This is a genomic window from Pseudarthrobacter sp. 01T43 (assembly GCF_056398665.1).
In genome coordinates this window covers 1-55211 of the sequence record NZ_JBFTPV010000027.1, presented here as the reverse complement: position 1 = coordinate 55211, position 55211 = coordinate 1, and the positions used below count along the sequence as shown (strand labels likewise).

Annotated in this window: 57 protein-coding genes and 1 pseudogene (1 of these 58 running past the window's edge); 34 read left to right on the top strand and 24 right to left on the bottom strand. The window is 65.7% G+C overall.

Translation table 11 applies throughout. The features are described 5' to 3' along the window. A protein-coding gene (rpmB, locus tag AC1DIM_RS17840; RefSeq protein WP_477711832.1) for a 50S ribosomal protein L28 crosses the window boundary here: on the bottom strand, positions 1 to 236 show its 5' portion. 1 nt of this gene lie to the left of the window's left edge; only the first 236 of its 237 coding nucleotides appear in the window; its start codon is at positions 234 to 236; the stop codon is cut by the window's left edge — 2 of its three bases fall inside, at positions 1 to 2. 317 nt (positions 237 to 553) lie between these two features. Here rpmB and AC1DIM_RS17835 point away from each other — a divergent pair, with 317 nt between their 5' ends. Genes AC1DIM_RS17835 through AC1DIM_RS17825 form a run of 3 tightly spaced genes read left to right on the top strand, consistent with a single transcriptional unit; the run spans position 554 to position 3376 of the window. Further along, positions 554 to 2026 (top strand): ferredoxin reductase family protein, encoded by a 1473-nt coding sequence (locus AC1DIM_RS17835; RefSeq protein WP_477711831.1) that lies wholly within the window; start codon positions 554 to 556, stop codon positions 2024 to 2026. Further along, positions 2023 to 2571, top strand: a complete 549-nt coding sequence (locus AC1DIM_RS17830) for an FMN-binding protein (RefSeq protein WP_477711830.1) — start codon at positions 2023 to 2025, stop codon at positions 2569 to 2571. The genes AC1DIM_RS17835 and AC1DIM_RS17830 overlap by 4 nt, the downstream gene beginning before the upstream one ends. Before the next feature lie 55 nt (positions 2572 to 2626). Next, a complete protein-coding gene (locus AC1DIM_RS17825; RefSeq protein ID WP_477711839.1) occupies positions 2627 to 3376 on the top strand; it encodes an FAD:protein FMN transferase in 750 nt (249 codons plus the stop codon). A gap of 15 nt (positions 3377 to 3391) precedes the next feature. On the opposite strand, the gene AC1DIM_RS17820 is transcribed toward AC1DIM_RS17825, so the two are convergent. Beyond that, positions 3392 to 4153, bottom strand: a complete 762-nt coding sequence (locus AC1DIM_RS17820) for an SGNH/GDSL hydrolase family protein (RefSeq protein WP_477711829.1) — start codon at positions 4151 to 4153, stop codon at positions 3392 to 3394. Positions 4154 to 4192: 39 nt separating this feature from the next. Beyond that, complete coding sequence (locus AC1DIM_RS17815; RefSeq protein WP_477711828.1) at positions 4193 to 4672, bottom strand: MarR family winged helix-turn-helix transcriptional regulator; 480 nt, start codon at positions 4670 to 4672, stop codon at positions 4193 to 4195. 69 nt (positions 4673 to 4741) lie between these two features. Here AC1DIM_RS17815 and AC1DIM_RS17810 point away from each other — a divergent pair, with 69 nt between their 5' ends. Further along, positions 4742 to 5029 (top strand): YciI family protein, encoded by a 288-nt coding sequence (locus tag AC1DIM_RS17810; protein WP_477711827.1) that lies wholly within the window; start codon positions 4742 to 4744, stop codon positions 5027 to 5029. Here AC1DIM_RS17810 and AC1DIM_RS17805 read toward each other — a convergent pair. The 6 genes from AC1DIM_RS17805 to AC1DIM_RS17780 form a co-directional block, all read right to left on the bottom strand. Beyond that, on the bottom strand, positions 5026 to 5868 hold the full coding sequence (locus AC1DIM_RS17805) for an SGNH/GDSL hydrolase family protein (RefSeq protein ID WP_477711826.1): 843 nt from the start codon (positions 5866 to 5868) through the stop codon (positions 5026 to 5028). The genes AC1DIM_RS17810 and AC1DIM_RS17805 overlap by 4 nt on opposite strands. A gap of 201 nt (positions 5869 to 6069) precedes the next feature. Then, positions 6070 to 7110 (bottom strand): siderophore-interacting protein, encoded by a 1041-nt coding sequence (locus AC1DIM_RS17800; RefSeq protein ID WP_477711825.1) that lies wholly within the window; start codon positions 7108 to 7110, stop codon positions 6070 to 6072. 11 nt (positions 7111 to 7121) lie between these two features. Continuing rightward, complete coding sequence (locus AC1DIM_RS17795) at positions 7122 to 7937, bottom strand: ABC transporter ATP-binding protein (RefSeq protein ID WP_477711824.1); 816 nt, start codon at positions 7935 to 7937, stop codon at positions 7122 to 7124. Position 7938: 1 nt separating this feature from the next. Next, the gene (locus AC1DIM_RS17790; RefSeq protein ID WP_477711838.1) at positions 7939 to 8922 is read right to left on the bottom strand and encodes a FecCD family ABC transporter permease; all 984 of its coding nucleotides are present in this window, start codon (positions 8920 to 8922) and stop codon (positions 7939 to 7941) included. Positions 8923 to 9068: 146 nt separating this feature from the next. After that, positions 9069 to 10193, bottom strand: a complete 1125-nt coding sequence (locus tag AC1DIM_RS17785; RefSeq protein ID WP_477711823.1) for a FecCD family ABC transporter permease — start codon at positions 10191 to 10193, stop codon at positions 9069 to 9071. Between the two features lie 4 nt (positions 10194 to 10197). After that, positions 10198 to 11301, bottom strand: a complete 1104-nt coding sequence (locus AC1DIM_RS17780) for an ABC transporter substrate-binding protein (protein ID WP_477711822.1) — start codon at positions 11299 to 11301, stop codon at positions 10198 to 10200. Between the two features lie 239 nt (positions 11302 to 11540). On the opposite strand from AC1DIM_RS17780, the gene AC1DIM_RS17775 reads away from it, so the two are divergent. After that, positions 11541 to 13511 carry an MFS transporter gene (locus AC1DIM_RS17775; protein ID WP_477711821.1) on the top strand — a complete coding sequence of 657 codons (1971 nt, stop codon included), beginning with the start codon at positions 11541 to 11543 and terminating at the stop codon, positions 13509 to 13511. After that, complete coding sequence (locus AC1DIM_RS17770; RefSeq protein ID WP_477711820.1) at positions 13508 to 14056, top strand: TetR/AcrR family transcriptional regulator; 549 nt, start codon at positions 13508 to 13510, stop codon at positions 14054 to 14056. Before AC1DIM_RS17775 ends, AC1DIM_RS17770 begins: the two co-directional genes overlap by 4 nt. Here the strand turns inward: AC1DIM_RS17770 and AC1DIM_RS17765 are convergent. From AC1DIM_RS17765 to AC1DIM_RS17755, 3 genes are read right to left on the bottom strand one after another with little or no spacing between them, the layout of a single operon-like run. Next, positions 14053 to 17484: an ATP-binding protein gene (locus AC1DIM_RS17765; RefSeq protein WP_477711819.1), complete on the bottom strand. Its 3432-nt coding sequence runs from the start codon at positions 17482 to 17484 to the stop codon at positions 14053 to 14055. The genes AC1DIM_RS17770 and AC1DIM_RS17765 overlap by 4 nt on opposite strands. After that, complete coding sequence (locus AC1DIM_RS17760) at positions 17481 to 18326, bottom strand: DUF4194 domain-containing protein (RefSeq protein WP_477711818.1); 846 nt, start codon at positions 18324 to 18326, stop codon at positions 17481 to 17483. The genes AC1DIM_RS17765 and AC1DIM_RS17760 overlap by 4 nt, the downstream gene beginning before the upstream one ends. Next, positions 18323 to 19780 carry a DUF3375 family protein gene (locus AC1DIM_RS17755; RefSeq protein ID WP_477711817.1) on the bottom strand — a complete coding sequence of 486 codons (1458 nt, stop codon included), beginning with the start codon at positions 19778 to 19780 and terminating at the stop codon, positions 18323 to 18325. Before AC1DIM_RS17755 ends, AC1DIM_RS17760 begins: the two co-directional genes overlap by 4 nt. 240 nt (positions 19781 to 20020) lie before the next feature. On the opposite strand from AC1DIM_RS17755, the gene AC1DIM_RS17750 reads away from it, so the two are divergent. The 3 genes from AC1DIM_RS17750 (at position 20021) to AC1DIM_RS17740 (ending at position 23357) form a co-directional block, all read left to right on the top strand. Further along, the gene (locus tag AC1DIM_RS17750; RefSeq protein ID WP_477711816.1) at positions 20021 to 20323 is read left to right on the top strand and encodes a hypothetical protein; all 303 of its coding nucleotides are present in this window, start codon (positions 20021 to 20023) and stop codon (positions 20321 to 20323) included. Between the two features lie 61 nt (positions 20324 to 20384). Next, the gene (locus tag AC1DIM_RS17745; protein WP_477711815.1) at positions 20385 to 22412 is read left to right on the top strand and encodes an acyl-CoA dehydrogenase family protein; all 2028 of its coding nucleotides are present in this window, start codon (positions 20385 to 20387) and stop codon (positions 22410 to 22412) included. A gap of 51 nt (positions 22413 to 22463) precedes the next feature. Beyond that, positions 22464 to 23357: a TIGR04086 family membrane protein gene (locus tag AC1DIM_RS17740; RefSeq protein ID WP_477711814.1), complete on the top strand. Its 894-nt coding sequence runs from the start codon at positions 22464 to 22466 to the stop codon at positions 23355 to 23357. Here the strand turns inward: AC1DIM_RS17740 and AC1DIM_RS17735 are convergent. Continuing rightward, on the bottom strand, positions 23354 to 23752 hold the full coding sequence (locus AC1DIM_RS17735; protein ID WP_477711813.1) for a YchJ family protein: 399 nt from the start codon (positions 23750 to 23752) through the stop codon (positions 23354 to 23356). The genes AC1DIM_RS17740 and AC1DIM_RS17735 overlap by 4 nt on opposite strands. 244 nt (positions 23753 to 23996) lie before the next feature. On the opposite strand from AC1DIM_RS17735, the gene AC1DIM_RS17730 reads away from it, so the two are divergent. The 5 genes from AC1DIM_RS17730 to AC1DIM_RS17710 all read left to right on the top strand — a co-directional run bounded on the left by AC1DIM_RS17730 (position 23997) and on the right by AC1DIM_RS17710 (position 28553). Continuing rightward, complete coding sequence (locus AC1DIM_RS17730; protein ID WP_477711812.1) at positions 23997 to 24842, top strand: hypothetical protein; 846 nt, start codon at positions 23997 to 23999, stop codon at positions 24840 to 24842. A gap of 173 nt (positions 24843 to 25015) precedes the next feature. Continuing rightward, entirely contained in the window at positions 25016 to 26080 is a 1065-nt protein-coding gene (locus AC1DIM_RS17725) for an aldo/keto reductase (RefSeq protein ID WP_477711811.1), read from the top strand. A gap of 106 nt (positions 26081 to 26186) precedes the next feature. Continuing rightward, positions 26187 to 27191: an aldo/keto reductase family protein gene (locus tag AC1DIM_RS17720; protein ID WP_477711810.1), complete on the top strand. Its 1005-nt coding sequence runs from the start codon at positions 26187 to 26189 to the stop codon at positions 27189 to 27191. Between the two features lie 9 nt (positions 27192 to 27200). Further along, positions 27201 to 28061 carry an SDR family oxidoreductase gene (locus AC1DIM_RS17715; RefSeq protein WP_477711809.1) on the top strand — a complete coding sequence of 287 codons (861 nt, stop codon included), beginning with the start codon at positions 27201 to 27203 and terminating at the stop codon, positions 28059 to 28061. A gap of 135 nt (positions 28062 to 28196) precedes the next feature. Continuing rightward, positions 28197 to 28553, top strand: a complete 357-nt coding sequence (locus tag AC1DIM_RS17710; RefSeq protein ID WP_477711808.1) for a DUF4282 domain-containing protein — start codon at positions 28197 to 28199, stop codon at positions 28551 to 28553. A 29-nt stretch (positions 28554 to 28582) separates the two neighbouring features. Here the strand turns inward: AC1DIM_RS17710 and AC1DIM_RS17705 are convergent, their stop codons facing one another. The 4 genes from AC1DIM_RS17705 to AC1DIM_RS17690 all read right to left on the bottom strand — a co-directional run bounded on the left by AC1DIM_RS17705 (position 28583) and on the right by AC1DIM_RS17690 (position 32632). Further along, positions 28583 to 29053 (bottom strand): RpiB/LacA/LacB family sugar-phosphate isomerase, encoded by a 471-nt coding sequence (locus AC1DIM_RS17705; RefSeq protein ID WP_477711837.1) that lies wholly within the window; start codon positions 29051 to 29053, stop codon positions 28583 to 28585. Between the two features lie 62 nt (positions 29054 to 29115). Next, positions 29116 to 30891 carry a dihydroxyacetone kinase family protein gene (locus AC1DIM_RS17700; protein ID WP_477711807.1) on the bottom strand — a complete coding sequence of 592 codons (1776 nt, stop codon included), beginning with the start codon at positions 30889 to 30891 and terminating at the stop codon, positions 29116 to 29118. Positions 30892 to 30932: 41 nt separating this feature from the next. Continuing rightward, on the bottom strand, positions 30933 to 31709 hold the full coding sequence (locus AC1DIM_RS17695) for an SDR family NAD(P)-dependent oxidoreductase (protein WP_477711806.1): 777 nt from the start codon (positions 31707 to 31709) through the stop codon (positions 30933 to 30935). A gap of 98 nt (positions 31710 to 31807) precedes the next feature. Then, complete coding sequence (locus tag AC1DIM_RS17690; RefSeq protein ID WP_477711805.1) at positions 31808 to 32632, bottom strand: sugar phosphate isomerase/epimerase family protein; 825 nt, start codon at positions 32630 to 32632, stop codon at positions 31808 to 31810. Positions 32633 to 32818: 186 nt separating this feature from the next. On the opposite strand from AC1DIM_RS17690, the gene AC1DIM_RS17685 reads away from it, so the two are divergent. Genes AC1DIM_RS17685 through AC1DIM_RS17670 form a run of 4 tightly spaced genes read left to right on the top strand, consistent with a single transcriptional unit; the run spans position 32819 to position 36751 of the window. After that, positions 32819 to 34156 (top strand): MFS transporter, encoded by a 1338-nt coding sequence (locus tag AC1DIM_RS17685; protein WP_477711804.1) that lies wholly within the window; start codon positions 32819 to 32821, stop codon positions 34154 to 34156. A gap of 50 nt (positions 34157 to 34206) precedes the next feature. Then, positions 34207 to 35073 (top strand): transketolase, encoded by an 867-nt coding sequence (locus AC1DIM_RS17680; protein ID WP_477711836.1) that lies wholly within the window; start codon positions 34207 to 34209, stop codon positions 35071 to 35073. Next, positions 35070 to 36044: a transketolase family protein gene (locus tag AC1DIM_RS17675; RefSeq protein WP_477711803.1), complete on the top strand. Its 975-nt coding sequence runs from the start codon at positions 35070 to 35072 to the stop codon at positions 36042 to 36044. Before AC1DIM_RS17680 ends, AC1DIM_RS17675 begins: the two co-directional genes overlap by 4 nt. A 47-nt stretch (positions 36045 to 36091) precedes the next feature. Next, positions 36092 to 36751 (top strand): GntR family transcriptional regulator, encoded by a 660-nt coding sequence (locus AC1DIM_RS17670; RefSeq protein WP_477711802.1) that lies wholly within the window; start codon positions 36092 to 36094, stop codon positions 36749 to 36751. Here the strand turns inward: AC1DIM_RS17670 and AC1DIM_RS17665 are convergent. Together AC1DIM_RS17665 and AC1DIM_RS17660 are read right to left on the bottom strand one after the other, a co-directional pair. Next, positions 36748 to 37629, bottom strand: a complete 882-nt coding sequence (locus AC1DIM_RS17665) for a cytochrome c oxidase assembly protein (protein ID WP_477711801.1) — start codon at positions 37627 to 37629, stop codon at positions 36748 to 36750. The genes AC1DIM_RS17670 and AC1DIM_RS17665 overlap by 4 nt on opposite strands. Positions 37630 to 37695: 66 nt before the next feature. Next, positions 37696 to 38337, bottom strand: a complete 642-nt coding sequence (locus tag AC1DIM_RS17660; protein WP_477711800.1) for a VC0807 family protein — start codon at positions 38335 to 38337, stop codon at positions 37696 to 37698. A gap of 333 nt (positions 38338 to 38670) precedes the next feature. Here AC1DIM_RS17660 and AC1DIM_RS17655 point away from each other — a divergent pair, with 333 nt between their 5' ends. The 6 genes from AC1DIM_RS17655 to AC1DIM_RS17630 all read left to right on the top strand — a co-directional run bounded on the left by AC1DIM_RS17655 (position 38671) and on the right by AC1DIM_RS17630 (position 43515). Next, a complete protein-coding gene (locus AC1DIM_RS17655; protein WP_477711799.1) occupies positions 38671 to 39726 on the top strand; it encodes a LysM peptidoglycan-binding domain-containing protein in 1056 nt (351 codons plus the stop codon). Between the two features lie 187 nt (positions 39727 to 39913). Continuing rightward, positions 39914 to 40702: a phosphatase PAP2 family protein gene (locus AC1DIM_RS17650; protein WP_477711798.1), complete on the top strand. Its 789-nt coding sequence runs from the start codon at positions 39914 to 39916 to the stop codon at positions 40700 to 40702. 25 nt (positions 40703 to 40727) lie between these two features. Beyond that, positions 40728 to 41438, top strand: coding sequence for a DedA family protein (locus AC1DIM_RS17645; protein WP_477711797.1), 711 nt, complete (start codon positions 40728 to 40730; stop codon positions 41436 to 41438). Between the two features lie 4 nt (positions 41439 to 41442). After that, positions 41443 to 42111 carry a response regulator transcription factor gene (locus AC1DIM_RS17640; RefSeq protein ID WP_477711796.1) on the top strand — a complete coding sequence of 223 codons (669 nt, stop codon included), beginning with the start codon at positions 41443 to 41445 and terminating at the stop codon, positions 42109 to 42111. Further along, positions 42104 to 43102, top strand: coding sequence for a sensor histidine kinase (locus tag AC1DIM_RS17635; protein WP_477711795.1), 999 nt, complete (start codon positions 42104 to 42106; stop codon positions 43100 to 43102). The genes AC1DIM_RS17640 and AC1DIM_RS17635 overlap by 8 nt, the downstream gene beginning before the upstream one ends. Positions 43103 to 43134: 32 nt before the next feature. Continuing rightward, a complete protein-coding gene (locus AC1DIM_RS17630; protein ID WP_477711794.1) occupies positions 43135 to 43515 on the top strand; it encodes an RNA-binding S4 domain-containing protein in 381 nt (126 codons plus the stop codon). Positions 43516 to 43522: 7 nt separating this feature from the next. Here AC1DIM_RS17630 and AC1DIM_RS17625 read toward each other — a convergent pair whose 3' ends face one another. Further along, positions 43523 to 44029: a hypothetical protein gene (locus AC1DIM_RS17625; RefSeq protein ID WP_477711835.1), complete on the bottom strand. Its 507-nt coding sequence runs from the start codon at positions 44027 to 44029 to the stop codon at positions 43523 to 43525. A gap of 120 nt (positions 44030 to 44149) precedes the next feature. On the opposite strand from AC1DIM_RS17625, the gene AC1DIM_RS17620 reads away from it, so the two are divergent. Further along, positions 44150 to 44767 (top strand): uracil-DNA glycosylase family protein, encoded by a 618-nt coding sequence (locus AC1DIM_RS17620; protein WP_477711793.1) that lies wholly within the window; start codon positions 44150 to 44152, stop codon positions 44765 to 44767. A gap of 41 nt (positions 44768 to 44808) precedes the next feature. Here AC1DIM_RS17620 and AC1DIM_RS17615 read toward each other — a convergent pair whose 3' ends face one another. Further along, positions 44809 to 46053, bottom strand: coding sequence for a type II toxin-antitoxin system HipA family toxin (locus tag AC1DIM_RS17615; RefSeq protein WP_477711792.1), 1245 nt, complete (start codon positions 46051 to 46053; stop codon positions 44809 to 44811). Next, positions 46050 to 46328 (bottom strand): helix-turn-helix transcriptional regulator, encoded by a 279-nt coding sequence (locus AC1DIM_RS17610; RefSeq protein WP_477711791.1) that lies wholly within the window; start codon positions 46326 to 46328, stop codon positions 46050 to 46052. Before AC1DIM_RS17610 ends, AC1DIM_RS17615 begins: the two co-directional genes overlap by 4 nt. A 209-nt stretch (positions 46329 to 46537) precedes the next feature. Here AC1DIM_RS17610 and AC1DIM_RS17605 point away from each other — a divergent pair, with 209 nt between their 5' ends. Both AC1DIM_RS17605 and AC1DIM_RS17600 read left to right on the top strand, forming a co-directional pair. Further along, on the top strand, positions 46538 to 47569 hold the full coding sequence (locus AC1DIM_RS17605; RefSeq protein ID WP_477711790.1) for a hypothetical protein: 1032 nt from the start codon (positions 46538 to 46540) through the stop codon (positions 47567 to 47569). Between the two features lie 31 nt (positions 47570 to 47600). Then, complete coding sequence (locus AC1DIM_RS17600) at positions 47601 to 48209, top strand: DedA family protein (protein WP_477711789.1); 609 nt, start codon at positions 47601 to 47603, stop codon at positions 48207 to 48209. A 15-nt stretch (positions 48210 to 48224) separates the two neighbouring features. On the opposite strand, the gene AC1DIM_RS17595 is transcribed toward AC1DIM_RS17600, so the two are convergent. Next, the gene (locus AC1DIM_RS17595; RefSeq protein WP_477711788.1) at positions 48225 to 49187 is read right to left on the bottom strand and encodes a polysaccharide deacetylase family protein; all 963 of its coding nucleotides are present in this window, start codon (positions 49185 to 49187) and stop codon (positions 48225 to 48227) included. Between the two features lie 212 nt (positions 49188 to 49399). After that, on the bottom strand, positions 49400 to 50122 hold the full coding sequence (locus AC1DIM_RS17590) for a hypothetical protein (RefSeq protein WP_477711787.1): 723 nt from the start codon (positions 50120 to 50122) through the stop codon (positions 49400 to 49402). Positions 50123 to 50268: 146 nt separating this feature from the next. Here AC1DIM_RS17590 and AC1DIM_RS17585 point away from each other — a divergent pair, with 146 nt between their 5' ends. From AC1DIM_RS17585 to AC1DIM_RS17555, 7 genes and pseudogenes are all read left to right on the top strand, one after another. Further along, the gene (locus AC1DIM_RS17585; protein WP_477711786.1) at positions 50269 to 50517 is read left to right on the top strand and encodes a hypothetical protein; all 249 of its coding nucleotides are present in this window, start codon (positions 50269 to 50271) and stop codon (positions 50515 to 50517) included. Between the two features lie 4 nt (positions 50518 to 50521). After that, on the top strand, positions 50522 to 51193 hold the full coding sequence (locus tag AC1DIM_RS17580) for an RNA polymerase sigma factor (RefSeq protein WP_477711785.1): 672 nt from the start codon (positions 50522 to 50524) through the stop codon (positions 51191 to 51193). Then, on the top strand, positions 51190 to 51462 hold the full coding sequence (locus tag AC1DIM_RS17575) for a hypothetical protein (protein ID WP_477711784.1): 273 nt from the start codon (positions 51190 to 51192) through the stop codon (positions 51460 to 51462). The genes AC1DIM_RS17580 and AC1DIM_RS17575 overlap by 4 nt, the downstream gene beginning before the upstream one ends. Before the next feature lie 123 nt (positions 51463 to 51585). Continuing rightward, positions 51586 to 52347: a FadR/GntR family transcriptional regulator gene (locus AC1DIM_RS17570; RefSeq protein WP_477711783.1), complete on the top strand. Its 762-nt coding sequence runs from the start codon at positions 51586 to 51588 to the stop codon at positions 52345 to 52347. 42 nt (positions 52348 to 52389) lie between these two features. Continuing rightward, positions 52390 to 53454 carry an asparaginase gene (locus tag AC1DIM_RS17565; RefSeq protein WP_477711782.1) on the top strand — a complete coding sequence of 355 codons (1065 nt, stop codon included), beginning with the start codon at positions 52390 to 52392 and terminating at the stop codon, positions 53452 to 53454. Positions 53455 to 53462: 8 nt separating this feature from the next. After that, complete coding sequence (locus AC1DIM_RS17560) at positions 53463 to 54887, top strand: aspartate ammonia-lyase (RefSeq protein WP_477711781.1); 1425 nt, start codon at positions 53463 to 53465, stop codon at positions 54885 to 54887. Positions 54888 to 54924: 37 nt separating this feature from the next. After that, positions 54925 to 55211, top strand: a pseudogene (locus AC1DIM_RS17555) (amino acid permease); the annotation flags it as partial.

Genomic DNA, 55211 nt, shown 5'->3' with positions numbered 1-55211 from the left:
TAGAGCTTCACCCCRCGAGCCAGRAYTKCGGCGACGACTACGTCGATGCCGCGTACGTCGATGGTCTTGATGCCACGTGCAGAAACCTGCAGCGTGACGTTACGGCGCAGGGACGGAACCCAGTAGCGCTTCTTCTGAATATTCGGGTCGAACCGACGCTTGTTGCGGCGGTGCGAGTGCGAAATGCTGTGCCCAAAGCCCGGCTCGGCTCCGGTCACTTGGCAGTGTGCTGCCATGACTTCTCCTCAAGAATTGAAAGTAATGATCCGCATATCTGCTGCAGGATCATGCGTCTAAGAGCGACCCAAAGTGATCAGGGTGAACGGTTAGTTACGCAACTTGAGCCCCTAACTACCGGCTACCCTGGAGAAATTTACCGGGCCACCGGAGCAATTGCGCACGCTCCGCGCACTTAGCGCCTACCAAGTCTACGAGTTCAGGCAATTAAAGACCAATCCGGCGACGAAGGGTGTACGGCACTTTCCATAAGGTCACAGCCCGCAGCACCTTGTTTTCACAGCAAAATGAAAGCTTCCGGGCGCACCTTTGAAGCATGAAGACACAGCTCCTGCCGACCACTCCGGCGACAAGCCGCCCCGGCCAGCCCGGGCTCCCTTCCGCTTCCCGCGGACGAACCGACCGGGGCTTCGCAAGGCAGTACCGGCTGCGAATGCTGCGGACCGACCTTCTCACCGTTATTGCATGGACTTCGGTGGCGGCTGCAGTGGCCCTCTGGTTGGCCGACGGCGGCGCATCAGCGATTAGTTCGCCGGCCGCGTTCTTCACCGCCGCGGGAATCGTTGCGGGGCTGGCGGCCATGGACCTTGTCCTGCTGATGCTGCTGCTGGTGGCCCGCGTTCCGTTCATCGACCGGACCGTAGGCCACGACCGGGCGCTGGAATTCCACGGGAAACTCGGCAAACCCTCGCTCTACCTCCTCTTGGCACATGGGCTGTTGATTGCCGTCGGCTATGGGATGGCTGAAGGGCTTGACCCCATCAGCGAATCAATCGCGTTGTGGACGCTGGTCCCGGACATGTGGCTTGCATTCGTGTCCATGGCCCTGTTCATCGCGGTGGTGGTGACGTCATTGGTGGCCGTCCGGCGCCGTTTCCCTTACGAATTCTGGTACGTGGTGCACCTGCTGACGTACGCCGCCGTCGGGACCTCCCTCCCCCACCAGTTCAGTGTGGGCGCGCTCTTCGCCGAAGGCACGTGGCAGCGGTGGTACTGGCTTGCCGTCTGCATCGCGACCGGCGCGGCACTTCTCTACTACCGGGTGCTCCAGCCCCTGGTAGCCACCACCCGGCACCAGCTGACAGTCAGCAGGGTCACCGGCATGGCTCCCGGCGTCGTCAATATTGAAATGACGGGCCGCCAGCTGGACCGGCTGGCGGGCGCCGGTGGAAGGTTCTTCATCTGGCGGTTCCTGGCCCCCGGTCAGTGGTGGCATCCCCACCCGTTCAGCCTCTCGGCGGAACCGGTCTCCTATGGCCCCGACGGCGAAGGACGGCTCCGAATCACGGTCCGAAACCTGGGCCGCGGATCCGCGCAGCTGGTCCGGCTGCGGCCGGGGACCAGGGTGGCCCTGGAAGGCCCCTACGGCTTGTTCAGCACTGCCGCCAGGAGCCGGGACAAGGTGGTGTTGATCGGCGCCGGCATCGGAATTACCCCGTTGAGGGCGCTCCTGGAAACCACCCCCTTTGCGCCCGGCGAGGCCACGGTGCTGCTGCGCGGACACTCCGAACGGGAGCTATACCTCAGCGAGGAAGTCATGGAAATCAGCAGGAACCGTGGGGCCCGGCTGTTCCATCTCACCGGTCCCCGGGCCAGGCGGACGTCCGGCAGCTGGCTCCCGGAAGACGCCGTCCGCAGCGGCTACAACCTCAAGTCCTACGTCCCTGACATCGCGGCCGCGGACGTCTACATCTGCGGCCCGGCTCGCTGGGCCAGCAACGTCATCGCCGATGCCCATGCCGCGGGCGTGCGGCCCGACCAGATCCATCACGAAAGGTTTGACTGGTGAAAGCACGCGGAACACTCTCAGCAGTTGTTGCCTCCGCGGGAATCCTCCTTGCCGGCTGGCAGGCCGGCACCCAGGTCGCGGGGGTCACCACCACATCAGCCACGGCGACGGCGGCAGGTTCCGCCGGCAAAGGCACCACCGGAAGCACGGGGTCGACGCCGGGAAACACCTCAACCAATACCGGCAGTTCCGCCGGTGCCACGGGTTCATCCGGGTCTTCGGACACTTCAGGGTCCTCGGGTTCCTCAAGTTCGTCCTCGAGCACGGCGTCCGGGACCTACAAGGGAAAGGCAGTTACTACCAGGTTCGGCACCGTGCAGGTGCAGATCACCGTCAGCGCTGGCAAGATCACGGAGGTAACGGCCCTCTCGCTGACCAACACCGACGGCAAGTCCATCCAGATCAGCAACCGGGCCGCGCCGCTCCTCCGCAGCGAAGTCCTGGCCGCGCAGTCCGCCGGGGTCAAGTCCATCAGCGGCGCCACGGTCACCAGCAATGCGTACCTCTCGTCCCTCCAGGCAGCCATCGATGCCGCGAACCTCTGAGAACCCTGCTGTTCCGGCGGTGAGCCCGCCACTAAAGGGCGCCACCTTCCACTGCATGGGCACTGTCATCAGCCTGACAATGCCCAGCATCCCCGGCCCGGGAGGGCACACAACCCAGGATGAGCTGGCAGCCGCCACCGGCGTCGTCGAACGCGTTTTCCTCGAACTGGACCGTAACTACAGCCTGTACCGGGAGGATTCCGAGGCGAGCAGGCTGGCGCGGGGCGAGATGTCGCTCCGCGACGCGTCGCCGGGCATGCGCGGGCGTTATGAGGAAGCGCTGGAATGGCGGCTGCGGACGAACGGAGCTTTCACGCCGGAAAGGCCCGACGGCGTGCTGGACCTATCCGGCCTCATCAAGGCTTATGCAATCCAGGATGCCGGGACCTCGCTGCTGGCGCTGGGGCGTCGAGACTGGTGCCTCAACGCGGGCGGCGACGTCCTGGTCAGCGGTTCGCCCATTCCCGGCGGCACCGTGCCCTGGGACACGGGCATTGTGGATCCTTTGGACCGCGGGGCGCTGCTGGCCGGCTACCCGCTGGGTGGACGACGGCGGCACGCGGCGCTGGCGACATCAGGTTCGGCCGAGAGGGGGGACCACATTTGGCGACGTCCCGAGGAGGGCCCGGCGTTTGTCCAGGTATCGGTTGCCGCCGCGGACATCACCACGGCCGACGTCCTGGCCACGGCTATCGTGGCCGGTGGCCTTCCCATGCTGGACCGGGCCACGGACGGCTGGGACATTGCCGTGCTTGCGGTTGGCTCGGACGGGGCGCTGCTGGGGACACCGGACTTCCGCCGCTAGGTCCTGGGCAGGGGGTCAGAGGTGCGTGAGCTGGCCGTACTTGGGCGCCAATCCGTCGCCTGAGGACCTGCCCGTGACACGCCGGACCACCCACGGCCCGGCAAATTCGCGGACCCAGCGGGCGTTGGCGCGGATCGCTTCGGCCCGGCCCAGTTCGGGGACGGGGGTCATGGGCGGGACGTCGATCGAATGGTCATGTTCAAGGACCGTGAGGACGCGTTTGGCCATGTTGGCGTGCCCCGCCGCGGACATGTGCATCCGGTCCTGCGCCCACATTCCCCAGTCGTAGTACTCGGTGAAGCGCCAGTAGTCCACCAGCAGAGCCCCGTGGTCGCCGGCGATGCCGCGGACCAGTTCGTTATAGATCGCCGTGCGCCCGCGCATGGTGCTGAACACCTTGGAGCCCCGGGCATCGAAGCCGGTGAACATCACCACGGTGGCCCCGGTCGCGGTCAGCTTGCGGATGCCGGCATCGTATTCCTGCAGCAGATCGTCGATGTCGATCTTGGGCCGCAGGATGTCATTGGCGCCCGCGTAAATGGTCACCAGGGTGGGGTTAAGCTCGACGGCGGCATCCACCTGTTCCGCCACGATCTGGCGGAGCTTCCTGCCGCGGATGGCGAGATTCGCGTAGCCGAAGCCCGGATCCGCCGCACCCAACTGCTCAGCCACGCGGTCAGCCCAGCCGCGGACACCGTTGGGGCGGCTGGGATCATCATCGCCGACCCCTTCAGTGAAGGAGTCACCAAGGGCTACATACCGGGCCGAAAAATCCATAGCGCCAGTTTGTCATCTGTTGCCGCGAGCAACCAAGAATCAGTTTTCGCGGAGGATCCAGTGGTCATCGTCGAGCCGGGCCACAATCTTTTCGCCGATGCGGGCCAGATCGTTGACATCGCGGTCCGTCAGCGCGTCCAGGAACTTCGTGCGGACGGCTTCCACGTGCCCCGGTGCGAGCGACACCAAAGTGGCCATCCCGTCGTCGGACAGGTGCGCGGTGGTGACCCGGGCGTCACGTGGGTGCGGGCGGCGCTCCAGCCAGCCGCGCTTTTCCAGCTTCGACACCACGTGCGAGAGCCGGGACAGCGAAGAACTGGTCCTGGCCGCCAGCTCACTCATGGGAAGAAAATGCCCTTCGGCCTCCGACAGCATGGCCATGACGTTGTAGTCGAACAAGGACACCTTGCCGGCCCCGTGGAGCTGGCTGTCCAGGACGGCAGGAARCAGGGTGTTGATACTCAGGATCGCCAGCCAGGCACGGCGTTCGTCGGCGTTGAGCCAGCGCGGTTCGGTCATGGGTCCATTCTAGGAGGACAAACTCTTGACAGTTCAAGTGCCCCGTCCGCGCGCCGGTAGGCTGGCCCTATGTTTGTTGTGTCGCTCACGTACAAAGTGCCCGAAGACATCGTCGACTACCACCGCCCCGCGCACATGGCCTGGGTTAAACAGGCGTTCGACGACGGCGTGTTCCTCGCGTCCGGACGCCTGGTTCCGGCGGTGGGCGGTGTGCTGTTGTCCAAGGCCAGCCGCGCCACACTCGACGCTGCCTTGGCCCGGGACCCGTTCTACAGCAACGGCGTGGCCGAGTTCGAAGTCATCGAGTTCACTGCCACGACTGTTGCCGAGGGCTACGAAAACCTGCTGGACACCTAAGCCTTTTTGGCCTTTTCGTGTTTTTCCGCCAGCCTCTTGAGGCCGCCTTTCCGGGGCACCTTGACCGGTTCCGGCCAGCGCGGGCTCAGCGTATCCCCCAGCGTGACCCCCCTGATCTTGCGGCCAAAGAGCGGCACCACCCAGTCGTTGACCCAGCGCCGCTGCCGCTGTTCCCACTCACGCAGGCTCAGCCTGGGCAGCGGCTCCCATTCCTTGGGCTGGATTTTGTGTGGCACGCCGAGCTGGTCCAATACCTGTCCCGCGAGGTATTTGTGGCCCGCCTTGGACATATGGAGCCGGTCCGAGTCCCACATCCGCTGGTCATGGAAGGCATCCAGGCACCAGTAGTCCACCAGCACTGCGCCGTACTTTGCGGCGATGTCCCGCACGCGCCGGTTGTAGATGGTGTTCCGCTTCTTCAGCAGCTCCAGCACGGCCGACACCTTGACGTCGAAGCCCGTGAACAGGACCACCGTGGCTCCGCTCCCGGCCAGCCGCGCCACAAGCTTTTCGTAGTCATCCATGAGGACGGCCATGTCCGTGCCGATGTCCAGGATGTCGTTGCCGCCGGCGTACAGGGTGATCAGTGCCGGCTTCATGGCGAGCGCCGGCTCCAGCTGTTCGCTTACGACATGGCGCAGCCGCTTACTCCGGATAGCCAGGTTGGAGTATTCCCAGCCAGGCTCGGCCTTGGCCAGCTTCTCGGCCACCCGGTCAGCCCAACCGCGCACCCCGTTGGGCAGCCGCTCGTCCCGGTCCCCGACGCCCTCAGTAAAGGAATCCCCGAGAGCAACAAAAACGCGCCGGCCACTCGAAGGGAGCAAAGGATCACCAACCACCCGGCCACCCTAACCACTCGAAGAAGCGGCTAGGGAAAGGGGAGGTAAATGCAAGATGACTGGACGAGGGAAGGCATCCGGCAGCGTGCGTCTACGGGGCCACGCCGCCCGGGTTCCCTGTCCGAGCTTGCGAGGAAAGGGCGGTGGTGGGGAGGAACGAGCGAGCACGCCGAGGATGCCTCCCCTCCGTCCCTTGAGCGGTCAGCCCTCGGCTTTGCCCTTGCGCCAGTAGCCCATAAACGCAACCTGCTTCCGGTCGATGCCGACGTCCCGGACGAGGTACCGGCGCATGTCCTTGATGACGGCGGCCTCGCCGGCGATCCAGGCGTAGAAGGGCATGGCGCCGGCGGGAACGTCGGGGTTTTTGGTGGCCTCGATCGCGGAAGTCTCCATCCGCGCGGGAGTCTCCCAGAGGATGTCCACGTCCACATTGACGTCCTCGGGCTCGGGGCCTGCGCCGCCGTCGGCCCCTTTGATGCCCACCCAGCCGGGCACCGGCACTGCCTTGCGCACGGCGTGCTGCAGCAGCTCCCCATGCGGGCGGGAGCGCCCAATGGCTGCTCCCCGGGCAAGCCAGGTGATTTCGACGTCGGCGGGTGACGTGAGATCGAGGAAATCACCTGCTTCGGGGACCTCAAGGAAGGCGTGACCGCTCATGTGGGACGGCAGGCTTTCAAGGATGGCGGAGATGGCGGGAACAGCGGTTTCGTCGCCGGCGAGCAGGACGCGCTGGGCCAGTCCCGGACGCCACTCGATGCCGCCGTAGGTTTCCGCCGTTCGGCACTGCGCGGCCCGGTTGTTGGGTCCGATGATGGTGAGGGCGTCACCGGGTTTGGCGTGCTGCGCCCAGTTCGCGGCGGGCCCGCTGTGGCCATCGGCGTCGAAGTGCATCACGAAGTCGACGTCGATTTCCGGGTAGACGCCGTCCAGGCGTTCGCTGCGAACGGTGTAGGTCCGCATGGAGCCGCGCACGGCGGGGTCCATCGCGAGCCACTCCTGGTACCAGCCGGAGGCGTTCATGTTGAAGGTGGGCAGCGGGATCTGCCGGCCGCCGGCGTCGAGGGAGGGAATCATCAGTTTGATCCGCAGGTCCAGGGTGTCCCCGGAAACGCCGAAGTCGCGCAGCGAGTAGCCGCCGAAGGTGATGCGGCGGAAGGTGGGGCTCAGCTCCTGGACGGCGGAAACGGTGACCTCGAAAGCAAGGGTCATGGGCTCGGTTTTCATCGTCGTTGTGGCGGTCATGGCGCGGGTCTTCATAAAACGAGCTCCAGTTCGTTGAGGGGGGTGTGGTGGCGGCCGATGGGAATGATCAGCGGGGTTCCTGACACGGGGTCCGGGATGACCCTGGATTCGAGTCCGAAGACGTCCAGGACCAGTTTCTCGGTGACAACTTCCTGGGGGGCGCCGAGGGCAACGATTGCCCCGGCTTTCATGGCGATGACGTGGTCCGCGTAGCGTGCGGCAAGGTTCAGGTCGTGCAGCACGATGGCAACCGTCGTGCCGCGTTTGCGGTTCAGGTCCGTGATCAGGTCGAGGACTTCAACCTGGTGGGCCAGGTCCAGGTAGGTGGTGGGTTCGTCCAGCAGCAGCACGTCGGTTTCCTGGGCCAGGGCCATGGCGATCCACACCCGCTGGCGCTGGCCGCCGGACAGTTCATCCACGTTGCGGTCCGCGAGTTCCAGCGTTTCCGTCGCCTCGAGTGCGCGCTGCACCGCGGCGTCGTCCTTTTCTCCCCAGCTCCGGAAGAAGCCCTGGTGCGGATACCGCCCGCGTCCCACGAGGTCGCGGACGGTGAGGCCGTCCGGTGCGGTGGGGTGCTGCGGGAGGAGGCCCAGGGTGCGGGCCAGTTCGCGGGCGGGCCGGGCATGGATGTCCTTGCCGTCGAGGGTCACCGCGCCGGCGGCAGGCTTGAGCAGGCCGGACAGGCCGCGGAGGAGCGTGGACTTGCCGCAGGCGTTGGCGCCTACGATCATGGTCACCTTGCCCTCGGGAATTTCAGCCGTGAGGCCGTCCACCACGCAGCGCTGGCTGTACTTCAGCGTGAGGTTGCGTGCGCTGAGAACTGCCATATCAGGCATCCTTTCGGTTGGCCGTGACCAGGAGCCACAGCAGGAAGGGGGCACCGAGCGCGCCGGTGATCACGCCGACGGGCAGCACTGTGCCGTCCAGCAGCAACGGGGCCATGTTGGCGGCAAAGTAATCGGCCGTCAGGACAATCAGCGCGCCGACGTAGGCCGACGCCGGCAGGCTGGCCTTGTTGGTGAAGCGCCGCGCGATGGGACCGGCGAGGAAGGCGACGAACGCTACCGGGCCGGCTGCCGCCGTCGCCACCGCTGCCAGGGCCACCGCGGTGACCACCACGGCAAGCCGGGTGAACCCGACGCGGATGCCGAGTCCGGCAGCGGCGTCGTCGCCGAGTTCCAGGATCCGCAGCGGGCCGGCGAGAGCGATGACCGCCGGGATGAGCACCATCAGGGCCAGGGCGAGCGTGGCCGCACGGTCCCAGTTAGCGGAGTTGAGGGAGCCGTTGAGCCAGACGAGCGCATCGGCGGCGGTGCGAATGTCAGCCCGGGTCATCAGGAAGCTGACCACCGCGTGCAGGGCGGCGGCGATGCCCACCCCGGCCAGGATCAGGCGGTTTCCGGCAGCACCTCCGCCGTTGCCGCCACCCGAGCCAAGTGCACTCCCGCGGGAGATGGCGTAAATGACAGCTGCCACGCCAAGCGCTCCCCCGAGGGCTGCGCCGGAGACCGCTGCACCGGAGGCACCGAAGACCACAATGGCCGTGACGGCCGCCGCACTGGCGCCGTAGCTGATGCCGATCACATCAGGGCTGGCCAGCGGGTTGCGGAGCATGGTCTGGAACAGGCCGCCAGCCAAGCCGAAGGCCGCGCCGATCAGGGTGCCGATGACCGCGCGCGGGAGCTTGTTCTCCATCACGATGAAGCTGGCGCCGGGGATTCTTTCGCCGCCGGTCACGTGCGCGACGAGAATTTTGACGAAGTCCGGGATGGTCACGGTGTAGCTGCCAAGCAGGACGCACACGGCAAACATCAGGACGACGGCGGCGGCGAGGAGTGCGGTCCACCAGGTTTGCCGGGTCCACCGATTTTGCCCTATCAGTTTTGGTCGCCAAAACCCCGTTTTAGCAACTGGAAGTGATAGATCAACGGGGGGTTTGGTGCGCGGTTTGAGCGTGGTCACAGCCCGGCTCCTTTCCCGCGACGGATCAGCCAGACGAAGACTGGCGCGCCCACCAGCGCCGTCATGATTCCGGCCGGGACCTCGCCGGGGAGCAGCACCACCCGGCCGACGATGTCGGCGCCGAGCAGCAGCCCCGGGGCCAGGACCAAGGAAAACGGGAGGATCCAGCGGTAGTCAGGACCGGTGAGGAACCGGACAGCGTGCGGTATGACCAGCCCGACGAAGCCAATGGGTCCGGCCAGCGCTGTCGCGGAACCGCACAACAGCACGATGCCCAATGCGGTGACGCCCCGGGCCAGGCCAACCCGCTGGCCGAGGCCGCGGGCGATGTCATCTCCCAGGGCCAAGCTGTTGAGAATGCGGCCAGTGAACAGAACGATCACGGTTCCGACGGCCAGGAAGGGCAGTCCGGGGAACACCGCGGACCAATCCCGGCCCGCGATCCCGCCCACCTGCCAGAACCGGAACCGGTCCAGGGTGTCCCGGCTTGAGACCAGGATGACGTTCATGAGCGAGAACAGACCGGCACTCAGGGCCGCGCCGGCGAGGGCGAGCTTGACAGGCGTCGGACCGTCCCTGCCCAGGGAAGCGATGATGTAAACCACGACGGCGACCACTGCGGCGCCGCCGAAAGCGAACCAGATGTAGCCGGTCAGGGATGAAACACCAAACACGTAGATCCCGGTGACTACGGCCAGGGCGGCGCCGGCGTTAACTCCCATGATGCCCGGATCGGCCAGCGGATTGCGGGCCACACCCTGCATGGCCGCGCCCGCCAGTCCGAGTGCACTACCGGCCAGCAGTCCCAGGACGGTGCGCGGGATGCGGGCGTGCACCACAGCGTGGTCGCCATTGGCGGGATCGAACTGGGTGAGGGCCTGCCACACCGTGGCCGCGGAAAGCCCGCGGGCCCCGACGGCCAACGAAGCGGCCGTTAAGAGAGCCAGTACGACGACGGCGGCCAGCATCCACGCTGCCTGCCTACCCCGGGAGCGGGTGCTGATGCCGGTGCGGGAGCGCGAGCTGGGTGGGCGCTGAGGGGTGAGATCTCGGCGCTTTGGGGGCACCAAAGCGCCGGGATCCCGCTCCTGGGCGCGTGCCGCGGTCGTACCTTCCGTCAACGGCTTACTTCACTGCGGCAGTGGCTGCGTCCGCGGCGGCGGCGAGCTGCGGCAGGAACGTGGCCAGCGCCCACGGCAGGCTCAGCGGCGAGGACGCGGAGATTGCCAGCACCAGGCTCTTGTTCGCATCGGCAACGAACGCGCCGTTCCTGACCGCCGGGATCTGGCCCAGCAGCGGGTCGCTCTTGACGGCTTCGGCGGTGGTGGCGTCCTCGACCGAGCTCAGGAAGATATCTGACTCCAGTTCGTTGGCCTTTTCCGCGGACCACGGCAGGAAGAATTCCTTGGAGCCGGCGGAGGCCTTCTCAGCGACCGGGGAGAGCGTCATGCCGATGGCAGACAGGAACCTCGGACGGTTGTCGTTGGCCGTGTAATAGCCCGTGGCCGTGGGATCTGCGGGATTTGCGTAGCCGTAGATGAAGCTCTTGCCGGCGATCTGCGGGTACTTGGCAGCTTCGTACTTGACTGTCGCCTCGGTGGCCGAAATCAGTTTGGCGGCCTCCGCGTCTTTGCCCAGTGCCTTGCCGATGATGGCAGTGGAGTCCTGCCAGGAGGTTCCGTAGGCGACCTCGGGATGGGCCACAACAGGCGCGATCTGGCTCAGTTTCCGGTAGTCCTCCTCGCTCAGCCCGGAGTACGCGGCGAGGATGACATCCGGGGTGAGCTTGGCGATTTCGGTGAAGTTGATGCCGTCGGCCTCGGAGTACTGGACCGGGGCCTTGTCCGTGCCGAACCCGGCGCCGAGTTCCTTGAGGGCGGCGTCCTTCCACGGCGTGGAACCCTGCTCATTGCCGCCCCACTCGTTCTTGGGCACGCCCACGGGAACAATGCCGAGGGCAATGGCGACGTCGTCGTTGACCCAGGAGACGGTGGCTACCCGCGTGGGCGGTTGGTTGATAGTGGTTTCGCCGAAGACGTGCTTGATGGTGACGGGGAACTGCGAACTGCTTGGGCTGGAGGTGCCGGCGTCCGGCGTACTCGCCGCAGGGCCCGTGGAACAAGCCGACAGGGTGAGCGCCGCTGCAGCGAGTACCGCAGAGGCCTTGCCGGCTGTTTTGAACAGCGTAGGGCGGGTGGCGCTGGGGCCACGGAAGAGAGGGGAAGTCACGAAACTCCTTAGGTCAGTGATGCGATCCTAAGTAAGGCTAGCCTACCCTCACGCAAATTAGGAAAGCTTTACCTTGCGTAATTGCGCATGTGACGCAGCGAACAGCCTCCGCAGATTGCGACGCGGGGGTGAACGATGGTTCACTGGAAAGAGGGTAAACGCCCGTTCACCGCGCTGCGTGTATTGCTGACCGAGTTCCTCCCCCGGCTCCCACGCCCCGCCCACGTCGAAAGCAGCAGATGCCCCCTACCACCGCCCCACGCTCCCAACGCAACCCAGCGCCGTCGCTCATCACCGCGGTCCTGGCACTCAGCGGCACGGTGGTGTCACTGATGCAGACGCTGGTGGTGCCGTTGCTTCCGGACTTCCCGCACATCCTGAGTGTGACTGCCGACGACGCCTCCTGGCTGGTGACTGCTACTCTGCTGTCCAGCGCGGTGGCCACACCGATCGTGTCCCGCAGTGCGGACATGTACGGCAAGCAAAAAATGATGGTGGTCTGCCTGGCCATCATGGTGGCCGGCTCGGTCATTGCCGCAGTTGGCGGATCCTTCCTGTGGCTCATCGTTGGGCGGGCCCTCCAAGGATTCTCCTCGGCGCTGATCCCCGTGGGCATCAGCATCATGCGCGACGAATTGCCGAAGGAAAAGATGGGATCGGCGGTGGCACTGATGAGCGCCACCCTCGGCATCGGCAGCGCCATGGGGTTGCCGCTGGCCGGCGTGCTCTACGAAGGCTTTGGCTGGGCGTCAATCTTCTGGGTATCCGCAGCCGCCGGGACGCTGCTGCTCCTGGCCGTACTGCTGGTGGTGCCCGAATCCAAGGTCCGCACGCCCGGGCGCTTCGACTACGCCGGGGCCGTGGTGCTGTCCGGCGCGCTGGCAGCCCTCCTGCTGGCAATCTCCAAGGGCGGCTCGTGGGGATGGGGCTCCGAGCCGGTCCTGCTGCTGTTCGTGAGCGCTGTGGTGCTGCTGGCCATGTGGGTCCCCTACGAACTCAAGGTCAGCCAGCCGATGGTTGACCTGCGGACCTCCGCACGCCGTCCCGTGCTGATGACCAACCTCGCCTCGCTGCTGATCGGCTTCGCCATGTTCGCGAACATGCTGCTCACAACGCAACAGCTCCAACTGCCCACGTCCACCGGCTACGGCTTCCAGTTGAGCGTCATCACAGCCGGGCTGTGCATGGTCCCGTCCGGACTCGCCATGGTGATCTTCGCACCCGTTTCCGGCCGCCTGATCCGTGTTTTTGGCGGCAAGACCGCACTGATTGCCGGTGCCGCCGTGATGATTGCCGGCTACGTGGGCCGCGTGTTTTTCTACGACTCCATCGCGTCGGTCATTATTGGTTCCACCGTGGTCAGCATCGGAACGGCCATCGCGTACGCCGCCATGCCCACCCTGATCATGGGCGTGGTTCCCATCACCKAGACAGCGTCCGCCAACGGGCTGAACAGCCTGGTCAGGTCCATTGGAACCTCGACGTCGAGCGCGGCCGTCGCTGCCGTCCTCACCTCCGTGAGCATCACGGTTGGCGCCGCCCACCTTCCCTCGTTTGATGCGTTCAAGGACGTTTTCTGGATGGCGGCCCTGGCCTCGGCGGGATCCATCCTTGCGGCCGTGTTCATCCCCCGGCTGGCGGCACCCCGCCCGGCGGTGCCCGTCGGCGCGGTCAGCGAACTCGTGGTCCAAGGGCGCGTCCTGGCCGCGGACCACCGCCCCCTCACGCCCGCCGTCGTCACCGTTCTGAAGACAGGCGGCGATCCGGTGGACTGGAGCCGGGTGGATGTGGACGGCAATTATTCGGTGGCGCTGCCCGGGGCCGGGAAATACCTGGTGGTGGCCAATGCGGGCGGCTGGGCACCGTTGGCCCAGGTCTTCGACTTCGACGGCCGGACCCTGCAGCAGAACTTCTTCTTGGGGAAGCGCCTGGAGCTCAGCGGCGCTGTGAGCGTTGGCGGCCGCGCTGTCCCCGGGGCCATGGTGACGCTGCTGCAGGCTACCGGGGAGCATGTGGCAACCACTCACACCAACGACGACGGCACGTACGCTTTTCCGTTGCCCCCTGCCGGCCGCTACGTCGTCACCATGCTGCATCCGGTGACCCATCAGGCGCTGGCCGGCAAGCTGGCGGTGGACAGCCGTTCCGTCACCCTGGACCTCGTCGCACCCGCCGTGGCGGAAAACTCCGGGAAGCACGTGCGGGCATGAGCAGCCCCAGCCACGACGCCATCCTGCAGTCCGCCAGGCGCCTTTTCGGCGAACGCGGATACCGCGGCGTAACGGTCCGGGACATCGCCGCCGACGCCGGCATTTCGGCGGCCCTGGTCATGAAGTTGTTCCTCTCCAAGGAAAAACTTTTCGCCGCAGCGCAGCCGGACGAATCGCTGCTCACCGACCTGGACGTCCCGACGTCGGAACTAGGCAGGGCGCTGGTGTTCCGCGTCCTAATGCGTCGGGAACGCGGCATGCAAGAGCCGTGGGCCATGATCCCGTTCGCCGTCCGGGATGCCCCGGATCCGGGAGCTGCCCGCACCGAGATCCGCGAACGCTACCTCGCAGCCGTCGCCCGCGTCATGGGTGACACGTCACCGGACCGCCGCGCGGCCGCCACGGTACTCGCCCTCATGACCGGCTTCGGCGAAACGTTCCGCACGCTGGAGCTCTTTGACCACTGGGAGTTCGACGATCTCGTGGCCCACTTCGGCGGCATCATCCAGGCCCAGATCGACGCCGCCCCCTCAACCGCTCGCTAGCGGAGGACGATGTCCACCGGGTTGGCTTCGGACCGCCATTCGCCCTCCGAACCGGGGCGGCGGCGAATCACCGGAGCAGTGAGAACCCCGGAGCGGTTGGTGCGCTTGTCTCGGAGGATTTCCGTGACGGAGCCCAAATGCCGGGACAGGTCGATCACGTTTTCCGGTGCGGCCAGCAGCAACTGGAAACCGAACTCGTGCAACGCCTTGATGCCGGCGCCCGCGAACTCCTCTGAGGCCAACACGAAGGCCTCGTCCATCATCACCGTGCCGTAGGTGGTGAACCCCTGCTCGGCGATCCCTAGCTGATAGCTCAGCGCCGCGGCCATGATGAACGCGGTGAAGCGCTGCCGCTCGCCGCCGGACATGGAGCCGGTATCAGCGTGCATATAGACGTCGGTGCGCGTGCCGGCTTCGCGGTGTTCCTTGCACTGAATGAACAGGTGGCCGCGGACATCCAGCACTTCGGCCCGCCACCGGCGGTCCTCAGGCGTGGGCGAGCCGAGCCTCTTCACGAGCGTTTCCAAGGTCTTGTAGCGCGCGGTGAGCTCGGCGTCGTCATCGGTTTCGGTGGCGGAGCCTGATCGGGTGGGCCGAGCGTGCCGGGCCTTCAGCGCATTCTGGATGGCGTCCTTAAACTGTTTCGCCGTGGCGGGAAGTGTCTGCTTGATGTCGAGTTCCAGGAAGCTGCCCTCGTGGAAGTTGACCTCGGACAGGATGCCGTTCAGCGGCAGGATGCGGCTGGTAATGGAGCGCCGTTCCTCGTCCAGCAGGTGCAGCAGCGTGCTGAAGGATTCGTGCGTGCGTTGGTTGAAGAACTGCCTGAATTCGCTCTCCTGTGCGGGCAGGCCGTCGCTGACGATGGCGTGGTAGCGGGCTTCGAACTCCCCCGCCGCACCGATGGAGGTGCCGTGGTCCGCGGAGATCGCGGACCCCCATTCGCGCACGAAACCCTCGAAGATCCTGGTCAGCCGCTCGGACGTGGCCTGCCCGCGCGTCTCGGCGGTGTGCAGCTCTCCAAGAAGTGCCGTGCGGACGCGGTTGGCCAGGTTGTCCAGCTCATGCATCTCGCTGACGTCGCCGAAGTCGGCGAAGTACGGTTCCAGCGCCGTGACGGTAGCGTCCGACGGCGGCGCCAGGGCGAGGCGGGTACGCGCCGCTTCCAGCAGTGAATCGGCGGCGCTCAACTGGCGGTCCAGTGCCTTGTACTCGCTTTGCAGGACGGCCGCTGCCTCGGTGCTCGCCTGGTGTTTCCGGCGCGCCGTTTCGATGTTGGCACGCAACGGTTCCAGGTCAGCTTGGGCCGCGAGGGCGTCCGTGAGCCGCTGTTCGATCCGGGTGAGTTCCTCGGCGGCCACCGCGGCGGACACCTGCTCCCAGGGGCGGTGGTCCTCGGCGATGCGGCGGAGTGCGTCGAGCTGGCGGCTCATGCCCTGGTGGGATTCTTCGCGGCTTTGTGCGAGCTCGGCTGCTTTCGCCAGTTCCTGCTGCAGGTCCTCCACCTGGGCGGCCACGAGCTCCAGCTTGGCGGCGTTGTCGAACCCGAGCACGTAGTCCTGGCGGCTGGTGAAGCGGTCATCCTTTTCCACCGTGTGGCGGTTGCGTTTGACCACACCGCCCAGGCTCAGGCCCTTGTCCAGCTTCGCCAGCTCATCGGGGTCCGCCACGCACGGGAACGCCAAATCGAGGGCGATCCGCTCGCGGATCCATTCCCCGGCATCGGCCGCCGCGCCGCTGGCGAGGATGTCCAGCTTGGTCAGCAGGTCGCCGTCGCGCACATCCTGCACGGCGAGGGCGCCGCCCGCGAGCGGCTTGGACACATCCACGGCGCGCAGGGCTCCGCGCACCTTGTTGTCGTTCAGGTACCGGGTCACCGCGGCAAAGTGTTCGCCGGGTACCAGCAGCGTGGTGGCGAGGTTCCGGAGCGCGCGCTCGGCGGCCGGCCGCCACTGTTCCTCCCCCTCGGCGAGGTCCATCAGCTCGCCGCCGAACGGCATCCGGTCCTCGGGCACCCCGGTGGCCGCAGCGATCGCCGCCCGGTTTTCAATGCTCGACGGCGGCAGCAGGGACTTGCGCGTCTTCAGCGAGACGAGTTCCTGCTGGGCAGCCGCGAGCTCGCGTTTTTTCGTGGCGTGGCCGTCGAATGCTTCGAACCGGAGTTCCTGCAGGGCCTGGGAATCGTCCTTGAGCTCGGCTGCCCTGGCGGCCGCCTGCTCGTGGGCCTGCTCCCAGCCCCCGGCGGTCCAGTCAAGCTGGAGGCCGGCGTCTGACAGGGCCTTGCGCGCGGCTTCCTCCACCTGCTCCCGGAGCCTCAGCCCAACCCTGGCGTTGTCCAGCGACTGTTCGATCGCGGAGATCGCGTTGCCGCCCTGGTTGTTGTAGTCGGTCTCGAGCTCCCGCAGTTCCTTGGCGAGCCCGTCCCTTACCGAGCGCTCCGCCCCGAGTTCCTTGGCCTTGGCCTGCGCCAGTTCCTTGAAACGGGCCAGGGTTTTCTGGTGCACGGTGACCGCGAGCTGCTGCTTGTAGGCCTCGAACTCCTCGCCCGCCAGCTCCCGGAGCCGGTTCGCGTCCAGCAGAGACTGTGCGTACTCCTTGTTCAGGCCGGGCACGGGGGCCAGTTGGTCCCGCTGCTGCCGCACATCCTCGAGCCGCTGCCGGATGGACATCAGGTTGCTGAATTCCTCCACCACCGCATCCGCGGCGGAGAGGGTTGCCGGGGCGTCCAGGACCTGGTCGCGGAAGAAGGTGTTGACGCTGCCGCCCAGGCCCTTGCCGGCCTGGATTACGCGCAGCAGCGGCAGGGCCTGGTCCGAGCTGATGCCCAGCAGACGGCGGAAACGCTCCGCGAAGGCCTTGTGCACGTCGAAAATCTGGGCGTCCGGGAAGACCGATTCCAGCGTGGCCTTGGTGAAGCGCTTCTCCGCGATGTCCTCAATGGCCGGCAGGTCCAGCGGCTTGTTGTCGATCAGGTAGAAACGTCCAACACTGGACTCCGTGCCGTTCTTGGGCACATCGAACAATGCCGACACGGTGACGCGGGTGCCCGCGGCGTTATCGAACGTCAGTGCGACGGCGGACCAGGTGGCACCCGGCCGCTGGAACGCGCTGGCCGAGCCCTCGCCCACTGCTTTGTCGCCCACCTTGCCACGCATGTAGGTAAAGGTGGTCCGTTTGTCCTCCACAGCTCCGCCGGCACGCTGCGCGGCGGCTTCATTGGAGCGCGGCCGGGCGTCAAAGACCCGCAGCATGGCATCAAACAGCGTGGACTTGCCCACGCCGGAGTTGCCCGTCAGCAGGGTTCCGTTGCGGTCAACATGCATCGTGTGCGCGCCATGGAACGTGCCCCAGTTGACCACCTGCACCAAAGCAAGCCGCATCTGGCCGGGGTTCGTGAGCTCGCCCATGGGGAGCATGGTGGCGATGCTCACTTGTCCTCCTCGGTTTCGGCGGGTTCAGTCTCCGCGTCGTGGTCCAGCTCCAGCAGGGGTTCTGTTCCGGCGGGGTCGGTTGTGGCGGCCACGAGGGCTTCGATTTGGGCCGGGATGTCGCCGATGTTTTCGAACGGCAGTGCGAGGGGCAGGGCGTTGGAGATGGCATAGACATCCTCCAGGCCCGTGGTGAGGAGCAGCTGGCGGGCCAGGAGCTTGGTGATGGCCCTGTTGACCACGTCCGAATCCCGCAGGGCGTCCTGTTGGCCGGCCGGCTGGTAGTGGGCCACGAGCTCTGCGATCTCCTCGCGCGTGATGGTGGGATCGGTCTGGGCCGTGACGTGACGGTCCAGCAGCAGGCGCAGGCGGAGCAGCACGATGGTCTCCCCCCGGCTGAGCGCCCTCTGCTGGCGCAGGATGCTGGAACGCGTGCTGCCGCCAATGGCATCAGGGTCAACCGGGCGCAGGACGGCGATTTTGCGTTCGTGGTCGAGCTGCAGGGTCAGGAAGAGCTCGGACAGGCGGCTGCGCAGGATCAGCTGATTGTCCAGCAGGGTGGTCCACAGTTTCTCGTCCCGCCCGCCGTCCACATAAGGGCCCTTCAGCAGCTTCACCAGGGCCTGGCGCACCTTCATGGAGAGCACGCCGGTGTCGCCGGGGAAGATCGCCGCGCCGTCCACAAAGGTGTCGCGCGGGGTGAGCGCAGCGCCCGATGCCGCCCCCGCCCCTTCGCCGCGCGGCTGATCTTCGATCAGCTCAGCGCGCGGCTCCGACAGGCCCGATGCCACTCCCTGGGCGGCATCGGGCGCCGAGCTCGTCACGTTTGTAACTTCAGTCATCATGAATCCTTCTTGAGGGTTACCACCGGCAGGTACGCCTTGCGGGTGGTGCCGTCGATTTGTTCGAAGGCCAGGCCGTCCCAGGTTTCGCGGTCGAAGGCCGCGCCTTCCTGGAGGGCGTGCGAGAGGAGCGCGCGGATGGAGTTGATGTGTTGCTCGTCGGCGGGCAGCCGGGTCCAGGCCTCGGCCAGGGTGGAGGCGCCCGCGACGGCGGCGCGGATGGCCTCCGGGCGCGCCTTGCCTGTCCTCGGCGAGCGCATCCGGTCCGAGTCGCTGAAGGCGATGGGGTCCGCAAGCCTGGGCGGGACGGCGAATTCGTCCGGGTCATAGAGCTTGACCATGGCGAGGGATTCGAAGCCGGCGTTGAAGAGCACGGGGCCGCGGACCAGGCCCGCCCGTTCACGTTCGTACGGCAGGGACCTGATGGCCTGCTCAGCCTCGCGCAGCACCTTCCGGAGCCGCACGGACTGGCGGAAATCGTCGCTCTGGACGTAGGTGTTCAGGCTTTCGCTGAGCTTGCCGTAGATGCGCTGGATCTGGCTGTGCTGGTGGCGGAGCTCGGCCACCAGGTTCTTCAGCGTCTCGCGGTCCTCCGGCGACAGGTCATCCGCGAACTGCCTGCTCAGGACCTCGCCGATCGCCGACCGGAACCGCATTTGCTGCTGCGGATCGTCCAGGAACGCGGTGAAGGAACGGAAGGTCCTGCCCTCGGGGCTCTGCCGSAGSCGTTTGTCCGCCTCCAGSACCTGSGCCATSGTKGCACCCTTGCTGAGCGACTCCTCGATGATCTGGTTGCGCAGTTCGCCCACCAGTTCTTCAATCCGGTCGCGCATCTTTTTGTAGTCGGCGGGCAGGCTCGCGGCGAGGTCCAGGATGTTGCCGGCGGCCTCCACGGCTTCGTCGTCATCGAGCAGCCCGTCAAAGTCGCCGGTGCTGATGTCCTGGATCAGCTGCTGCCGTTCCCCGATTTCTTCCTCGAGGGATTCCAGCCGGGCGCTCTGGTCCGGGTTGGTTTCGTTGGCGAGCTTCTCCACGTCGCCGAGCAGGGTTCCCAGCCGGGATCCGTTCAGTGTGGACCGCTCGCTGGAGAGGCTGTCCAGGAAGGCGAGCACGCGGGCGGCAGGCTCGGTGACTTCGTACACGATCTGCCCCGACTGGTTACGGCGGGTCAGGAAGTTCTTGCGGGTCCATTCGTCCGCGTAGTTCCTGCCGGTGGACGTTCCGGCGGCGGGCCCTCCCGGCTCCTGGCGCCGCAACTGCTCAAGGAAGGAGTCGACGTCGGCGTGGAACTCCTCGAGCGGAAGCTGCGGGCGCGTGCGGGTGAAGGATGCCTGCAGCACGGCGATGACCCACGGCGCGGAGCGTGTGAGCGCCCAGGCAGGGCCTTTGGTGAGGAGGTCGAGGTCCCGGAGCCGGGCGCTGATCGCGTCAGCGGATGACCTGGCGGAGCGGGGCACGCACTTCTCCTTCTGCTGCTAGGGATGGTTGGGCAGGAAACTGCCAACTACAAGGTTAACGCAGAGCCCTTGCGCCCCTAACGGCCGGAAGTCCGCGACCAGCCCGTGACCTACCCCCGGGTAGCATTTCGATCCCGTATCAACCCGTCCGTCCGGGCGGGCCGCGTCTGGTTGGGGACGCCCGGCAGCCCCTACGCTCAGTCCTACTGACTCATCCGAGGCAATGGCGCAGGGGGAAGAATGCAGTTCGACTTAAGTTCAGTGGAAACGTCCACCATGGTGTTCATCGGAACCATGGTGTTGGCACTGGTCCTGGTGGCCTTCGTCCTGACCGCGGGCTTCCTTGCCCTGGTCCTGGCAGGGGTGGCCAAGCTGGCCTGGTTCCTCGCGTCAACGTCCCTGCTCGCAGTGGTCCACGGCATCAACCAGGGCTGGGACCGGCTGGTCCATCAAGCCGCCGGGGTGGAGCTTCCGGTGGACTTCCAAGGGCAGCCCTCCCCTAGCACTGGAAGCTACCCGCGGGTAATGTTGGGAGACAGCTAAAGGGTTCTCCAGCCCGGCGGATCCATGGCTAGAACCGGCCATCCGGCGAAGGAGATACCCCATGAGCTCCGCCACTGACAGTCCCGCCACCAAAGCTGCCGCCGATGCGCCTCCCTCCGACACCCCGGACGCTGACGTTCAGGTCGCCGCGAGCAATATCGGTCCCGATGCCACCGCCGCGGATGCCCGGGCACTCGCCGAGGCCTCCCGCGAGACCGGCTGGGACCGGCCCAGCTTTGCGAAGGGGCTGTACCTGGGAAGTTTTGACCTCGATCTCATTCACCCCTGGCCGAAGGCCCAGGCTGAAGATGTGGAGCGCGGCGAAGCTTTCCTGGAGCGACTCACGGAGTACGCCCGGACCCTGTCCGGCCGCGTGATCGAGCGGGATGCGAAAATCCCTGACGAATACATTCGCGGTTTGGCGGAGCTTGGCGTCTTTGGCATGAAGATCCCGCAGGAGTATGGCGGACTCGGCCTGTCCCTGGTCTACTACGGCAGGTCCCTTGCGCTGCTGGGCAGTGTCCATCCCAGCCTCGGCGCCCTGATTTCGGCACACCAGTCCATTGGTGTCCCGGAGCCCGTGAAGGTGTTTGGTACCGCTGAGCAGAAACGGGAATACCTGCCGCGCTGCGCCGCGGGGGCCATTACCGCTTTCCTGCTGACGGAACCGGACGTTGGCAGCGACCCCGCCCGGATGGGCAGCACCGCAGTTCCCGCGGACGACGGCGGATCTTACGTTCTGGACGGCGTGAAACTTTGGACCACCAACGGGGTGATCGCCGAACTCGTGGTGGTGATGGCCCTGGTGCCGGCCCACACCGACGCGGACGGCACTGCACACAAGGGCGGCATCAGCGCGTTCGTGGTGGAGATGGACTCCCCCGGCATCACTGTGGAGAACCGGAACACCTTTATGGGACTGCGGGGCATCGAAAATGGCGTGACCCGGTTCCACCAGGTGCGGGTGCCTGCGGCAAACAGGCTGGGACGCGAGGGGCAGGGCCTGAAGATCGCGCTCACCACGCTGAACACGGGCCGGCTCTCGCTGCCGGCGCTGTGTGTCGCGTCCGGCCGCTGGAGCCTGAAAATTGCGCGGGAATGGTCCAACGCCCGCACCCAATGGGGACAGCCGGTGGGCAAACACGAAGCCGTGGGCAAAAAGATCGCCTTCATCGCGGCGTCCGCCTTCGCCCTCGACGCTGTCTTTGAGTTGTCCGCGGAACTTGCCGACGCCGGGCAGAAAGACGTCCGGATCGAGGCAGCCCTCGCCAAGCTGTGGTCCACGGAGATCAGCTGCCGGATCGCCGATGAGCTGGTCCAGATCCGCGGGGGCCGGGGCTTTGAGACAGCAGAATCGCTGGCGGCCCGTGGGGAACGCGCGGTTCCGGCGGAACAGCAGTTGCGTGACCTCCGGATCAACCGCATCTTCGAGGGTTCCTCGGAGATCATGAAGCTCCTCATCGCCCGCGAAGCCGTGGACGCGCACCTTGCCGCCGCCGGCGACCTTGCCTCCGTGGATGCGAGCCTGCAGGACAAGGCCAGGGCCGCCGTCGGGGCCTCAGGCTTCTATGCGAAGTGGCTGCCCAAACTCGTGGCCGGCGCCGGGATGGACCCCCGCTCCTACGGCGACTTTGGCCGGCTGGCCAAGCACCTGCGTTTTGTGGAACGGACGTCACGGAGGTTGGCCCGGCAAACGTTCTACGGCATGGGCCGCTGGCAGGCGAAGCTCGAATACAAGCAGGCGTTCCTGGGCCGGATAGTGGACATCGGTGCCGAACTCTTCGCCATGGCTGCATGCTGTTCACGGGCCGAGATGCTTCTTCGCACCACCCCCGAGCATGCCGCGGGCGCCTACGAACTGGCAGAGGCGTTCTGCGAGCAGTCGCGTGTCCGCATCGACGAGTACTTTGACCAGCTGTGGCGCAATACCGACGACGCCGATCACGTGCTCGCCGGCAAGGTCCTGGCCGGGGATTACACCTGGCTGGAGGCCGGTGTACTGGACCAGTCAGAGGGCACGGGGCCGTGGATCGCTGATGCCACACCCGGCGCGTCAGCCAAGGAAAATCTGCACCGGAACTACCGCTAGCAGATAGTAAGCATCCTTGTTATCACCGCTGACCAGTGGTTGAGTTGATTCATGAGCAACCACATGGAACCAGGGGACGGACTTCCGCGGCGCGCCCGGACTGAGAATCTGCGGAGAGAAACTGCTCGTGATGAGACCTTCGCGGGCGGTGCGGCGGCCCGTGACGCGGGCGGTGAGCCAACGCTCGCCTTGGATCAGACGCGGCCGAACGCTGGACGGCGGGACGCAGAGCCACCGTACGCAACCCGGCAGGACGCCGCGCAGCAGGACGCCGCGGAACCATACGCCGCTGAACCGTACACTGCAGAACAGGGGATGACTGTTCCGGTGATCGACCCGCGGGTGACGGACCCGCGGTTGACGGACCGGCAGACCGCCGTCGCCCGGGAGAGGGAAAAGTTCGGCGGCGTGAAAGTGGGCTCCGCCTTCTTCGGTTGGCTGGCCGCGACCGGGATGGCCGTCCTGCTGACGGCCTTTGTTGCCGCGGCGGGAACGGCCGTCGGGCTGGCGAACCACACGGACGTCAACGATGCCGTCCACCAGATGGCCACCAACGGCACTATGGGCATGGTGGGCATCATCGTCCTGCTGGCGATCCTGTTCGTCTCTTACTACTCAGGCGGCTATGTGGCTGGCCGGATGGCGCGGTTCAACGGTGCCAAGCAGGGCATGATGGTATGGGCCTGGGCCCTGATCGCCGCGGTGGTTGTGGCGCTGCTCGGCCTTATCGCCGGTCAGCAGTTCAACGTCCTGGCCAACCTCAACAGCTTCCCGAGGATCCCCATCAACGAAGGCGAACTGACGGTCACGAGCATCATCGCCGCCGTCGTGGTTGCCTTGGTTGCGCTCGTGGGTGCCGTGCTCGGCGGCCTGGCCGGCATGCACTTCCACCGGAAGGTGGACCGGGCCGGCTTCACACCGGATGAAACCTACAGCGAGAGCTAGGCAAGCACGGCGTCCACGTAATACCAGCGCCGGTTTTCCCGTACAAAGCGGCTGGTTTCGTGGTGGACTCCGCGTTCACCGTCGTGCCGGAAATACGCTTTGAACTCCACAACGCCTTCGGTGTCCAGCGGCCCGCCGCGGTGTGTGGAGACGATGTCCAGGCGGCGCCACTCGATGGCAGGGTCCAGTTCCAGGTCAGCCGGCACGGTGCTCGGATGCCACGTCTGCCGGAGGTATCCGGCGTTGAGCAGCACAAACGCGGTGTAGCGCGAACGCATCAGCTGCTCAGCGGTCGCGGCGTCGGCTCCGCCGCTGTGGAAGCGCCCGCAGCACTCGCTGTACACCTCGCCCGACAGGCAAGGGCAGTTGCCGGCAATGCCTGGGTTCTCGTACAACGGTGCTCCTCTGCCTGTGGTCTTCGCCGCATCCCGGCGGCTTGGTGGTCTCTACCGACTATAGGCGGCAGGTATAGGCGGCACGGCGGTTGTCATATCGGGTAACAGCTTCGAAACAACCTCGGCCGCGCCCCCGCAACCGGCAGTGTGTCCGAAAAATAGTCCGTAAGGTAGTGGAGGGGCTTGGTGCCCGTGGTGATGGGTGCCGGCACGGGCTCCGCCGCTGGCAGATTGGAGTGATGACGTGGAAGATTCAGCGACACTCGTTCTCAACCTGACGTTTTTCGGCACGCTGGGACTGGCGTTCCTGATGTTCCTGGGCCTGTTCCTGCTGGTAATCCTGACCCTGGTGCTCGCCGGCGCCGGCCGGCTGCTGGTGCTGACCGTGCAGGCGCTGTTTGGGCGGCTGCCCAGGAACGAAACCCTTCCCCTGGTCCGCCTCACCGGCGGGACCGAACTCCCGTCGAGCGCCCCTGATGCAACATACGACGACGCTGCCGCCTCCCCCGCCAAGCCACCCCGCGCCGGGGTGCTCCGTGGCCAGTTCCCGGCTCCCCGCGGCTGGCGCAAGGCCATTCGCAACAGCCGGAACCTCCTTAAGCCATCCGAGCTGGGCCCGCGGTTCCAGGACGCCGTGGAGCGTCACCCGTTGCTCACCGCAGCCCGGCGCGAGCCGCCGGTGCTGGCCGGAGACTGGGCCGCCGCGGTCGCGGACGCCGATGCCCGGGCCATGGCGCGGGCCCGGGCCGCCGCACCCGAGATCAAGGTGACGGTCCGCGAACTCCCGGCGCCATCCCTGCCGGCAGCAGAAGTGGCAGCGGTGGCCCCGCTGGTGGAGTCTGCGCTCCACAGGGACATTCCGGTACGCGAGGACATTCCTGGCCCCGGGAACACCGGGCCCAACGACGCCGGGCCCGATGGCACTGGCCCCAACGACACCGGCCAGGCGGTTTCCGGTGCCGGGGCTGCCCCCTCGTTTACGAAGCCGCCGGCCGAGGGCCCGCTGTCCCCGCTGGACACCGGCTCACTCATGTCACTGACCGGCCACGCGAAAGTCCTCCGGGCCAAGCTGCCTGCCAGCAAAGGCTGAGCTTCCTGCGGGCAGCCGGGCCGTTCATAAATCGTCACGGCGCCGGGCTGCATTACGCCCCGCTACGAAAAGCGAAGTACTAAGGCACAAACCGTTTTCGCTCCGCCGAATTTGTGTAGCGTCGTGACGATCCACAGCAATCCGCGTGGGGAATCGACTGTGAGGAGCCGGGGATGAGCCTCAGCGAACTCCGGGTGTTCGGCCGGTCCGGCACACCCATCAGCCCGCTCACCTTGGGCACCATGAACTTTGGCGAAGGCCCCGGCGGCGCATCGGACAGTACCCGCACAGGTGGCGCACCCACCGGCGCGGACGACAGCATTCGCATCATCCAGTCCGCCTTGGACGCCGGCATCACCGGCGTTGACACCGCCGACGTTTACTCGCAGGGCGAATCGGAACAGGTAGTGGGCCGCGCGCTCCGAGGTCGCCGCGACGACGTCTTCCTGGCCACGAAATTCCACGGGCAGATGAGCCCCAACCCCGCCCACTCCGGCAACTCCCGGCGCTGGATCATGCAGGCCGTGGAGGGCAGCCTCCGCAGGCTCCAGACGGACCGGATAGACCTGTACCAGGCCCACCGGCCGGACTACAACACGGACGTCCTGGAGACCATCACCGCCCTGAACGACCTCATCCGGCAGGGCAAGATCCTCTACTACGGCACCTCGGTCTTCACGCCCGCGCAGCTGGTGGAGGCGCAGTGGCTGGCCACCACCAACCACCTGATCCCGCCCGTAGCCAACCAGGTGCCCTATTCCGTGCTGGTCCGCGGCAACGAACGCGACGTCCTCCCCATCGCCCAGCAGTACGGCCTGGGCGTGCTCGCATACGGGCCGCTGGCCGGCGGCTGGCTGTCCGGCGATTTTGTCCTGGACGCCGGCAAGCCGCCCACCCGCGTGCATTCGCTCCCGGGTCGCTACGACATCTCCGGGCCGTCCAGCGAACGCAAGCTCCTGGCGGCGGACTCCCTGGCCAGGCTGGCGGACAAGCTGGAGATCTCGCTCGTGGAGCTTTCCATCGGTTTCGCACTGAACCACCCTGCAGTGAGCAGCGTGATCATCGGCCCCCGCACGGAAGCCCACCTCCAGGCCTACCTCAAGGCAGCGGACACCCTCCTGAGCGAACCGGTCCTGGATGCCATCGATGAACTGGTGCCGCCCGGAACAAACTTTGTGGAGCGCGATGCCGGCGCCGTCGTGCCGTCCCTGGAGTACGCGGAACTCCGCCGCCGCTGACCGGCGTAACCCGGTGCAACGCCGTCGTACGCTGCGAAGCCTTAATCCCGGCCGATATCCGGGCAGGCACTTACCCTGAGCAACCAACTCCGTTAGCGTGGAAACCATGGAATTCAGATACCTCGGAAACAGCGGCTTCAAAGTCTCGGAAATCACGTTCGGCAACTGGCTGACCCACGGCTCCCAGGTGGAGAACGACATCGCCACCCAGTGCGTCCGGGCCGCGCTCGACGCCGGCATCAGCACCTTTGACACGGCGGACGTTTACGCCAACACTGCGGCAGAAACGGTTCTCGGCGAGGCGCTGAAGGGCGAGCGGCGCGAATCGCTGGAGATCTTCACCAAGGTCTTCGGCCCCACTGGCCCGAAGGGCAAAAACGATCTGGGCCTGTCCCGCAAACACATCATGGAGTCGATCAACGGCTCGCTCCGCCGGCTTCAGACGGACTATGTGGACCTCTACCAAGCCCACCGCTACGACTTTGAAACGCCGCTGGAAGAGACCATGCAGGCCTTCGCGGACATCGTCCGGCAGGGCAAGGCCCTGTACATCGGCGTCAGCGAATGGACCGCGGAGCAKCTCCGCGAAGGCCACGCGCTGTCCAAGGAACTGGGCTTCCAGCTGATCTCCAACCAGCCGCAGTACAACATGCTCTGGCGGGTCATCGAGGCCGAGGTTGTGCCGGCGTCGGAGGAGCTGGGCGTCTCCCAGATCGTCTGGTCCCCCATGGGGCAGGGCGTGCTGAGCGGCAAATACCTGCCCGGCCAGCCGGCGCCGGAAGGCAGCCGCGCCACAGATGACAAGGGCGGAGCAAGGATGATTGAGCGCTGGATGCGCGACGACGTCCTGGCCGGCGTCCAGAACCTCAAACCCATTGCGGCGGAAGCGGGGCTGTCCATGCCGCAGCTTGCGGTGGCCTGGGTGCTGCAGAACCCTAACGTGGCGTCGGCCATTGTGGGTGCGTCCCGTCCGGAGCAGATCGCCGACAGCGTGGCAGCCGCGGGCGTCACCCTGGAGCCCGATGTTCTGAAGAAGATCGACGACGCGATTGGCTCGCTCGCGGAACGCGACCCGGCGAAGACCACGTCGCCCGCCACCCGCGAAGGGTAAGGAGCCCCCTTGACTTCCCTTCCGACCCTGGCCGATCTCGCCGTCACAGGCTCCACCGGAGGTCTGGGCGGGATGGTGGCCCGGGAGCTCGCGGCACTGGGGCGGCCCCAGCGCCTGCTGGTCCGCGATGCCGGCCGCGCACCGCAACTCGAGGGCGCCGTCCCGCTGGTGTTCAGTTATGCGGATGCTGTTTTGTCCGCCAAGGCGTTGGAGGGGGTCAAAGTCCTTTTTATGGTGTCAGCGGCCGAGGCCGAGGACAGGCTGCAGCAGCATTACAGCTTCATCGATACCGCTGCTGCGGCCGGGGTGCAGCACGTTGTTTACACGTCGTTCTACGGCGCGGCGCCGGACTCGGTGTTCACGTTGGGCCGCGACCATTACGCCACCGAGGAGCGGATCAAGGCCTCCGGCATGAAGTACACGTTCCTGCGGGACAACTTCTACCTGGACTTCCTGCCGCTCCTTGCGGGTGAGGACGGGGTGATCCGCGGACCGGCCGGGAATGGCGTGGTCTCGGCGGTGGCCCGTGAGGACATCGCCCGTTGTGCTGTGGCGGTGCTGAGGGACCCTGCGCTTCATGTGGGCGCCACCTATAACCTCACCGGGCCGGCGGAGCTCACGCTGTGGCACGCTGCGGAAGTTCTCACGGCGGAAACCGGGCGGAGCATCACTTATCACCCGGAAACGCTTGAGGAAGCGTACGCCTCGCGGGCGTTGTACGGGGCGCCGCCGTGGCAGGTGGACGCGTGGGTGAGCACCTACACCGCCATTGCTGCCGGGGAACTCGCCGGGCTGTCGCCGGACGTGCATGGGCTGACTGGCCGGGACCCCTTGAGCCTGGCCGATTTCCTGCAACAGCCTCAGCTGTAGCCCCGCACTCCCTCCGGAAGTTTTGGCGCCTGCGACGGCCGATCAGCACGCAACGGTTAGGCTGGCAACGTCAGCACAAACAGCCGCCTGAACAGCGGAAACACAAATGGGGGACCAATGAAAAACCTATTCGACTTGTCATTCACCAGATTCGTTTCGCCATCGATCGCCAGAATCGTCTACATCCTGATCATGGTTGCGCTGGGCCTCGGCTACATTGTGGTCGTCATCGCGTCATTCGCTTCCCGGAACGTTTTGCTCGGCATCCTGGTCATGCTGATTCTCGGACCGCTGGTGGTTCTGATCTACTTGGCCTTGGCACGGATCGGTCTGGAGTCATTGGTGGCCGGCATCCGCACCGCGGAGAACACCGCCGAGCTCATCCGCATGCAGGGCGGCACCCCTCCAGGGTCGGCCCACACGGGCCACGCGGGCGGTCCGGCAGCTCCCAACGGCTGGAACCAGTCCTACGGCCAGGAGCCGGCACAGTAGCGGTACGTTCGCCAACGCGGACCCTGTGCTCAGCACCCTTCGAAGTCCGTGAGGACCTTGACCTTGTCCGCCGAGGCCGACGCCGGGTCGAATGTGTAGCCGATCCACTCCCTGGCCAGCCGGCTGGCGAGTTCCACACCGACCACCCGCTGCCCCATCGTGAGCACCTGGCAGTCGTTGGACAGGACTGAGCGCTCCACGGAGAAGGAGTCGTGGGCTGTGGTGGCGCGGATGCCGTCAACCTTGTTGGCAGCAATGGCCACCCCGATCCCCGTGCCGCAGAAGAGGATGGCGCGGTCGGCATGCCCGTCGCGGATCAGCTCACCGGCGGCAATGCCCACGTAAGGGTAGGGCCTGACGAAGTCCTCCGGGGCGTCGCTCCGGTTGACCCCGATGTCGATGATTTCGCTGATCCTGGGATCGGCCTGCAGATCGGCCAGGATGCGGTTTTTGTAGTCGACGCCGGCTTCGTCCGCACCCAGGACGAGGCGGAGCCCCATCTTCCCCGCGGCGGTCGCTTCCGGTGTGGCCGTTTCCTGCCTGGTGGTTTGCTGTGTGGTGGTCATGAGAGCACTCCCGCCGGCTGGCTGCTGTTGGTGGCGGCGGCCGGGGTTTCCTGCCCGGGCGCGGCCAGGAAGGGACCCATCACGGTGAAAATCATCGCGAGGGAGGTGGCACCGGGATCCGGCGTACCCACGCTCTTTTCGGCAAGCGGCCGGGCTCGTCCCTTCAGGGGTCGTAGCGACGCCGTGGACTCGGCCGACGTCGTCGCTTCAAGAGCCGCGACTTCCCATGCCTGGCGCGGTTCTGCACCATCGAATGCCAGGCGCGTAAAGGTTTCGGTGAAGGGCACCAGCGCATCCACCATGGTTTTATCGCCCGGCGCCGCTTTGCCGAGCCCGGTGATCCGGTCCGAAAAGGCGCGCACCCCGGCGGCAAGTTCCTCGGCGTCAGGGCTGCGCTGATCGCCCAGCGATTCCCCGAATGCCCGCAGTCCTGCGCCCCAGAGAACGCCTGAGGTGCCGCCGGCCTTGTCTGCCCAGGCGTCACCCGCGGCGATCAGGACCGAACCTGCCCCGGCACCCTGCCCGGCCGCCCCCGCGGCTGCTGTGGTTGCGGCGTCGATCCCGCGGACCATTCCGCGCCCGTGGTCGCCGTCTCCGGCAACGGCATCCATGTCCCCGAGCCTGGTTTCTGCGCTGTGCAGACACTTCCGCGCGGCGTCCAGCGCCGAAAGGCAACGGGCGGCGTACTCGCGCGAATCCTCGGTTGCCTCGTAGGCGGCAGGTGCGGCGGCGCCGTCGGACGATTCCTCGCCGGAGGCCTCGCCCGACTGGACCGCGGCGTTTCCGCGGCGGTAGGCGGGCGTTTCGGCCGGAGCCAACCACAGCGGCTCCAGCTCTTCGTCCAGCCAGGTGATGGTGAGTGACACACCGGACATGTCCAGGCTGGTGACCAGTTCGCCCACCTCAGGCATGACCAGGGTGTAGCCAGCGTCCCTGAGCAGCGGGGCCACGGTCAGCCAGAGGACAAAGAGCTCCTCGTGCTTGGTGGAACCCAGGCCGTTGAGGATGACCGCGAGGCGATCGCCGGCACCTTCAGGCGTTTCGGCCAGCAGCCGGGAGACAAACTCCTGGCCGAGTTCCCTGGCGGACGGCAGATCGGTGTCGAACAGGCCGGGTTCGCCGTGGATTCCCAGTCCGAGCCCCATCTGCTTGTCCTTGAGTGCGAACAGCGGGGCATCCGCGCCCGGGAACGTGCACCCATGGAAGGCGCTGCCGATGGTCCGCGTCAGGCTGTTGGCCTTGCGGCCGAGGCGGACCACATCTGCCAGGTCCGCGCCCGTTTCCGCTGCGGCGCCCATGATTTTGAAGACCGTGAAGTCACCCGCGATGCCGCGGCGCTTCTCGGATTCCGACGGCGGCGCGCTGGCGATGTCGTCGGTGACCAGGACGTTTTCAACCTGGATCCCCTCGGCGGCGAGGCGTTCGCTGGCCATGCCGAAGTTCATCACGTCCCCGGCGTAGTTGCCGTAGGTGAACACCACGCCGGCGCCGGACTCCGCGGCCTTGGCCAGGGCGTAGGCCTGCTGCGCGGAAGGCGAGGTGAAGATGTTACCCACCACGGCGCCGTCGGCCAGTCCGCTGCCGATCAGGCCGGCGAACGCCGGGTAATGCCCGGACCCGCCACCGGCGAGGACCGCCACTTTGGGGTTGGCCGGACGGTGGCGCCGCACGGCGCCTCCCGGGACCTGGCGCACCAGCCCGGAATGGACGTCGCAGAAGCCGGCAAGGGCTTCTTCCGCAAACTCGGCGGGATCGTTGAAAATCTTGGTCATGATGGGCTCTCTGACGTGGAGGTGGCCTGCGGGGCGGGCTGTTAGTGGATGTGGCTTCCGCCGTTGATATCGATGGTGGTGCCCGTGAGGTATGCGGATTCCTCGGACGACAGGAAGGTGATGACGGCGGCGATCTCCTCCGTGGTGGCGTTGCGGCCCAGCGGGATGCCGGCGTTGATGGCGGCTTCCTGCTCATCAGTGCTGCCCACGCGGATGTTGGTGTCCACGGCGCCGGGCGTGATCGCGTTGACGGTGACCCCCGTGGCGCCGATTTCGCGGGCCAGCGCCTTGGTGAAGCCGAGAATCGCGGCCTTCGCGGCGGAGTAGGGGACCTTGCCGAAGACGCCGCCGCCGCGCTGGGCGGACACCGAGGACATGTTGACGATCCGGCCCCAACCGGCCTCGATCATGTCCGGCAGGAACGCTTTGGTGACCAGGTAGGTCCCGGTGGCGTTGACGTCCATCACCTTGTGCCAGAGGTCCAGGGTGGTTTCCAGGAACGGGATTGGCGAGGTGATGCCGGCGATATTGGCCAGGGCGCCCACCGGGGGGAGGATGCCTGCGGCGACCTCAGCCTTGACGGCTTCATAGGCGGCGAGGACGGAGCCTTCGTTGGCGACGTCGATCTCGTGGCCGAACGCCGGCACGTTGAACTCATTGCCGATCTCGGCGGCGACCTTGGCGGACTTCTCGCCGTCGAGGTCCAGGATCACCACGCCCCAGCCCTGGCTGGCGTAGCGGCGGGCGGTTGTGATGCCGATGCCCCGGTCCGAGGTGGCTCCGGTGAGGACGGCGGTGCGCTGAATCGTGGTGGTCATGATGCTCCTTGGGTTACTTGGGTGGTGGTTTTGGAATCGATTGCTCCACAAGTGCCGTTTTGAGGGGTCAAAAGGGCCGCTACGGAGCAATCGATGGGTCAGATGAGATCGGTGACGAAGCTTGCCGCTTTCGCTGCGGCGCCGGGGCGTTCGTCGTGGGTAACATCCCGGGTTTCGAGTTCGAGGGAGAAGTGGCCGGCGTAGCCTTGCGCTGCCAGGGCGCGAAGTCCAGCGGCGAAGTCCGCCTGGCCGTTGCCGATGCTGAGGTTGATGTTGCCTGGAACCGCATCGCGGAGGTGGACGTGGGAGATGCGGCTCTTGTGGCGTTCGAGGTACTCCAGCGGATCTTCGCCGGCGGCGACGATATGGCTGAAGTCCATGACAATTCCGACGCCGGTACCCGCCAGCCGCTGCGCCAGCAGTTCCGCGCGTTCCAGGTTCCAGCAGAACCGGAGGAAGTGCAGGGATTCTGTCCAGAGCTCGACGCCGAACTCCGCCGCACGCTGACCGGCGTGGATGAGTTGGGACGCAATTTCGTCCAGGTCCTGCTCGAGGCTTCGGACCGGTTCGTGGCTGAGCGCACCGCACGGGAGGACCAGTGCCTTCGCTCCAGTGTTGGCGGTGAGGGTGAGCAGCGCCTCCAGGTGCCGTTCGCGGGCCAGCCGCCCGCCGTCGTCGAGCACTGCGTTGAGGTCGCCGATATCCCCGTTAACCGAGCGGACCCGCAGCCCTGAGGCCGCGACTTCCGCGGCCACGCCGCCGACGGCGGCGTGATCGAGGCTGTACGGGACATGGTCGCAGACACCGGGCAGGGCGCCGAGGTCGATTTCTTCGAACCCCAGGCCGCTGATGGTCCGCAGGGCGGCCGGCAGGTCCTCATGCCTGAAGCTGATGGACGAGCAGCCGAGTCGGGAGTTGAACATCGTCGTTGATCCTCTGGATAAGCGGGTGGTGATGTGAATCACCGTAGGCCAATTTAATGTTGACAGTCAACCTCAAACATTGACTGTTGACAGTGAGGCATGATGCGGGTCACACTGGCATATCATTTGTTAACAGTCGACAGCGGCGATGCGGAAGCGTTCCTCGCTCTTCGAAAGGGATTCAGTATGAGCAACGAAGCTCTGAAAATGCGCGGCCACGTGCATGGCACGAAGGACGCAAGGCGCGTCGCTATTGGTTCCGGTGTTGGCGCCGTCATCGAAACCTACGACTTCATCGGGTTCGGCACCGCCGCGGCCCTGTACTTCGGCACAGCGTTCTTCCCCACCGGCGATCCGGTGACGGGCACACTCGCAGCGTTCGCCACGCTGGGTGTCGGGTTCGCCGCCCGCCCCATCGGCGGCATTATCGGCGGCCACTTGGGCGACAAGCTCGGCCGTAAACCCGTTCTGGTGGCCTCGCTGGTACTCATGGGCCTCGCGACGTTCCTGATTGGGCTGCTCCCCACTTATGGCCAGGTGGGCCTGCTGGCACCGGCCCTGCTGGTTTTCGTGCGCATCGTCCAGGGCCTGGCCTTCGGCGCCGAATGGGGTGGCGCCATCCTGATGAGCTACGAGCATGCACCCTGGAAATCCAAGGGCAAGTACACCGGCATTGTGCAGGCCGGCTTCCCCGTGGGCCTGCTGCTCGCCAACCTGGTGTTCCTGGTGAGCGTGAACTTCGGCGGCGAACTCGCGTGGCGCATCCCCTTCCTGGCCAGCATTGTGCTCGTGGCTGTGGGCTTGATCATCCGGTCCAAGGTGCCCGAGTCCCCCGTCTTTGACGAGGTCAAGGACAGCGGCGATATTGTGAAGTCCCCGATCGTCGAGGTGCTCAAGACTGACTGGCGCAATATCGTCAAGGGCATTGGCCTCCGCATCGCCGAAACAGCCGGCTACGCCGTCTCCATCACGTATATGATTTCCTACCTGAACAGCCAGCACCTGGCTGACAAAACCCAGACGCTCGTGGCCCTCAGCGTTGCCTCCGCCGTCGGCATTTTCGCCACCCAGGCCTGGGCCCGGCTGACGGACAGGATCGGCCGCCGTCCGTTGTACATCTGGTCCTGCGCGTTCGCCGTGCTGTTCGCCGTCCCGATGTTCCTCCTGGTCAACACGGGCCTGTTCATCTTCGTCATCGCCACCCTGGTGATCTCCTACGCGGTCTGCCAGAATTCCCTGGCAGGCGCACAGGGCGCCTGGTTCCCGGAGCTCTTCCAGGCCAAGACCCGCGCTTCAGGCGCCTCGCTGGCCTACCAGATCTCCGCCATGGTCTCCGGATTCACCCCTTTCATCACCACGCTGCTCTTCGTCAGCTTCGGCTGGATGGGACCGGCGCTGCTCTTCGGCGCCTACGCCGCGATCGGCCTCTGGGCCGCCGTCGCAACCCGTGAAACCTGGGGCAAGCGCGAACGCCAGCTGGCCGATGAGGCCACCAAAAGCACCCCCCAGTCGGTGACCATCTAATGACTGCCACCCCGGAACTGAAGCCGCACGAACTGGCCCAGAAGGAACCAATGATCCAGGAAACTTCCCCTGACCGTGTCACACGCGTCGCCTCTGCCGCGTACCGGATCCGCCACCACGCCCTGAACATGGGCGAAGTCCAGGGCCAGGGTTACGTTGGCCAGGCACTCGGCGCCGCGGACATGCTGGCCACCGTCTACTCGGACCAGCTCCGCTACCGCGCCGAAGATCCTGAGTGGGAGGCCCGGGACCGGTTCCTGCTCTCCACCGGGCATTACGCGATCGGCCACTACGCCGCCCTTGCCGAGGCCGGCATCGTCCCCGTTGCCGAGCTGGAGACGTATGGCTCGGACGATTCCCGCCTGCCGATGTCCGGGATGTCCACCTACACCCCCGGTATGGAAATCTCCGGCGGTTCGCTGGGCCACGGCCTGACCATCGCCGTGGGCATGGCGCTGGGCCTGCGCTACCAGAACTCTATGGCGCGGATCTACAACTTCCTCTCCGACGGCGAGCTGGACGAGGGCTCCACCTGGGAAGCCGCCATGGGCGCCCACCACCACCAGCTCGGCAACCTCACCGCCATGGTGGACATCAACGCCCTGCAGGCGGACGGCAAAACCGACACCGTCCTTCGCACCGAACCGGTCACCGAAAAGTGGGAATCCTTCGGCTGGTACACCCAGCGGGTGGACGGGAACGACGTCGGTGCGCTGCTCACAGCGTTCGACAACGCAGCAAACCAGGCCGCCGCCGTCGGACGTCCATCCGTGATCCTGTGCGACACGAAGGTGGGGCGCGGCGTGCCGCTCCTGGAGGAACGCGAGAAGGCGCACTTCATGCGCATTGAAGAACACGAATGGCAGACCTGCCGCGAACAACTCACCGCAGGATTCGAAGGAAAGGGTTCAGCATGAGCACCGCCGCCGTCACCAAACCCAAGCTGAAGACCTCGGCGATGATCGCGTCCTTCGCGGACCCCGGCCAGAAGACCGCGTCCGCTCCGTTCGGCCACGCCCTGGTGAAGGCCGCGCAGGAGAACGACAAGATTGTCGGGCTCACCGCGGACCTGGGCAAATACACCGACATGCATATCTTCGCCCAGGCCTTCCCGGAACGGTTTTTCCAGATGGGGATGGCCGAGCAGCTACTCTTCGGCGCCGCTGCCGGGCTGGCCGAAACAGGGCTGGTTCCGTTCGCGTCCACGTACTCCGTGTTCGCCGCCCGCCGCGCCTACGACTTCCTCTGCCTCGATTCCGCCGAACCCAACCTGAACGTGAACATCGTGGGCGGGCTGCCCGGCCTGACCACCGGTTACGGGCCCAGCCACCAGGCCACCGAGGACATGGCAATCTTCCGCGGCATGCCCAACCTGACCATCGTGGATCCCTGCGACTCGATCGACATCGAACAGGCCGTCCCCCAGCTCGCCGCGTCGGACGGGCCCACCTACCTGCGTCTGCTCCGCGGGAACGTGCCCACCGTCCTGGACGAGTACGGCTACACGTTCGAACTCGGCAAGGCCAAAGTCCTGCGCGGCGGCAACGACGCTGTCTTCATCTCCTCCGGGCTGATGACCATGCGCGCCCTCCAGGCAGCCAAGGCCCTCGCGGTGCACAACGTGGATGTCGCCGTCGTGCACACCCCCACCATCAAGCCGTTCGACGCCGAAACCGTCCTGGCCGAGATCAACACCGACCGGCTCGCCGTCACCCTCGAAAACCACAGCGTGATCGGCGGCCTCTTCGAAACCGTCGCCTCCGCCGTCGTCACGGCAGGACTCGGTAAGCGCGTGGTGCCCGTTGCACTGCCGGACGAGTTCCTCGACGCCGGCGCGCTTCCCGGCGCCTACTGGGCGCCGCGCTTCTGCCGTAACATCGACAGTTAACACGTTGACTGTAAACAGTCGACCACTGACATTGAGGAAGTATCACGATGGCCGGAGCAACAGCACCGCTGCTGGGACTGCAGAAGAAGAGCCTCCGCGAGCAGGCCCTTGCCGCTTTGCGCACCGCCATCACCAGCGGCGAACTGGAACCGGGCCGGCACCTGGTGGAAACCGAACTCTCGGAAATGCTCCAGATCAGCCGCGGCACCCTCCGGGAAGCCCTGCGCCAGCTGGAACAGGAGGGCCTGCTTTCCGCCGGACCACGCGGCCGCCTCTCCGTCCGGCATCTCGACGAAAAAGAAATACGTGACATCTACTCGGTCCGGGCGGCGCTGGAATCCCTGGCGGCCCGCACGCTGTGTGAACTCCCCGACCGTCAGCACGTCATCAGCTCGCTGCGCTCCGCCATCGACGCCATGGCCGCTGCCGAGAAGGCCAGCCTGCAGGACCGCGTTGAGTCGGACCTGGAATTCCACCGGACCCTGTGCAGGCTCACCGGCAACGAGACCCTGCTGCATTCGTGGGAATCGCTGGAGGGGTCCATCCGGATGTCCATCATGTTCGCCGGGCAGGACAAGGGCGTAAAAAACATGAGCGTGGACCGCCACTACGACATTGTCGCCGCGATCGAGACCGGCGATGCCTCCTTGGCCCGGAAGACGATCCGGGAGCACATGGACACTGCCGCCGAAACCCTCACTTCTTAGCGGCCGCGCCGCAGGTGCTCCGCGTTCAGGTCTTCGAGTTCCTGGTCCGTGAGATCGTCAAAGCTGCGGGCCTCGCGCTTGTCACTTTTTGAGAAGCGCATGAACATCAGGATGATCAGCGGCAGGTCAACAATCTCGCAGATAAACCAGAGGAGATCCCCGGCCAGCTGCTGGTCGCGGAGGGCGCCCGGGAACCAGGCCGCGCCCGACGCCGTTTCCGTCGCATGGTCCAGCACCTGACCGTTGAGCCGCAGCAGGATCCCGGGGACGGCGTCGACCAACAGCTCGATGAAGACAAAAACGAACTCCAGCGTGATGAAGGCGCTGGAACGCTGGAAGTCGGCTTCTTCGATGATGGGAAGCGCCATCAGGAGGCCCAGCAACGGAACCCCGACGGTGAGCAGCGCCTCGGCCACCGGGTCCGTTCTCAGGGTGTAAAAGAACGGCGTGAGGAAGGTTGCAAAGAGGGCCAGCCCCAACAGCGGGGCAGCCAGCGAATTGCTGAAAAAGCGCACCACGCGGTGGGAGAGTACGGTGTTCAGCCGCGCGAGGCCTTCGGCTGGAAGCGCTGCACGGGTCAGGGAAATCGGTTTCCCCAGCCCCATCAGCAGCGGCACCACAAAGAGCAGCAAAGAGATCTTCAGCGTGAACGCCCACCGCAGTTCCGCACTGTAAACGCCGGGGAAGCCGCAGGTCAGCACTGTCAGCGATCCAAGACCCAGAAGGTAGAACGCAGCGGTCCGCCACCACGGCCAATGCCGGCCATTGGCCGCAGCCCTCCGCACGCCGAGTCCGTACAGCACGCCCGCGGCAACAATGAGGACGGCGGCGGGCCAGTCGATCCGCCAAGAGCCAACAACAACTTCGAATGGGGGCACTGGCCAAGGGTAAGGGATGTTCCTTGGAAAACGCCGGACGATCCTCCCCAGCCGGCTGCAGAGATGTCAGGAAGACCTGGCTGCCTGCCGTTTTTTCCGGTCCCAGGAAGTCCAAGCGATGAGAGCGGCGAAAACGGTCACTGCCAGGGCGGCCGAAACCCCCACCATGATGTCGATAGGCAGCATGTAGACCAGGACGGCCCGGGTGCTGGCTTCAGCAATCAGTCCCGCACCCCAAACGGCGGAAATCTTCAGGTGCCAGCGGCGCACCGCAGGGGTGCCGTGGAAATCCCGGTCCATTTGCCCGGCTCGTTCCGGACTCCAGGTCTTGGCCGCGTCCAACGTCAGGGGATGTCCCAGAGCAGCCAAAACCATGAACGACACACCAATGCCGCCGGTGATAGCCGAGTCCTTGAGCAGCAGAAACCGCGGGTCACCGGTGACGAAAGACAGTCCCAGCCCGAGCCCGAAGACGATGACCATCAGCATCGCAAACGGGTTCAGGGTATGCCCCTTGAACGCGGTCCACAACAATCGGCAGGCAGCGGCCCCCGTCGCCGCCAACAGCGCTGCCCAGTCCGTGGCGCCGGCCAGGTGGAAGACATAGTAGGCAGCCAGCGGTGCCCCTACGTCCCAAGCCAGGCCGCGGACCAGCGCACGCGTCACCACACCCGGACGTTCCTGTCCCGAAGCCTGCTCAGCGTTCATCGGGGTGCTTCATCGCTAATCTCCTTCGCATGATTTTACGCCGGGAGGGACATGATGGGCATGCCAAAAGCTATTCCTCTGGGCAATGCTCCGGGACGGCGCTCCCCACCAAACAATCGGCACCGTCCGCGCTCTGAATACTGCGTCACTTCAACAAAGCCCAGGCCAGGAAGTCTGATAACACCAGGCCTTCCCACTCAGCTCACCCGAGCATTAGTGAGCCTCCTGCTGCCAAACAACACGGAAGGACACCACCCAAATCCATCAACTATGCTCAAATCTGGTCTGTTGGAATCGACTCCCCGGTATGACCGGGCTCCTTGGGGGATGCTCGTGCTGAAAATCGTTAGTGCTTCAAAGACTCAGAAGAAATGCGCAGCGACCTTGTCGCTTGCCACATGCGTCTTACTGCTGCCGATAGGAATCACGGGATGCACCCGGACTGAACTTTCTGCTGCCGCGACAGCAAACGCCGCGCCGGCGTCGTCGACGCCCACCACGAATTCAAAGTCTTCATTAAGCGGAGAAACCCAACTCGACTCGTTTGGAAATGTCGACTTCTACACCACGGTTTCCGGTGACACCCTGGCCAAGGTAGCTGCCGCATACAAGCTTTCCGAAGCGAAGGTCGCCGCGTTCAACCGCCTCCAGCCAGGCGCGTCTTTAGCACCAGGCACGAAGCTCCGATTGATCCCGGACGGACCGACAAACGGCGCCAAGGGCACCGCCACGACCGACGCAAACGGAATCCCCACAACATACGTGATTGGACCCGAGGACACCCTCAGCGGCATCACTTACCGATTCAACCTCACAGACAAACAGCTGGCAGAAGCAAACAAAGTTCCCATCACCTACGAAATGGGCAACATCTACTTCATCAGGGCCGGGCGTTCAATCCAACTTCAAAAGAACCCCGTGGACAGCAGATCCGGCACCGGAAAACCCGTCAACAACTCATTTGGCCAAGCGGTCTTTTACACCACGGTTGAAGGCGACTCCTTCGACAGCCTCGGGTACAGATACCGCTCCACCACAGCCCAAATCCTTCTTTACAACCCCACACTCGTCGAAAATCAACCCATCCCAAGCGGCGGCAGAATTCAGCTAATGCCGGGCGACCTGAAGATCGACGGCGCCCAAGGCACTTACACCACGGACCCCGACGGGATCCCACTGACGTACACCACGGCTCCTGGTGACATTGAACGGCAAATCGCTTTCCGTTTTGGAATACCGGGAATAGCGGATCTGGAATCAGCAAACCGCCCAACCACCGGCGGCGGCCGCGTCTGGTATGAATTCTCCGACCTCCCAAACGGCGAGCTCGCTCCCGGCCAAACCATCAGCCTTTCCTTGGACAAGCCCATCAACAAACCCGAAGCCTAAGCTGCCGCCCCGCTGCCCACAGCCGGGGACAACTCTCATGGGTTATCCACCGGTACTGAGCTGGATTGGGGGCGCTCCAGGCTCGCCAACCAGAGGTGCAAGTCATTCTTAAGGATTCCTTAAGGGCCCTGGGAAAGACTGGTCCTGAAGCGGCCAGCCGGCCGCAGAGAGCGAGCCGGAGTATTTGATGCCTGACACCGTCCACAGCCAAAGTTTGTCCCCTGCTCCTGCAGACACCGCCCGGGCAGACGCCAGCCAAACGCGCGCCGCAAATGGCGCCAGCACGCGTCTTCTTGCACTGCCCCGACCCCGACTCTGGGCCCTGTGGGGGATCCTCCTGGCGGCCGCCGTGGTGGTTCTTGGCATAACCGTTGCCGACGTTCCGGGTATCAGTACGGACGAGCTCACCGTGGACCAGACCCTCAGCCAGCATCACGCGGCCCTGCTGACCGGCCTGGCCATGGCCCTGAACCTGCTGTTTGGTCCTGTGGCCGGGATCTTGCTGATTGCCGCCGTCGCCTTGTTCCTGCTTTTGGTGCGCCGGGCTCCCGTCAATGCTGTGGCGTTTGGGCTGGTGGCCGCGTCCGGTTGGGTGGCGAGCGAAGTCTTCAAGGTCCTGGTGGCCAGGCAGCGCCCGGATTCCGCGTTGCTGTTCGATCCGCTGGCACCCGAAAACGGTGCGGATAGTTTCCCGAGCGGCCATGTCACCTTCGCCGTGACCGTCGCCTTCGCCGTCTATTTCCTGGCGCGCGGGACCCGATGGGCAAAGTTCGCGGGAGGTGCGGGCGTGGTTGTGGTGGCCCTCGTGGCATGGTCGCGGCTGTACATCGGCGTCCACTACCCGTCCGACGTCGTCGGGTCGGTTCTGGCGGGCAGCGCGGCTGTGATCCTCCTGAGCGGGTGCTGGAACTGGCTCGCGCCCCGGCTGTGGCAGCGGGTACCGGTAAACGCGCTCACGCGTCCGTTCCTGCCGTAAGAATCTCCGCCCTCAGAAAGGCATCATGCAGTCATTTCATGCACTGACCACGGCAGCCGCCTCCGTTGCCGCTTCCTCCCCGCTGGATCCCGCCAGCCTCCTTGGAGGCCTGGGGCCGGCCGCCCTGGCGGTGATCGCCGGGATGGTCTTCATCGAATCCGGGGTCCTCTTCCCGTTCCTGCCCGGGGACTCGCTCCTCTTCACCGCCGGCCTGCTGCATCAGCAGCTGAATCTCACCCTCCCGCTCCTGATCGGCGTCGTCTCAGTGGCGGCGGTGGCCGGCGACCAAGTGGGTTACTTTCTCGGCCGGAAGTTCGGCCGCCGCTGGTTCAAGGATGATGCCCGGATCCTGAAGACCTCGCACCTGACCCAGACCGAGGAGTTCTTCCACCGGCACGGCGGTGGCGCCGTGGTGATGGCCCGCTTTGTGCCGATCGTGCGCACTTACGCCCCGTTGGCTGCGGGAATCGCCCACTACAACTACCGGAAATTTAGCCTCTGGAACATCGTGGGCGCCGTAGCCTGGTCCGCGTCCGTGATTTTGTTGGGGTCCTGGCTGGGGCACTTCGAAATCATCGCCAACAACATTGACCTGATTGCCGTCGCCATGGTCCTGGTCTCAGTCATCCCATGGGGCGTGGAGTACCTCAAGCGCCGCAGGAACAAGGGCGACGCCAAGGGACCGGCCGAAGAATCCGAGGAACTGCGCGTGGAAGAGCTGGCCGCGGAAGAATAGCCCCATGACAACAGATGCCCGGCCGTCCCTGCTCCTGGTCGAGGACGATCCCGTCTTGGGCCCGCTCATTGCGGAACTGCTGGAAGGCGACTACCGGATCAGCCTAGCGGCGGACGGAAGGCTTGGCCTGAGTGCCGCCCTCGGGGAACCTTGGGATGTCATGGTAATCGACCGCGGCCTGCCAGGCATGGACGGGATTGCCCTGATCAGCGCCCTTCGGGCGAAAGGGATTTCGACGCCGGTACTCATCCTGACGGCGCTGGGCGCAACGGATGACAAGGTCCGCGGCCTCGACGCCGGAGCCAATGATTACATGACCAAACCGTTCGACGCCGGGGAGCTGGGTGCGCGCCTGCGCGCACTGACCCGCAGCTACACCCAGCCGACGGTGAGTATCGGCGACTGGGAATTGAACGCCGTCGGCCGTTCCGTCCGGTCCGTCTATGGGCCTCTGGTGACGCTGACGGCGAAGGAGTGCGAGTTGCTTGCGGCCCTCGCCACGGAGCCGGACCGGATCTTCAGCCGGGACGAGCTCATCGGCTCCGTCTTCCGGTCCACTGACCAGCCCAGCGTGATCGACACCTATGTCCACCACCTGCGCCGCAAGATTTCCCGGAACGTGATCCGCACAGTCCACGGCGTCGGCTACCAGATCGGAGACGGCCATGAATGAGCGAACGCCGGCCGCCGCGGACCCGGACCAGGCCACCCTCCGCAAGGCCTCACTCCGGATCGCTGTGCGCATCAGTGCTGCCTGCGCCGTGATGGTCCTCTGCCTGCTCGCGGGGGCCGCGATCTACCTGACCAACCAGCTGTCGCACCCGGAACTGCCCGGCAGGTCCAGCCCGGCCGCCGACTTTGCGTACCTTGACTACAAGGATCTGCTCAAAGCCCTGATCATCGCCGGTGGAGCAGGGATCGTCCTCGCCGGGGTGATCGGCTGGTTCAGTGCCCGCAGCGCCATACAACCTCTTGGCGCGGCCATGGCCCTGCAGCGCCGGTTCGTCCAGGATGCCAGCCATGAACTGCGGACGCCCCTCGCAATCCTGGACGCGCGGATCCAACTGGCCCAGCGTGACACCCCGCCCGAGTCGAAGCCGGGGCAAGCGCTGGTTCGGATCCGGCAGGACACCTCCGCCTTGACCGCAATCGTCAACGAATTGCTCCTCGCCGCGACGGGGGGCGCTGCAGAAACCCCTGCGGAACCGATTGATGTGGCGGGGGTGGTGGAGTCCGTTGCGGAGAGTGTCCGGACCATCGCCCACGGCCAGGACGTCAGCGTCGCCGTCGCCGCGGGCGGACATCCGCTGGCCCGGATCGACGAAAGCAGTTTGCGCCGCGCCATCCTGGCGCTGGCTGACAACGCGCTGGCGCACACCCCCGCTGGCGGGACCATCACCCTCGCCGCGGCAGCGAGCCAACGCAGCGCGGTGATCACGGTGACCGATACGGGAAGCGGGATATCCGGCGTCGAGCGTGACAGGATCTTCGAGCGCTTCGTCAGGACACCACGTCCGGACGGAACGCGGCCGCAACGCAGCTTCGGAATCGGGCTGGCGCTGGTCCGGGATGTTGCCACCGCTGCCGGCGGGACCGTCGAAATCGCCGGCACGGGCCCGGGCGGAACCACCATGCGGATCACGCTCCCGCTGGTCACCGCCTGAACTGCTGCCACGACGTATACTCGGTGCCAATCATGACCAGCCTTCCGTCCTCCCCCGCCAGCGTCCGCATTGATGCGTGGCTGTGGGCCGTCCGCGCCTACAAAACCCGCTCTGCCGCCACTGCCGCGTGCCGGGCCGGACACGTGCGGCTCAACGGCAGCCCCGCGAAGGCTTCGGCCACGCTTGTCACGGGCGAGACTGTGACGATACGCATGTCAGGGAATGAACGCACTCTTGAAGTCCGCCGATTGATCGCCAAACGTGTGGGGGCCGAGGCTGCGTCGCACTGCTTTACGGATCACACCCCGCCCCGGCCTGTGGCACCGGCGCTGGGTCTCCCGCAGCGGGACCGCGGCGCCGGACGTCCGACCAAAAAGGACCGGCGGGAAATGGAACGGCTTAAGGGCGCCTAGCTCCGGGCTAGTTTTTGAGCCTGGCCTGCACGAGGTTCGCGAAAGGCAGCTTGCCGTGTTCCGCCACGAAGGCAGCGTGATAGGCGGCCTCGGCCTGGTTCACTTCGTCGGCGGGCAGCTCCTTCCACGCGATTATCAGCTCGTCCGTGTGGGTCAGCTGCCAGATCAGCCGGCCGTCCCAGTGTCCCGGCGGCAATCCCCTCCCGAAGTCCAGGAACTCCTTGATCTGGCTGCGGAGGCCCCGGTTACCTTTGCTCCCGGGTCCTGCCTTGCCGAGGTAGAGGATGTCCGCGCCGTCCACCCACGCACCGAACAGCGCCTCCGCCGGCAGGGTGGGGATCTTCTTCTTGAAGACGCCTGCGGTGCTTCTCTTCAGGAAGTGTGGCTCGTACTCGTTGGGCCGGAGGACGGCGAACACCCCGGTGCCCTGCGGAACCCTGATGATCTCCAGGTTGTCGAACGGCCTGAAGCCGGTAAAGCCGTCAGACTTGAGCGTTTTCCTGTCCATCCTGATGACGATACCCGGGCCGGCACTGGTCCGGTGAGCCAACCTCCGCTGCGCACTAAAACCTCCAAAAGCGTAGAGTGGCATAAGACGCCTGATTCTGGACGCCTTGCTGCTGAGGGAGAGATCGTGACGATTGACTGGGACGAAAAAAAGGCCCTGCTACAGGAACCAAACATTGCCGCGGTAACGCAGCTTTGCGACGAACTGATGGAAAAGAAGCCAGGGTCCGTTGTCCCCTACATCGATCCCGTGCACGACGAAGACGAATGCCGGATCGTCAGCCTCCAGGTCAGCCCCGGCAAGGGAACCGAATCCGGGTTTGTCTCCCACTACAACGATGACGAAGCCGCCCGCCGCGCCACCCAGATCTACGAGCTGGCCGAGCTTGATCCGCGCTACGTGATGCCGTGGAATGCCTACCCGTGGGTCCGCGATCCGGAACTGCCATCGGCACTGAACGTCCAGGAAAAGACCGATGGGCTGCGGCCCTTCCGGCAGTTCCTGAAAATCAACCGCCGCGTCTCGGCAGTTATTGCCCACGGCACCGATGCCTCCACGTTCCTTACCCTCTTCGAGAAGACCTACCATTCTTCCCTGAAGAACAGCGGCATCAAGATCTACAAGGCCAGCGCGCTCGGCGGGCGGGCCTTTGCTGTTTCCGAAGCCAAGCAGGAGGACCTGCTGGCCAAGAGCGTGGAAGTCTACAAGGACGCCATGCAGCGGGCAGGCATCCAGCACCTCTGAGTTCCCGCTAAAGTACGACGGCGGCGCTCATCCTGGGTGCCTTAACCCTCCAGCAAGCGCCTGCGGTGCTTGAGCTCCTTCACCCACGCCCTGGTGGCCATGTCCGGGAAGGGCGACCTGCCGTCGTCGTTCCGTCCGGGACTTGCCACGCCGGCGAAGGCAGTGCCGGACTCGAGATCGGCCATCAGAGGACCGGACGCCTTGAGGGCGATCTCCACCACTTGGACGGCCGTCCGGTCGGTGAGTCCCAGGCCCTTGGCCCAGCCCAGGAAGTGCCGCCGCGAAATCCCGTTCCGCTTTCCGTTCAGGGTTAACGCCAGCGTTTTGTCGCCGTAGACCACCGTGGAGGGGATGTCGTAGACCGGCGCGATGGTCCATTCCCCGTGCGGCTGCTGGACCATGGACACGTTCTTGGCGTGCAGGTCCCCGTTGCCGCTCAGCCACGCGAAGGCCCCTTGGATGGCCAGGTTGCGGAGGGCGGGAAGGGCAGCGGCGCAGTGGTCGGCCAGCGCGTGGCACACCGTCCCGTACCCCACGTTGTACTTGTCCGCCGGGTACAGCTTCAGCACCTGGGCTCCGTCCTCCACCGCCAGCCGCTGGACCTCATCATGCTTACCGCCAGGAACCGGGATCCGGTCGAAACGCTCCACGAGCAGCCCCGGGCGGCCCCCGACGTCGCGAATCAACTGCACCGGACTCAGCGGGATCCGCAACTTAGCCGCGTAGCGGAACATGACCAGTTCGTTCTCCACCACGTGCGGGAACTCGGGGGCGTTGAGTTTAAGGATGAACCGTTTGCCGGCGCTGGCAACGGGCAGTGAGATCATCCCGGCGGACAACTTGTCCTGCACACCGGCGAGGGCCACGGGGTCGATCAGGTCCGGGTCTCCCAGCAGCTGGTCAAAATCCACGGGCAGCTTCGGATCCAGCTCGACGGCGTGCTCATCCGGATCCAGCGGCTCACCGTGGCCCACAATCTGGACGTCGCCCACCGGGTTCGCCCCGGCCGCGATGAGCAGGGACAGGTCGTCGTCGGCGCTGGTCTTGATGGACCGCCGCAGTGCGTTAAGCCGGCGCCCCTCCGGCAACAGCCCGGTGAAGTAGGGCGGCGCCGCCCCCGCCGCAGAGATCACCGGTTCGGCGGTGAGGGGCAGGGAACTGGCGACGGCGGGCCCTCCGCTGGTGAGGTACGCCGGGAGGTAGCTGAACCGGGTGCCGCCGTCGTGCCGTTCGAGTTTGGCAGCCAGGACACCGGCCTTGTAGATGTCCGCGATGCGGTGCTTCATGGCTGCGTTACGCCGTCGTCGCTGGGGCCGCCGGCCAGGTCCGTGAGCGCCCGGACAGCCTGGCTTGTCCGGGTAGCGAGGCGGAGTTCGAGGCCCAGTGTGTCCAGGACCGCAGTCAGGGAGTCGAGCTGGACGCTCGGTTTGCCCTGCTCCACGAAACGGACGAACCGCTCCGAGACGCCGGCCATGTCCGCGAGATCGCGCTGGGTGAGGCCCAGTTGGCCGCGCCGCGAACGGACCTCAGCGGCAAGCACGCCGGTGAGTTGTTCCATCATGACCTCCGATAGGTACGATCGTGCCGGTCTACGGCCTTTCCCCAAGGCTACTCCGCGCGTCAGAGGCCGAACAGAGGTGGACCGGCACGATCGTGTCGGTCCTCGACATGAAATGAACACGGCAGGCGGGGTGAGGGTCCCCCGCGGGCACGCCTCGTTGAGTGATAGAAAGTAGACAGTCACTCATCGAACACTAGGTGGAATAACTCGTGGAAAACGCGGAGCAGGAACTTGAGAGCCGCGGCATCAAAATCACGAAGGAAAAGTGGCTAAGCACCGACTTCAGCGGATTTGAAGACGCATTATCCAGGTCAGTCGCGGGGAACGTTGTGGCTAAAGAGCCTGCGATGTCCGGCAACGCAATAACCTTCGTTGCGGCATTCGCGGCATTTGTCTTCCTTGTGCCGGTCCTTCTTAGCAACCTGCCGGATGGTGACGACGTTCTCATCAGCATGCTGCGATGCTTTGTGATGCTGATAGCGGCGCTCATGGTCTGGAGTAGGAACAGGGTATTCGCCATCCTCGGTTCGGTGGTGTTAGCACTGTTTGCTATCGGCTCGCTGACTTCGCTGATCGGCGGCTCCGGCGCCAAGGGCCTGATTGGACTCCTTACCCTCGCTGCCGCCTTTGCGGTGGCTTGGTACGGAGCGCCGCTCTTTAGGAAGAATGACATTGCCGTTTCCCATGGTCAGTACGTTTACGGGAAGCAACCGACAGAATGGGGCCGCGGTTCCAGCGATTCCACCCGCAGCGGCATATGGGTAATGGGTCTGCTTCTAAACAGACTCGTCAGGATTCCCGGTGTCTACGTATTCCACGGGCTCAAGTCACCCGGAACCAAGAGGAATGACGTAGAGCATGCGGTAACTCACGGAAATACTGTCTATCTGATCGACTCGTGGTTGGACCTGGCCACAAATTACAGCTGGCACCCGAACAGGAAGGGGCTAGCGGCCTCCTCCAAAGGCGACGACGGCCACCGGCATACCAACATCGCCGATGCCGCAGACCACTACCGCGCCGCTCTGGGCGACGGCGTGAACGTCATCTCCATCATCGCCATTGCCTCGGGCACCGCTTCCATCGGACCCGAAAGGTGGTCTCCCCGTGGCGTTGGCCTTTTCACGGCTGACGAGGTCTTGGGATTTATCGGAGATGGCGCAGTGGAAAGCCTCCCGACATTCCATGACCGTCCTGAGATCCGCAAAATAGTCGCCTCGACTGTTGAAAGCTACGTCTGAAAAACCTGCCCCGTGGGCCTAGTATTTCCCCATGAGCGGCTTCATAGACGGCATCCTGAACGTCAGCCCGCTCGTGGCCTACATCGCCGTCTTCTGCCTGGTGTTCGCCGAAGACGCATTGTTCGTCGGCTTTGTTATTCCGGGTGAAACGGCGGCCGTGCTGGGCGGGGTGGTGGCCAGCCGCGGCGAAGTTCACCTGCCGGTAATGATGATTGTCGCTGTAGCGGCCGCCATTCTGGGCGACACCGTGGGCTACGAGGTCGGGAAGCATCTAGGCCCCCGGCTCGTGGAGTCCAAAGCGATGACCCGGCATAGGAAACGATTAAGGAAGGCGCAGGACTTCCTGCGCCGCAGGGGCGGGTGGGCGGTCTTCCTGGGACGGTTCGTTGCCTTCTTCCGCGCTGTGATGCCCGCCTTGGCCGGCATGTCCCGGATGCCGTACCGCCGGTTCTTGCTCTTCAACGCTGCAGGCGGGCTCACCTGGGCGATCGGCTTTGTCCTGCTGGGCTACCTTGCCGGCAACTCCTACGAGGCCGTGGCCAAGGCAGCCGGCCGGGACATCGCCGTCGTCGCCGCAGCAGTAGCCGTGGCCGCGCTGGTGGCGCGGCGCCTGCGCGCCTGGAAGAAAGAACGGACGTAAGGCAGGAAGGCGGGTCTACAGCAGGCTGTCCAATGTCACGAAGCTGTAGCCGGCCTGCCTGACACGGTCGATGATCTGCGGGAGGGCGTCGGCGTCCAGGGTAGTGCCGTCGTCGGGGTTTGACCCGATGTGCATCAGGACAATCTCTCCGGGCCGCAGGGCGGACAGCACCCGGTCCGCAACCTGCTGGGCGGTGATGCCGCCGCTGGTTCCCTTCCAGCCGAGGGTATCCACCGTCCACCGCACCGGCACGTATCCAAGGTTGTTCACGGCTGCGATGGTGCGCGCGTCCCGTTCGCCGAAAGGAAAGCGGAAGAACGGCGTGGGGTCGGCGCCGGCGGCGAGGATGGCCTGCTCGGCGCCCCGAACCTCGGCTGCTATGCCAGCATCCGGCAACGCCGTTAAACCAGGGTGCGTCATGGAGTGGTTGCCTACACGGTGGCCGGCGGCCACAATCGCAGACACGCCCGCCGGGTTCGCGGCCGCCCAGTTGCCAGTCAGAAAGAACGACGCCGGAACCCCGGCGTTGGCCAGCCCCTGCAGGATCTTGGGCAGTCCGGCCCCGTTGGCGCCGGCGTCGAACGTCAACGCAACCACGCGGCCGGCACCCGGCAGCACCTCAACATCCTGCCCCAGCAGGGCCGGCGGGAACGGCGCTGCCGGCGGCGGCTGGGGAGTGACTGGAGGCTCCGGCGGCACCGGCGGCGGGCCCACGGGAGGTTCAGGAATAACCACGGGCGGCTCGCTGGTGGCCGGCGGCGTCGGCGCAGGGGTGCCGGGTTCCGCCGTCGCGGTCGGGGCCCCGGACGTTCCGCCCCGCGGGGGTGCGGCGCTGGTGGTAGGGGAAACCTCCGACGGCGGCCCGCCCGCCCGCGGGCCGGTAGACAGGACGACTGTCACCAGGATTGCGCCAACCACCAGGACGGCCGCCAGTATCGCGGCGACGAGCGGGCGGTTCCACGCGGAGATGGGCCTCATGGTTCAGACTGACAGGAAGGCCCTCCTGGCCGGAAGGGCAGAAAGACCCCGATGTGGAAAGCCCGAGTTTGGATCCGCCCACCGCGCTGCGAGTGGTTTTCCCACACGTCGCCATAGGTACGATCGTGCCGTTCTGTCGCCAATCTGGAATTCACTCCGGGATCGGGACCCGCCCCCGGAGGCCTAGCGGCACGAACGTACCGGTCATGCGCTCAGCGGAACTTGCCGGGGAAAGCGCTGACGATGCCGTCAGTGAGCTCGTCGGCCATCATCTGCATATGCTGTTCCGCGAGGTCATACGTGGCGACGCCCTCCGCGTACCGTCCGCTCAGTTCAGCGCTGCCGTAGGAGATGGTCTGGTCGATGTGCTCCTTCATCATGGAACGCATTTCTTCCTGACTCCAGTTCCGCGGGTTGGCAACGGCAAGGAAGTCGGCGATCTCCTGGGCGTTGGCGTAAACGGCAGTCTTGGCCGATTCAAGCGCCGCAGCGTCCTGGGCCTTGGCGGCCTGGAACAGACCAACGAAGCCGGTAATGTGCGACTGCAGCAGGGTGGTCAACTGGGCGCCGGCAGCCTCACCATAGAAGGGCTTGATGGCATTGCCGATATCCGCCTGGTTCTGGAGCAGCCGCCCTGCCGTGGTGTCAAAGCCGGCCGATCCGGAGGCGAAATTGACGATCGCGAGGCGCGTCCATTCCATGTGCTGCGCCCACAGCGTCCACATGGCCAGGCGTAGCTCAAGCTGTGCAGCAGGCACGGAATTGGAGCTGCTGGAACCATGGTTGTGGGCCATGGATACTGTCGCAGCTTCCTGGAATGTGGGCTGCGCCGGTGCGGCTCCCGCGGAATAGGCGGCGGTCAGGCCGCAGGAAACGGCCAGCAGGGCAAACACGACGGCAAGCTTGGGCCGCCTGCGGGATTTTATGGTTTCCACGGTTGAATCTCCTTTCGTATGGGCGGGCGCCCATGGCACATTAGTGACATCCGGAGCCGGGGTCTTACCCCGTTCTGACGGAAATCTTTCCGGTCTTTTTCCGCCGGAACCGGTAAGAGCGAAGGTCCGGATGACACTAAATGGGTATGAAGACTCAGCGGGAAGTAGAAGCACAGACAGGGGCAGGATCGCCCCGAAACGAGTGGGAGGCAATCGTCGCCTGGCGTGGGCGGCTGCTGATCGAGGCAGGGTTCCCTGCTACTCTGGCGTCACGCATGGCAGCCACCCGGGGAGTGGACATCCACGAGCTACTTAAATTGGTGGACAGAGGCTGTACACCCGAATTGGCGGTCCGCATCGCCGGGCCCGTGGGCGAACTTGGCGGACGGGAGTGATCACATGGCCACCTTGGACGGACCCGAGCTCGCGGACACGCAGGAAGCGCGTCCCAGACCCCCAGACCCTGACTGGGTGACGCTCCTCAGCACACCGGGCCCGGGACACGATGCGGCACTGCTGCAGCTCCACCAACTGTTGGTCAAGGCAACCCGGCACCAGGTGTCGCAGATGTATTACGGATTGCCTGCCATCGGCGCCGTCCGCGTGGATGAGCTGGTGAACCAGGCGGCCGACGAGGCCATGGTGGACGTGCTCGGCAAATTGGCCAGCTTCGAAGGCCGCAGCAGGTTCACCACATGGGCTTACAAGTTCGGCATCCTGCATGCCGCCGTCGAGGTGAGGCGGAACATGTGGCGCCACCGCGACCTCGACCTTGACTCGGTCCTGGAGCGGCCGGCGGTCCAAAGCTCCCCCGAGCAAGTGCTCGAGGGCGCGGACCTTTCTGCCGCCGTCGGCCACGCAATCGATGAGGCCCTCACACCTCATCAGCGTTTGGTGGTGCTGGCGCTGCTCGTGGACGAGGTGCCCATCGACGTACTGGCTGACCGCTTGGGCACCACCCGCAACGCCCTCTACAAGGCACTTCACGACGCCCGTGGCCGGCTCAGGGCGCATCTGACGCTCGCCGGCTACCTCCCCGCTGCACCAACCACACCGAGAGTGATCTCATGACTACGCACCGCCGAAACCTGACCCCCGAGTCAGTGCGCCGACTGACCCTGGCGGCTGAGCCGTGGCTTTCCTGCAACGACTGCTTCGACGCGGTTGATGCCTACGTTGAGATCCTGCTGAGCGGTTCGCCGGACAGCATGCCGGCGCTCCGGGCGCATCTATCGGGCTGTAGCGCCTGCTTCGAAGAAGCACGTTCGCTGCTGTTGCTCGCGGCTGCCGACGACCAAGTGGACCCGGGCCCGGCGCTGCGGCGGCTGGAGGAATTCTAGGAACTGCGGAAAGAACGACGGCGGCCCTCGGCGCGCTATGGCCGCACCACTTCGGGGCGGCTTCGGGTGGTAGCGGCCGGAGGGAGCTTGACATGCGGTGTGACCGGTGCCATATTTAGAAGCGTGAACCTGTCAGACAGCCGGACAGCAGGACAGCCTGCACAAGCCGCCAGCGAGCAGCCCCGCAGTCAGCCATCCCCTGCGGCCGCCGTGCCAGCCCAGCCCCTGGCCCGGCTCAGCGCTGCGGAAGCGGTGTTCAACGCGGTGCGCGCTGACATCGAGTCCGGCAACGTGGCGGTTGGTGGGAAGCTCAGCTCCGAGGCCATGCTGTCGCAGCAATACGGGGTCAGCCGCTCGGTTATCCGCGAAGCCCTCCGCTCCTGCACAGCGCTGGGCCTGACGGTTACCAAAACCGGCAAAGGCACGTTTGTGGTGGCCAACAAGGTCGCCAACGACCTCACGCTGGGGCAGTACTCCGCCCGGGATCTCACCGAAGCCCGGCCCCACATCGAAGTTCCCGCGGCCGGGCTGGCTGCACAGCGAAGGACGAACGAAGAACTTGAGACGATGCGGCACATCGTCGCCGCGATGACTACGGAAACCGACCCCGAATCCTGGGTTGCCCTGGACTCCAGCTTCCACGCCGCCATCGCCCGGGCCAGCGGCAACAAAGTGTTCGCCAGCGTGGTGGCCGACATCAGGGGCGCCCTGGCCTTCCAGTCCGAGACGCTGAATATGGTGGCCGACCGCCAGCACGCCTCCGACGCAGAACACGAGCGGATCCTCGCCGCGATCGAAGCCGGCTCCGCCGACGAGGCCAGCCACGCCATGGCCGAGCACCTGCATGCCGTGGGCGTCGCACTCGACTCCATCCTCAATCACTGACGCTTCAGCAAGTACCCCTTTACCAGTAACCCTAAGGACTCCATGCCTGCCCCTGCACCTCATGCTGCCCAGACTGCTGCCCCCGGCACCGCCGGGAACCTCCCGCAGCACGCACCCCTCGTTGTTGCCACCCGTGACGGCCTCGTGGAAAGCATCCACTACGGTTCGGCTATCGCTACCGCCCCGGATGGCACCATCCTGGCTGCGGCCGGCGACCCCTTGGCACCGTTCTACCCGCGCTCTTCCCTCAAACCGCTGCAGGCAGTGGCCATGGTCCGCGCAGGCTTAAAACTCCCGGCGGACCTCCTGGCACTTGCTGCCGCCAGCCACTCCGGCGGCAGCAAACACCGCGGCGGCACCCAGCGCATCCTTGCCATGCACGGCCTCGCGGGCAGCGACCTCGAGAACAGCACCGACCTCCCCTACGGCACCAGCGAGCGCGAAAACTGGCTTCGTTCCGGCCTTCATGCCACACAAGTCACGCAGAACTGCTCCGGTAAGCACGCCGCCATGGCCGCCACCTGCGTCATCAACGGCTGGCCGGTCAAGGGCTATTTGGACCCGGCGCACCCGCTGCAGCAACTGGTCGCGTCCACCGTCACTGAACTCACCGGCGAGGAACCGTTTGCCCGCAGTACGGATGGCTGCGGCACCCCCCTGTTCGCCCACACCCTCCGCGGCATGGCCCGCGCCTTCGGCACCATCGCGGCCGCTGCCGCACAAAGCACGCCCGACGACGGCGGGAACACCCCGCTGAGTGCGGAAGCCGCCGTCGGACTCGCCATGCAGCAACACCCCGACATGGTGGCCGGCGAGCGCCGCGACGTCACCGACCTGATGCGTCTGCTCCCGGGCGCCGTGGCGAAGGACGGTTTCGAAGGTGTGCAACTGGTGGGCCTGCCGGACGGCCGCGCCGTCGCCGTCAAGATTTCCGACGGCGGGGACCGCGCCAGGATGCCTGCCACTGTCCAGGTGCTGGAGTCCCTGGGCCTGGAAACCGCTCCGTTGGCCGGCATCAGCACTGCCCCCGTCCTGGGCGGCGGGCGCAATATCGGCCTGCTCCAGCCCACAGATTTCCTGTCCAAACCCGTCAACGAAGCCCCGTGAGGACCCCCATGACAACCCTGACCACCACCGAAACCGTCCCGCACACCCGGTCCGAGCACGATCTCCTCGGCGACCGCGACATCCCCGTCGGAGCCTACTGGGGAGTCCACACGCTGCGGGCCGTGGAGAACTTCCCCATCACCGGGCAGCCGCTGTCCTCCAACATGCACCTGGTCCGCGGCCTCGCCGCCGTGAAACTTGCGGCCGCCAGGACCAACCACGAGCTCGGCCTGCTGGACACCGAACGGGCGGGAGCAATCGAACAGGCCTGCACGGAAGTAATGGCCGGTAAGCTCAGCGACCAGTTTGTGGTGGACGTGATCCAGGGCGGTGCGGGAACGTCGTCGAACATGAACGCCAACGAGGTCATCGCCAACCGGGCCCTCGAAATCCTGGGCCACCCCAAGGGCGACTACGCCCGTCTAAACCCCAACGACCATGTGAACCTCAGCCAGTCCACCAACGACGTCTACCCCACGGCCGTGAAACTGGGCACCATCTTCGCCGCCCGGGAACTCCTGGCTGCCCTGGCCGAGCTCGAGGAAGCATTCGGCGAGAAGGCGCTGGAATTCCGTACCGTGGTGAAGATGGGGCGCACGCAGCTGCAGGACGCCGTCCCCATGACCCTCGGCCAGGAATTCGGGAGCTACGCCGTGACCATCGGCGAGGACCGCCTGCGCCTGGCCGAAGCGGACCTGCTCATCCACGAAATCAACCTCGGCGCCACCGCCATCGGCACCGGCCTGAACGCCCACGCCGGCTACGCCGAGGCAGCCTGCCGGCACCTGGCCGAGATCACCGGCCTTCCCCTGGTCACCGCCGTCGACCTCATCGAAGCCACCCAGGACGTGGGCGCGTTTGTCCACCTCTCCGGCGTCCTGAAACGGGTGGCCGTGAAACTCTCCAAGATCTGCAACGACCTCCGCCTGCTCTCCTCCGGGCCCCGCGCGGGTTTCGGCGAAATCAACCTGCCCGCCGTGCAGTCCGGCTCCTCCATCATGCCCGGCAAGATCAACCCGGTGATCCCGGAAGTGGTCAGCCAGGTGGCCTACGAAGTCATCGGCAACGACGTCACCATCACCATGGCAGCCGAAGCCGGTCAGCTCCAGCTCAACGCTTTCGAACCGATCATTGTCCACAGCCTCCACAAAAGCATCTCCCACCTCGAAGCAGCCTGCCGCACCCTCACGGCCCGCTGCGTCCGCGGCATTACTGCCAACACCGAGCACCTCCGCCGGACCGTGGAACAGTCCATCGGCCTGGTCACAGCCCTGAATCCCCACCTGGGTTATGCCACCGCCACAGCCATCGCCCAGGAGGCACTCGCCACCGGCAAGGGCGTCGCGGAACTCGTCCTGGAACACGGCCTGCTCACTGCCGTCCAACTCCAGGAACTCCTCAGCCCCGAACGCCTCGCCAACCTCAGCAAGTAGTCCCTCCGCCAAACGGATAACCAAAGGACACACCCCAATGTCGAATCCCCCCACCCCCATCCCTGACCACGTCATCGACGGCGGCCACGCCCACGCCTCCGAAACCGCCCTCCACGCCGAGGACAAGGGCTACCACAAGAACCTCAAACCGCGGCAGATCCAGATGATCGCCATTGGCGGCGCGATCGGCACCGGCCTGTTCCTCGGCGCCGGCGGCCGCCTCAACGCCGCCGGGCCGTCGCTGGTCATCGCCTACGCCGTCTGCGGGTTCTTCGCGTTCCTCATCCTCCGGGCCCTCGGCGAACTGGTGCTGCACCGGCCGTC

What these genes read in the sequence shown, in the direction of transcription:
- AC1DIM_RS17835 (WP_477711831.1), top strand. Translation starts at nt 554, where the DNA reads ATGAAGACACAGCTCCTGCCGACCACTCCGGCGACAAGCCGCCCCGGC.
- AC1DIM_RS17825 (WP_477711839.1), top strand. Translation starts at nt 2,627, where the DNA reads ATGGGCACTGTCATCAGCCTGACAATGCCCAGCATCCCCGGCCCGGGA.
- AC1DIM_RS17820 (WP_477711829.1), bottom strand. Translation starts at nt 4,153, where the DNA reads ATGGATTTTTCGGCCCGGTATGTAGCCCTTGGTGACTCCTTCACTGAA.
- AC1DIM_RS17810 (WP_477711827.1), top strand. Translation starts at nt 4,742, where the DNA reads ATGTTTGTTGTGTCGCTCACGTACAAAGTGCCCGAAGACATCGTCGAC.
- AC1DIM_RS17800 (WP_477711825.1), bottom strand. Translation starts at nt 7,110, where the DNA reads ATGACCGCCACAACGACGATGAAAACCGAGCCCATGACCCTTGCTTTC.
- AC1DIM_RS17795 (WP_477711824.1), bottom strand. Translation starts at nt 7,937, where the DNA reads ATGGCAGTTCTCAGCGCACGCAACCTCACGCTGAAGTACAGCCAGCGC.
- AC1DIM_RS17790 (WP_477711838.1), bottom strand. Translation starts at nt 8,922, where the DNA reads ATGTTTGCCGTGTGCGTCCTGCTTGGCAGCTACACCGTGACCATCCCG.
- AC1DIM_RS17770 (WP_477711820.1), top strand. Translation starts at nt 13,508, where the DNA reads ATGAGCAGCCCCAGCCACGACGCCATCCTGCAGTCCGCCAGGCGCCTT.
- AC1DIM_RS17760 (WP_477711818.1), bottom strand. Translation starts at nt 18,326, where the DNA reads ATGATGACTGAAGTTACAAACGTGACGAGCTCGGCGCCCGATGCCGCC.
- AC1DIM_RS17750 (WP_477711816.1), top strand. Translation starts at nt 20,021, where the DNA reads ATGCAGTTCGACTTAAGTTCAGTGGAAACGTCCACCATGGTGTTCATC.
- AC1DIM_RS17745 (WP_477711815.1), top strand. Translation starts at nt 20,385, where the DNA reads ATGAGCTCCGCCACTGACAGTCCCGCCACCAAAGCTGCCGCCGATGCG.
- AC1DIM_RS17740 (WP_477711814.1), top strand. Translation starts at nt 22,464, where the DNA reads ATGAGCAACCACATGGAACCAGGGGACGGACTTCCGCGGCGCGCCCGG.
- AC1DIM_RS17725 (WP_477711811.1), top strand. Translation starts at nt 25,016, where the DNA reads ATGAGCCTCAGCGAACTCCGGGTGTTCGGCCGGTCCGGCACACCCATC.
- AC1DIM_RS17705 (WP_477711837.1), bottom strand. Translation starts at nt 29,053, where the DNA reads ATGGGGCTCCGCCTCGTCCTGGGTGCGGACGAAGCCGGCGTCGACTAC.
- AC1DIM_RS17700 (WP_477711807.1), bottom strand. Translation starts at nt 30,891, where the DNA reads ATGACCAAGATTTTCAACGATCCCGCCGAGTTTGCGGAAGAAGCCCTT.
- AC1DIM_RS17695 (WP_477711806.1), bottom strand. Translation starts at nt 31,709, where the DNA reads ATGACCACCACGATTCAGCGCACCGCCGTCCTCACCGGAGCCACCTCG.
- AC1DIM_RS17690 (WP_477711805.1), bottom strand. Translation starts at nt 32,632, where the DNA reads ATGTTCAACTCCCGACTCGGCTGCTCGTCCATCAGCTTCAGGCATGAG.
- AC1DIM_RS17685 (WP_477711804.1), top strand. Translation starts at nt 32,819, where the DNA reads ATGAGCAACGAAGCTCTGAAAATGCGCGGCCACGTGCATGGCACGAAG.
- AC1DIM_RS17680 (WP_477711836.1), top strand. Translation starts at nt 34,207, where the DNA reads ATGATCCAGGAAACTTCCCCTGACCGTGTCACACGCGTCGCCTCTGCC.
- AC1DIM_RS17675 (WP_477711803.1), top strand. Translation starts at nt 35,070, where the DNA reads ATGAGCACCGCCGCCGTCACCAAACCCAAGCTGAAGACCTCGGCGATG.
- AC1DIM_RS17670 (WP_477711802.1), top strand. Translation starts at nt 36,092, where the DNA reads ATGGCCGGAGCAACAGCACCGCTGCTGGGACTGCAGAAGAAGAGCCTC.
- AC1DIM_RS17660 (WP_477711800.1), bottom strand. Translation starts at nt 38,337, where the DNA reads ATGAACGCTGAGCAGGCTTCGGGACAGGAACGTCCGGGTGTGGTGACG.
- AC1DIM_RS17650 (WP_477711798.1), top strand. Translation starts at nt 39,914, where the DNA reads ATGCCTGACACCGTCCACAGCCAAAGTTTGTCCCCTGCTCCTGCAGAC.
- AC1DIM_RS17645 (WP_477711797.1), top strand. Translation starts at nt 40,728, where the DNA reads ATGCAGTCATTTCATGCACTGACCACGGCAGCCGCCTCCGTTGCCGCT.
- AC1DIM_RS17640 (WP_477711796.1), top strand. Translation starts at nt 41,443, where the DNA reads ATGACAACAGATGCCCGGCCGTCCCTGCTCCTGGTCGAGGACGATCCC.
- AC1DIM_RS17635 (WP_477711795.1), top strand. Translation starts at nt 42,104, where the DNA reads ATGAATGAGCGAACGCCGGCCGCCGCGGACCCGGACCAGGCCACCCTC.
- AC1DIM_RS17630 (WP_477711794.1), top strand. Translation starts at nt 43,135, where the DNA reads ATGACCAGCCTTCCGTCCTCCCCCGCCAGCGTCCGCATTGATGCGTGG.
- AC1DIM_RS17615 (WP_477711792.1), bottom strand. Translation starts at nt 46,053, where the DNA reads ATGAAGCACCGCATCGCGGACATCTACAAGGCCGGTGTCCTGGCTGCC.
- AC1DIM_RS17610 (WP_477711791.1), bottom strand. Translation starts at nt 46,328, where the DNA reads ATGATGGAACAACTCACCGGCGTGCTTGCCGCTGAGGTCCGTTCGCGG.
- AC1DIM_RS17600 (WP_477711789.1), top strand. Translation starts at nt 47,601, where the DNA reads ATGAGCGGCTTCATAGACGGCATCCTGAACGTCAGCCCGCTCGTGGCC.
- AC1DIM_RS17595 (WP_477711788.1), bottom strand. Translation starts at nt 49,187, where the DNA reads ATGAGGCCCATCTCCGCGTGGAACCGCCCGCTCGTCGCCGCGATACTG.
- AC1DIM_RS17585 (WP_477711786.1), top strand. Translation starts at nt 50,269, where the DNA reads ATGAAGACTCAGCGGGAAGTAGAAGCACAGACAGGGGCAGGATCGCCC.
- AC1DIM_RS17580 (WP_477711785.1), top strand. Translation starts at nt 50,522, where the DNA reads ATGGCCACCTTGGACGGACCCGAGCTCGCGGACACGCAGGAAGCGCGT.
- AC1DIM_RS17575 (WP_477711784.1), top strand. Translation starts at nt 51,190, where the DNA reads ATGACTACGCACCGCCGAAACCTGACCCCCGAGTCAGTGCGCCGACTG.
- AC1DIM_RS17565 (WP_477711782.1), top strand. Translation starts at nt 52,390, where the DNA reads ATGCCTGCCCCTGCACCTCATGCTGCCCAGACTGCTGCCCCCGGCACC.
- AC1DIM_RS17560 (WP_477711781.1), top strand. Translation starts at nt 53,463, where the DNA reads ATGACAACCCTGACCACCACCGAAACCGTCCCGCACACCCGGTCCGAG.